The 57,671-nt window shown below is 46.8% G+C and carries 46 protein-coding genes (2 of these 46 cut by a window edge); 35 read left to right on the top strand and 11 right to left on the bottom strand.

Features of this window, described 5'->3' with window-relative positions; translation table 11 throughout:
* The 21 genes from ACZ5NB_RS15660 to ACZ5NB_RS15560 all read left to right on the top strand — a co-directional run.
* Positions 1 to 1,803, top strand: partial view of a xanthine dehydrogenase family protein molybdopterin-binding subunit gene (locus ACZ5NB_RS15660; protein ID WP_460233195.1) — the 3' portion only. Its footprint begins 402 nt before the window's first position; 1,803 of the gene's 2,205 nt are visible here — the last part of the coding sequence; its start codon lies off the left edge, out of view; it ends in the stop codon at positions 1,801 to 1,803.
* 51 nt (positions 1,804 to 1,854) lie between these two features.
* On the top strand, positions 1,855 to 2,817 hold the full coding sequence (locus ACZ5NB_RS15655; RefSeq protein ID WP_460233194.1) for an XdhC family protein: 963 nt from the start codon (positions 1,855 to 1,857) through the stop codon (positions 2,815 to 2,817).
* A gap of 42 nt (positions 2,818 to 2,859) precedes the next feature.
* Positions 2,860 to 3,468: a nucleotidyltransferase family protein gene (locus ACZ5NB_RS15650; protein ID WP_460233193.1), complete on the top strand. Its 609-nt coding sequence runs from the start codon at positions 2,860 to 2,862 to the stop codon at positions 3,466 to 3,468.
* Positions 3,469 to 3,525: 57 nt separating this feature from the next.
* Positions 3,526 to 3,996 carry a hypothetical protein gene (locus tag ACZ5NB_RS15645; protein WP_460233191.1) on the top strand — a complete coding sequence of 157 codons (471 nt, stop codon included), beginning with the start codon at positions 3,526 to 3,528 and terminating at the stop codon, positions 3,994 to 3,996.
* Between the two features lie 543 nt (positions 3,997 to 4,539).
* Entirely contained in the window at positions 4,540 to 8,139 is a 3,600-nt protein-coding gene (locus ACZ5NB_RS15640) for a DUF4175 family protein (protein WP_460233190.1), read from the top strand.
* Between the two features lie 7 nt (positions 8,140 to 8,146).
* Positions 8,147 to 10,435, top strand: a complete 2,289-nt coding sequence (locus tag ACZ5NB_RS15635) for a VWA domain-containing protein (RefSeq protein WP_460233189.1) — start codon at positions 8,147 to 8,149, stop codon at positions 10,433 to 10,435.
* On the top strand, positions 10,435 to 11,457 hold the full coding sequence (locus tag ACZ5NB_RS15630; protein WP_460233188.1) for a hypothetical protein: 1,023 nt from the start codon (positions 10,435 to 10,437) through the stop codon (positions 11,455 to 11,457). The genes ACZ5NB_RS15635 and ACZ5NB_RS15630 overlap by 1 nt, the downstream gene beginning before the upstream one ends.
* A gap of 13 nt (positions 11,458 to 11,470) precedes the next feature.
* Positions 11,471 to 14,131, top strand: a complete 2,661-nt coding sequence (locus ACZ5NB_RS15625) for a tetratricopeptide repeat protein (protein WP_464107573.1) — start codon at positions 11,471 to 11,473, stop codon at positions 14,129 to 14,131.
* The gene (locus tag ACZ5NB_RS15620) at positions 14,128 to 14,988 is read left to right on the top strand and encodes a DUF4159 domain-containing protein (RefSeq protein ID WP_460233186.1); all 861 of its coding nucleotides are present in this window, start codon (positions 14,128 to 14,130) and stop codon (positions 14,986 to 14,988) included. The genes ACZ5NB_RS15625 and ACZ5NB_RS15620 overlap by 4 nt, the downstream gene beginning before the upstream one ends.
* 50 nt (positions 14,989 to 15,038) lie before the next feature.
* Positions 15,039 to 16,079, top strand: coding sequence for an AAA family ATPase (locus tag ACZ5NB_RS15615; protein ID WP_460233185.1), 1,041 nt, complete (start codon positions 15,039 to 15,041; stop codon positions 16,077 to 16,079).
* Positions 16,080 to 16,103: 24 nt separating this feature from the next.
* Complete coding sequence (locus ACZ5NB_RS15610) at positions 16,104 to 16,997, top strand: DUF58 domain-containing protein (RefSeq protein ID WP_460233184.1); 894 nt, start codon at positions 16,104 to 16,106, stop codon at positions 16,995 to 16,997.
* Positions 16,997 to 19,054: a BatA domain-containing protein gene (locus ACZ5NB_RS15605; protein ID WP_460233183.1), complete on the top strand. Its 2,058-nt coding sequence runs from the start codon at positions 16,997 to 16,999 to the stop codon at positions 19,052 to 19,054. The genes ACZ5NB_RS15610 and ACZ5NB_RS15605 overlap by 1 nt, the downstream gene beginning before the upstream one ends.
* A 96-nt stretch (positions 19,055 to 19,150) precedes the next feature.
* A complete protein-coding gene (rimO, locus tag ACZ5NB_RS15600; RefSeq protein ID WP_460233182.1) occupies positions 19,151 to 20,488 on the top strand; it encodes a 30S ribosomal protein S12 methylthiotransferase RimO in 1,338 nt (445 codons plus the stop codon).
* Between the two features lie 430 nt (positions 20,489 to 20,918).
* Positions 20,919 to 21,296: a hypothetical protein gene (locus ACZ5NB_RS15595; protein ID WP_460233181.1), complete on the top strand. Its 378-nt coding sequence runs from the start codon at positions 20,919 to 20,921 to the stop codon at positions 21,294 to 21,296.
* Positions 21,289 to 21,708, top strand: a complete 420-nt coding sequence (locus tag ACZ5NB_RS15590) for a hypothetical protein (RefSeq protein ID WP_460233180.1) — start codon at positions 21,289 to 21,291, stop codon at positions 21,706 to 21,708. The genes ACZ5NB_RS15595 and ACZ5NB_RS15590 overlap by 8 nt, the downstream gene beginning before the upstream one ends.
* A 109-nt stretch (positions 21,709 to 21,817) precedes the next feature.
* Positions 21,818 to 22,480 (top strand): HAD family hydrolase, encoded by a 663-nt coding sequence (locus tag ACZ5NB_RS15585; protein WP_460233179.1) that lies wholly within the window; start codon positions 21,818 to 21,820, stop codon positions 22,478 to 22,480.
* 17 nt (positions 22,481 to 22,497) lie between these two features.
* Complete coding sequence (locus ACZ5NB_RS15580; protein ID WP_460233178.1) at positions 22,498 to 22,878, top strand: hypothetical protein; 381 nt, start codon at positions 22,498 to 22,500, stop codon at positions 22,876 to 22,878.
* A 325-nt stretch (positions 22,879 to 23,203) separates the two neighbouring features.
* Complete coding sequence (locus ACZ5NB_RS15575) at positions 23,204 to 23,782, top strand: hypothetical protein (RefSeq protein WP_460233177.1); 579 nt, start codon at positions 23,204 to 23,206, stop codon at positions 23,780 to 23,782.
* Positions 23,783 to 23,874: 92 nt separating this feature from the next.
* On the top strand, positions 23,875 to 24,225 hold the full coding sequence (locus ACZ5NB_RS15570; RefSeq protein ID WP_460233176.1) for a hypothetical protein: 351 nt from the start codon (positions 23,875 to 23,877) through the stop codon (positions 24,223 to 24,225).
* Between the two features lie 111 nt (positions 24,226 to 24,336).
* A complete protein-coding gene (locus ACZ5NB_RS15565; RefSeq protein WP_460233175.1) occupies positions 24,337 to 24,696 on the top strand; it encodes a gamma-glutamylcyclotransferase family protein in 360 nt (119 codons plus the stop codon).
* Between the two features lie 143 nt (positions 24,697 to 24,839).
* Positions 24,840 to 27,203 carry a hybrid sensor histidine kinase/response regulator gene (locus ACZ5NB_RS15560; protein WP_460233174.1) on the top strand — a complete coding sequence of 788 codons (2,364 nt, stop codon included), beginning with the start codon at positions 24,840 to 24,842 and terminating at the stop codon, positions 27,201 to 27,203.
* A 71-nt stretch (positions 27,204 to 27,274) separates the two neighbouring features.
* On the opposite strand, the gene ACZ5NB_RS15555 is transcribed toward ACZ5NB_RS15560, so the two are convergent.
* Genes ACZ5NB_RS15555 through ACZ5NB_RS15540 form a run of 4 tightly spaced genes read right to left on the bottom strand, consistent with a single transcriptional unit; the run spans position 27,275 to position 31,222 of the window.
* Positions 27,275 to 27,535, bottom strand: coding sequence for a MoaD/ThiS family protein (locus tag ACZ5NB_RS15555; protein ID WP_460233173.1), 261 nt, complete (start codon positions 27,533 to 27,535; stop codon positions 27,275 to 27,277).
* Complete coding sequence (locus tag ACZ5NB_RS15550; RefSeq protein ID WP_460233172.1) at positions 27,535 to 29,859, bottom strand: xanthine dehydrogenase family protein molybdopterin-binding subunit; 2,325 nt, start codon at positions 29,857 to 29,859, stop codon at positions 27,535 to 27,537. Before ACZ5NB_RS15550 ends, ACZ5NB_RS15555 begins: the two co-directional genes overlap by 1 nt.
* Entirely contained in the window at positions 29,852 to 30,340 is a 489-nt protein-coding gene (locus ACZ5NB_RS15545; RefSeq protein ID WP_460233171.1) for a (2Fe-2S)-binding protein, read from the bottom strand. The genes ACZ5NB_RS15550 and ACZ5NB_RS15545 overlap by 8 nt, the downstream gene beginning before the upstream one ends.
* Before the next feature lie 9 nt (positions 30,341 to 30,349).
* Entirely contained in the window at positions 30,350 to 31,222 is an 873-nt protein-coding gene (locus ACZ5NB_RS15540; RefSeq protein ID WP_460233170.1) for an FAD binding domain-containing protein, read from the bottom strand.
* Positions 31,223 to 31,493: 271 nt separating this feature from the next.
* Here ACZ5NB_RS15540 and ACZ5NB_RS15535 point away from each other — a divergent pair, with 271 nt between their 5' ends.
* From ACZ5NB_RS15535 to ACZ5NB_RS15520, 4 genes are all read left to right on the top strand, one after another.
* Positions 31,494 to 32,651, top strand: a complete 1,158-nt coding sequence (locus ACZ5NB_RS15535; protein WP_460233169.1) for an energy transducer TonB — start codon at positions 31,494 to 31,496, stop codon at positions 32,649 to 32,651.
* A gap of 111 nt (positions 32,652 to 32,762) precedes the next feature.
* Complete coding sequence (locus ACZ5NB_RS15530; protein ID WP_460233168.1) at positions 32,763 to 34,439, top strand: hypothetical protein; 1,677 nt, start codon at positions 32,763 to 32,765, stop codon at positions 34,437 to 34,439.
* 372 nt (positions 34,440 to 34,811) lie between these two features.
* Positions 34,812 to 36,533: an alkaline phosphatase PhoX gene (locus tag ACZ5NB_RS15525; RefSeq protein ID WP_460233167.1), complete on the top strand. Its 1,722-nt coding sequence runs from the start codon at positions 34,812 to 34,814 to the stop codon at positions 36,531 to 36,533.
* 256 nt (positions 36,534 to 36,789) lie between these two features.
* Positions 36,790 to 39,039 (top strand): esterase-like activity of phytase family protein, encoded by a 2,250-nt coding sequence (locus ACZ5NB_RS15520; protein WP_460233166.1) that lies wholly within the window; start codon positions 36,790 to 36,792, stop codon positions 39,037 to 39,039.
* Between the two features lie 75 nt (positions 39,040 to 39,114).
* Here the strand turns inward: ACZ5NB_RS15520 and ACZ5NB_RS15515 are convergent, their stop codons facing one another.
* Positions 39,115 to 39,630: a MarR family winged helix-turn-helix transcriptional regulator gene (locus tag ACZ5NB_RS15515; RefSeq protein ID WP_460233523.1), complete on the bottom strand. Its 516-nt coding sequence runs from the start codon at positions 39,628 to 39,630 to the stop codon at positions 39,115 to 39,117.
* Between the two features lie 374 nt (positions 39,631 to 40,004).
* Between ACZ5NB_RS15515 and ectA the strand changes: the two genes are divergently transcribed.
* The 10 genes from ectA (at position 40,005) to ACZ5NB_RS15465 (ending at position 51,581) form a co-directional block, all read left to right on the top strand.
* On the top strand, positions 40,005 to 40,517 hold the full coding sequence (ectA, locus tag ACZ5NB_RS15510; protein WP_460233165.1) for a diaminobutyrate acetyltransferase: 513 nt from the start codon (positions 40,005 to 40,007) through the stop codon (positions 40,515 to 40,517).
* Positions 40,518 to 40,623: 106 nt separating this feature from the next.
* On the top strand, positions 40,624 to 41,943 hold the full coding sequence (ectB, locus tag ACZ5NB_RS15505; protein ID WP_460233164.1) for a diaminobutyrate--2-oxoglutarate transaminase: 1,320 nt from the start codon (positions 40,624 to 40,626) through the stop codon (positions 41,941 to 41,943).
* A 58-nt stretch (positions 41,944 to 42,001) separates the two neighbouring features.
* Positions 42,002 to 42,403 (top strand): ectoine synthase, encoded by a 402-nt coding sequence (locus ACZ5NB_RS15500; protein WP_460233163.1) that lies wholly within the window; start codon positions 42,002 to 42,004, stop codon positions 42,401 to 42,403.
* 66 nt (positions 42,404 to 42,469) lie between these two features.
* Positions 42,470 to 43,903: an aspartate kinase gene (locus ACZ5NB_RS15495; protein WP_460233522.1), complete on the top strand. Its 1,434-nt coding sequence runs from the start codon at positions 42,470 to 42,472 to the stop codon at positions 43,901 to 43,903.
* Positions 43,888 to 44,775 (top strand): TPR end-of-group domain-containing protein, encoded by an 888-nt coding sequence (locus ACZ5NB_RS15490; protein WP_460233162.1) that lies wholly within the window; start codon positions 43,888 to 43,890, stop codon positions 44,773 to 44,775. The genes ACZ5NB_RS15495 and ACZ5NB_RS15490 overlap by 16 nt, the downstream gene beginning before the upstream one ends.
* Before the next feature lie 44 nt (positions 44,776 to 44,819).
* Positions 44,820 to 46,232, top strand: coding sequence for a sodium/proline symporter (locus ACZ5NB_RS15485; protein WP_460233161.1), 1,413 nt, complete (start codon positions 44,820 to 44,822; stop codon positions 46,230 to 46,232).
* Positions 46,233 to 46,549: 317 nt separating this feature from the next.
* Positions 46,550 to 49,225, top strand: a complete 2,676-nt coding sequence (locus ACZ5NB_RS15480) for a sensor histidine kinase (RefSeq protein ID WP_460233160.1) — start codon at positions 46,550 to 46,552, stop codon at positions 49,223 to 49,225.
* Between the two features lie 2 nt (positions 49,226 to 49,227).
* Positions 49,228 to 49,668, top strand: coding sequence for a response regulator (locus ACZ5NB_RS15475; RefSeq protein WP_460233159.1), 441 nt, complete (start codon positions 49,228 to 49,230; stop codon positions 49,666 to 49,668).
* Between the two features lie 82 nt (positions 49,669 to 49,750).
* Positions 49,751 to 50,683, top strand: coding sequence for a GGDEF domain-containing protein (locus ACZ5NB_RS15470; protein ID WP_464107572.1), 933 nt, complete (start codon positions 49,751 to 49,753; stop codon positions 50,681 to 50,683).
* A gap of 100 nt (positions 50,684 to 50,783) precedes the next feature.
* The gene (locus tag ACZ5NB_RS15465) at positions 50,784 to 51,581 is read left to right on the top strand and encodes a TatD family hydrolase (RefSeq protein ID WP_460233157.1); all 798 of its coding nucleotides are present in this window, start codon (positions 50,784 to 50,786) and stop codon (positions 51,579 to 51,581) included.
* Here the strand turns inward: ACZ5NB_RS15465 and tcdA are convergent.
* From tcdA to ACZ5NB_RS15435, 6 genes are all read right to left on the bottom strand, one after another.
* Complete coding sequence (tcdA, locus tag ACZ5NB_RS15460; protein ID WP_460233156.1) at positions 51,561 to 52,376, bottom strand: tRNA cyclic N6-threonylcarbamoyladenosine(37) synthase TcdA; 816 nt, start codon at positions 52,374 to 52,376, stop codon at positions 51,561 to 51,563. The two genes, ACZ5NB_RS15465 and tcdA, sit on opposite strands and share 21 nt — an antisense overlap.
* Positions 52,377 to 52,478: 102 nt before the next feature.
* The gene (gene eda / locus ACZ5NB_RS15455; RefSeq protein ID WP_460233155.1) at positions 52,479 to 53,105 is read right to left on the bottom strand and encodes a bifunctional 4-hydroxy-2-oxoglutarate aldolase/2-dehydro-3-deoxy-phosphogluconate aldolase; all 627 of its coding nucleotides are present in this window, start codon (positions 53,103 to 53,105) and stop codon (positions 52,479 to 52,481) included.
* A 27-nt stretch (positions 53,106 to 53,132) separates the two neighbouring features.
* On the bottom strand, positions 53,133 to 54,947 hold the full coding sequence (gene edd, locus ACZ5NB_RS15450) for a phosphogluconate dehydratase (RefSeq protein WP_460233154.1): 1,815 nt from the start codon (positions 54,945 to 54,947) through the stop codon (positions 53,133 to 53,135).
* A 26-nt stretch (positions 54,948 to 54,973) separates the two neighbouring features.
* Positions 54,974 to 55,675: a 6-phosphogluconolactonase gene (pgl, locus tag ACZ5NB_RS15445; RefSeq protein ID WP_460233153.1), complete on the bottom strand. Its 702-nt coding sequence runs from the start codon at positions 55,673 to 55,675 to the stop codon at positions 54,974 to 54,976.
* A 67-nt stretch (positions 55,676 to 55,742) separates the two neighbouring features.
* On the bottom strand, positions 55,743 to 57,194 hold the full coding sequence (gene zwf / locus ACZ5NB_RS15440) for a glucose-6-phosphate dehydrogenase (RefSeq protein WP_460233152.1): 1,452 nt from the start codon (positions 57,192 to 57,194) through the stop codon (positions 55,743 to 55,745).
* Positions 57,195 to 57,382: 188 nt separating this feature from the next.
* Positions 57,383 to 57,671, bottom strand: the 3' portion of a protein-coding gene (locus ACZ5NB_RS15435; RefSeq protein WP_460233151.1) for a hypothetical protein. Its footprint extends 572 nt past the window's final position; the window shows 289 of its 861 coding nt (coding positions 573–861); the start codon falls outside the window, past its right edge — the gene reads right to left on this strand; it ends in the stop codon at positions 57,383 to 57,385.

Genomic DNA, 57,671 nt, shown 5'->3' with positions numbered 1-57,671 from the left:
GCAGCGGCCGAATGGGGTGTTGCGGTTGATCGCTTAGAGACGCAATCAGGCCAAGTTGTCGATACCGCCTCCAATCGCAAAGCGCCTTACGAAAAATTTGCCTCTACCGCGCAAGCATTGCTTGATAGCGGATCGGAAATCCCTCCAGCCAAATTACCCGATCCAAAAAGTTATCGCTGGATTGGCCAGTCTCTTTCTCGCTTTAACACTGCGGGTAAGCTCGATGGCAGCTTACCTTTTGCGGGTGATATGCAAATGGATGGGATGAAGGTCGCGATGGTAATTCGTTGCCCGCACTTTGGTGGTAGCGTGAAAAGTGTCGATGCCAGTCAAGCCGAAACGCTGCCTGGCGTGGCGAAAATTTTCTCCATCTACAATGGTGTTGCTGTCGTCGCCGATGGCTACTGGCAGGCCCTGCAAGCGACTAAAGCGATTAACGTTGAATGGGATAAAGGCCCGTTGGTCAATGTGAGTTCCGCCAGTATCCGCGCAGCACAAGAGAAAGCGATCGCTGAACCGGAAAAGCTAATCGACGTGGTTGATGAAGGTGACGTCAGCGCAGTTAGCGGTGATAAGCAAGTAAGTGCAGTTTATGGAGTACCGTATCAGCACCATAGCACTATGGAGCCGCAAGTGTGTGTGGCATTGGTTAAAGACGGTCGCTGCGAAGTGTGGACACCTAACCAGGCACCCGATTTAGCGCAGTCGCTCATCGCGCAATTTACGGGAATGGAGAAGAAAGACATTACCGTCAATACAACATTTTTAGGCGGTGGCTTTGGTCGTCGCGCAATGACGGATTACGCGGCGGAAGCCGCCGTCATAGCTCAAGCGATGCCTGGTACGCCGATTAAACTGCAATGGTCACGCGAAGATGATATGCAGCATGATTTTTATCGCCCTTCCAGTTTGCACAAGCTGAGTGCAACCATTGCAAGCAGTAGCGAAGTGACTTCTTGGCAACACCGTGTCAGTTCTGCCAGCATTATTAAAGGCTTCGCTTCGGCGATTATGGACAGCTACATGCCCAGCTGGCTGCCAGAAAAAATGGCTGATGGTTTGGGACGCTTTGCAAGCAATGTGATGGCCGGGGCCGATAAAACTATCGCCGAGGGTGCCGCGATTCCATACAGTATCGGCAATCGTAAAGTCGATATTAGCCTCCAAGACCCAGGTATCCCGTTAGGGTTTTGGCGGTCCGTGGGGCACTCCCACACGGCATTCGCTGTCGAAAGTTTCATGGATGAAGTGGCACATGCGGCGAGCCGAGATCCTGCCGATATTCGTCGAGCTTATTTACAAAATCACCCGCGCCACCTAGGGGTTTTGGAGGCCGTGTTAAAAGCGTCCAACTGGGGAAATGCGCCAGAAGGGGTAAGTCAGGGGCTAGCAGTCCATGAGTCCTTTAGTTCATTCGTTGCTGAAGTTGTTGAAGTCCGGCAAGTGGATAACAGTTACCAGATCGAACGTATTCTATGTGCGGTCGATTGCGGGCGAGTTATCAATCCAGACGGTGTTGTCGAGCAAATTGAAAGTGCGGTCAATTATGGATTGAGTGGTGCATTAAAACCCGGTGTTGAGATTGCGGAAGGGCGTGTCGTGCAAAGTAATTTTCATGATTTATCGGTATTGCGTATGCGCGAATCAGCGCCAATTGAAGTGGTTATCGTGCCTAGCGACGAACATCCAACGGGCGTGGGGGAAATTGGGTTACCGCCAGTTGCGCCAGCGTTAGCCAATGCCTTGTTTGCCGCTAGCGGAAGGCGCCAACGTGAGTTGCCATTGCAACTAAAAATATCCTAGATGGCCCTTTTTATAAAATTCTACAGAATAAAATGTAAGTAAAACGCCAATATGTACAGTTTGGATTTAGATGTATTTAGTACACTGATCGAGTGGTTGAAACGCGGTGATGATGCCTGGCTTTGTACCGTATCTTCCACATGGGGTTCTGCACCACGTGAAGTGGGTTCGCTGATGGCGTGCAACAGCCGAGGTGAGCAATGTGGTTCACTTTCAGGTGGTTGTATCGAGGAAGATTTGCTGCAAAAAGTAGCCGCCGGCCGAATTGCCAAGACGCATGCGCAATATATTCTGTATGGTGCCGATCCAGAAGAGGCTGAACGCCTCAAATTGCCTTGTGGTGGCACGCTGGGTGTTTTGATTGAACCGGTAAAAGAGCAAGCCTGGTTAGACGAAATGCGCCAGGCGTTGGAAAATCGCGTGTGCATTACACGAGAAGTTGATTTTGACAGTGGTGTGCAACGCCTCCAACCCGGTAAACACGGTCTGCGTTTTGATTTGCAATTAAAAAGTCACTCGCCGTCACATTTACATCAAATTTATGGCCCACAATTCCACCTCTTTTTAATCGGCGTGAGTGAAGTGACACGAGCGTTGGCTAAGTTTGCTTTGCAAATGGATTATCGTGTGACAGTGTGTGATCCTCGCCCTGAGCTTATTGCACAGTGGAACGTTGATCATGTAACGCTGTTGCGAGCGATGCCTGACGATGCACTACTCGAACATGCGAATGATACGCGTTCGGCGATTTTGGCATTAACTCACGACCCACGCATCGACGATATGGGGCTGCTAGAGTCATTTAATACTCAGGCTTTTTATATCGGCGCAATGGGATCACAGCGCACATCGTCAAAAAGACGGGAGCGATTGCTTAGCCTCGGTATTGAGGCGCAACAATTGGAAAAATTACACGCGCCGATAGGGTTGGCAATTGGCAGTAAAACTCCAGCCGAAATCGCTATCGCTATTTTGGCCGAGCTCACTCAAGTGCGGGCGCGCACCACGCTTTGACGTTTTGAATCAACACGTTTAGCGCTTATTCAGGGAATATGGATGTCAGAAGTTATTGCACTTGTGTTGGCCGCAGGGCTTAGTCGGCGGTTCGGTAGCGATAAGCGCTACGCGCAGTTTGAGGATGGTCGAACATTACTCTGCGCCACGCTTGATTCGATAATCGATCACTGCCGAGAGATCATTGTTGTGGTCCGACCGGACGATCATCTCCACCACCTGCTCGGACTCTGGGTAGATCACCCTGCGGTCACCTGTTGTGTCGCGGAACATGCAGCGGAAGGAATGGGGGCTAGCTTAGTAGATGGGTATCGTCTTCTAGACACATCGGGTCGGCTAAAAGACGACACGTTAGATGGTGTCATGATCATGCTAGCGGATATGCCCTATATTGAAGCAAAAACGCTCCGTCAATTGACCCACAACGTCGACCCAGCGCGCTTGCGGATTCCTTGCTTCGGTGATGTAGAGGATGAAACGAACTGGGGGCACCCGGTGATTTTTGGTCGTCACTGGTTGAGCCTTCTTGGCGAGTTGGAGGGTGACAAAGGCGGCCGCAAGCTTTTAAAGCAGCATCCCGAAGCCTGTGAATATGTGTCCGTGGATGACCCTGGGGTGCTTAAAGACATAGATCGACGTGAGGAAATGTGAACTGGTTCACTTTATCGACTCTATGAACCTTTGGTAGTTAATGTTAGCGACAATTTCTTGCAGCTTGGTAGTCTCACCCGGTCTGAACTAAGTGGTAGGCAAGATGTGGGTATAGAAGGTCAATTCAAACATGGCGGGGCGCTGCTGAGTTACAAAATTGTTGGACACTTTGACGGTACCGAATTGGTTCGGATGACTCGGGGTTTATGGAATCAAGGGATTGCCCAGCCTCAACTAAAGTGTTTTTTGGGCGATTTAACTCAAGTCGACAGCATTGGTGTCACGCCAGAGCAGTTGCGAGAAATTGCCGAGCTGGGGTTGCGCGCTGCAGAAGAGGCTGGGGGATATCGCGTCGCACTGGTTTCTCATCACGAAGTTGTCAGTGCGGTTGGGCACATGTACCGCGTCTATATGGATTCTGAGTTTTGCGAAACGAGAGTGTTCAAAGACAAACTATTAGCGATTGCCTGGTTGTCTGAAGTGCTGCCCGACAGCACGCTTGAGGTGCACGAGGTGATTGCCGATTAGCGCTCACTTTTCCACATCACGAGTTGCTTTACATTATCCGAGTTAAGAGCAGCTCTAGCTTTTCACTCTAAACAGGATTGGCTGCGCGATAGAGCGTATACAGTCTGGTCACGCTAGTCACCACAACAATCTATTTTTTCTCAATGTCGGTTTTATCTACTTTTTCTATTTCCTCAACACATGTTTCTAGCGTCATTGTCCTGCACGATGTAAATATGTGTAAAACGTGTACTTAAGCCCCCGCCTTTTAGTCTTCCTGATTATAATCGAAAGAACCAAACTAGCTTCTCGCCGTCTATACTCAATTATAAGAATCCACTGTAGAAGAAGCTGAGTGGCACACTCTATGCAGATCTTTTAAAGGTCTCTATTGCTTACTGAACTACACGCGGCACCCTGAAATACAAGCGACAATCTATATCAGTAACAACTATATCAGTAACAAAGCCAACAAGTTCCAAGGCAAATAGCGCCGATGCTTTATAGGGCGCAATTTCATTAGTCCGTTGATCCGTGATTGATTCTGGCGGGTGGTAAACGTATATGTCGAACAATGTTGCAGTGACATCCATTCGTCAGCAACTCGAGTTGACGCGCAAAAAACACAACCGCTTATTGTTTTTTGCCCAAGCGTCGCGCTGGTTGTTTGGTATCGCCGTGCTATTTGTTGTTTGGTTGCCTGTCAATGATTGGTTCGAGGCTCAAAGTGCCGCGCAGCTCGTTACATTAGGTGTGTGGGTTTTACTCGTATTCTTGCTTACTTTCTGGTGCGCGTGGTGTTTTCTTAAAGCCTATGCAAGTAAACAGCACTTTGCCTATAAAATTGAAGAGCACCTTCCGGATCTTCAGCAGCGTCTAATTACATCGTTAGAGTTCCAAGAAAAAACTGCGCCGGGTGTTTCCCCACAATTGCTGGCGCAGCTGTGGCTGGATGCAGAGCGCCACGCCAACCCGGAACAAACTGGCCGAGCGTTTAGCGTTGATTTCCACAATTGGAAAAAATGGTATGCACTGGGGGTGGTCGGATTACTAGGCATTATTGTTCTGCTTAATCCAGTACAAACGATGTTAATCGGTTTGACTGACCTCATGCGCACGCCCGCCACTCCGGTAGCGGAAGTTGCATTGCCAATTGGCATCCAAGTGAATCCAGGTGATGTCACCTTGCAGCGCGGCGACGATCTAACAATAAGCGCCCAGTTACAGAATTCTACTGCCCAACAACTGATCTTATTTGTTCAAGATGATCAGCTAAATTGGCGTCGCTACCCCATGTACTCCGACGTTAGTCGCGATGAATCGCATTTTTCAATTCAGCTAAATCAGTTAACGCAAGATGTTAAATACTACGTTGCACTGTCGGAAAGTGTGGACGCTGACAACCTACTGGTAAAATCAAAACAATATCAAGTTGAATTGTTTGATCTACCTCGCGTGACCAATCTGACTGTGCGCTATCAATACCCTGAATATACAAGACTTGAAAACAAATCTGATGATCCTGGTGGAGATATCCTCGCGCCAATGGGTACTAAGGTGCAGTTAGATATGACCTTTAACAAACCCATCGTTTCTGGCCGGGTAGTGTTATCGAATGGCGAAAGCATTCCTTTGAGTACATCCGGTGAAAACAGCGTGACTGATTCATCGCTGTCCATTGAGGTAAAAGAAAACCTCGAATACGCCATTGAGGTGGTCGACGCCCTCGGTTATCAAAATAAAAATCCCCTCGAATACTATATTCGTGCAATACCCGATGAAGAGCCAAGCGTGGTATTGAAAAAGCCAGGCAAAGATCAAGAAGTCATGCCGCTAGAAGAAGTTTCCTTAGAAATTGAAGCGAAAGATGACTACGGTTTGACTGATTTTTATTTGACGTACAGTGTGGTGGGGAGTGACGACAAGGTTGTTCAGTTTCTCGATAAAAAAGCGGCACCGGTATTGGCGCTCACAGGTGAAGAATTAATTTATCTCGAAGACTTGAATGCGCAGCCTGGGGATGTGATTAGCTATTCCGTCACGGCAACTGACAATAATGGTTTGACAGGCCCGAAAACCGTTGTATCTGATATTTATTTTTTGGAAGTGACCTCAACTGATCATCAATTCAGTAAAGCCAGCTCAGGTATGGGCGGTGGTGGTGGAGGTGCTGGCGGGGGTGGCAACAGTTCGGCGTTGGTTAAAACGCAAAAAGACATTATTGCAGCGACCTGGAAACTGAAGAATCGGCAAGATAGCGCTGACTTACAAGAGTTTGCTGCCGATACACAAATTATTCGTTCCTCCCAAGCTGAAGTTGCTGATCGAGCACAAATGTCGATTAGTCGATTGACTGAGCGCGGTAATTATCAAAATGACAGCTATCAACGAGCGGTTGAAGCCCTGCAGCAGGCGATTGGCGAAATGCAGGTTGCGCTAGAAAAACTTGATGAACTGTCTCTTTCAGACGCGCTACAAAATGAACAAAAAGCATTACAACATGTGCTGAGAGCTGAAGCGCAAATAAACCGCACCCAAGTAGCCATGAACAGAAACCAGTCAGGCGGTGGAGGCGGCGGGCAACAACGAGATGATGCAGATGTGCGTGAGTTGTTCGAAATGGAATTGGGTGAGCTTGAAAATCGATACGAATTACCCCAGCAACAAGCGCAACAAAGTGGTGCGGCACAACAGAATGAAACTGTTGATAAATTAGCGGAACTGGCAAAGCGTCAAGAGCGCTTGACTCGATCGCAGCGTGAGTTGGCGCGTCGAGAAAATCAAATGACAGAGGAGCAAAAGCGGCAACAGTTGCAAACGCTACAACGTCAACAAGAACAATTGCGCCGTGAGCTACAACAGCTTGCACAACAAATGCAGCGTCAGCAACAATCACAGCAGTCATCTAGTCAGCAATCGTCGCAAAATCAGCAACAAAGTGCTCAGCGCCCTAGCTCACAACAAGCGTCACAAGCAAACAACTCAGCTCAGTCACAGCAGCAGGCTATTCAACAAGCGTTGACAGATGCGGCGAAACAAATGGAAGAAGCAGCACAGTCACAATCCTTAGGACAAGCTGCGGCGAAAAGCCAAAAAGCGTTAGATGGTTTGCGAAAACAGGCCGATGCACTAAGCGGTCTGCAAGAAAAATCGATAGAAGAAATGCAAGACTTGGCCAAACAACAGGTAGAGCGTTTGGTCGAAGACCAACAAGCGTTACGGCAAGCACTTGAAGCGCTGAGTCGGGAACAGAGCATGGGCAATACTCGCTCTGAGTCAGCACGCGCAGAAGGTGCGCAACAGGTACGAGATCAGCAAGCATCGGTCGATCAGCAGCTTGATGATTTAATGAAAGGCTTGCGGGACATTTCACGGCGCAATACCGAACAAGACGCACGAGCGCTCGAGCAGGCGCATGAATTAGTCCGTAGTGTAAGGCCTATTCAGGAGAAAAAAGAAACCAGCAAGATGATACTCAAGCGTGGCATGGTCAATTTGAGTCTTCGCTTAGAGTCTGAAGTAGAAGACGCGCTGGAAAAATTACAAACCAGTGTGCAGCAACTCGGGCGTGGTCAGTCATATGCAAACAACGATGTATCCGGAGATGCGGCTGCACAGGTGAGCGCATTACGCCGCTCGATAGAAACGCTGCAACAACAGATAGAACAACAGCAGATACAACAACAGTCTCCGGAGGCAAGCGCGAGCCAACAAGCAGGCACCGCTCCGGCAACATCTGGTGTGCGGCAAGGTGAGCGCAGTGGCGCTCTATCTGAGCAGCAAAGTCTTACACAGCAGCGAGTATCGCAAAGAGAAATGCAGCAAACCTTTGAGCAAACACAGCAATTGGCGCGGGACATAGCGCAGGCGGGTAGAGCATCCGGTGGTCAAATTTGGTCGGGGAATGCTAGGTCTATCGAATCACAATTGACGGAACAAGGCTTGGCTGATTTCTTAAATCGGCCTGCTCTATTGCGCAGTCTCTTGAACCCGGTCATTGAGTTAGAAAACCAATTAAGGTTGGCAAGCGAATTTGATGCAGGTGGGAATGCGTTATTTTCTCCACAAATGGAGAGTATCCCAGAAAAATATAAGACATTTGTCGAGAATTACTACCGCGGGTTGTCAGAAGAGCGCCCCAGCGCTACGCCAGAAATAAAATGAGGATAGTTTGATAGAGTCGCATTACCTCCAAGCATTACTCGATGGCAATCTAACGCTAGGTTTTGGCGTGGGGATGCTTGGTATCGTCATTGCAGTGCTGTTGGTGATCACGCTAGCTGCGGTTAGCTATTGGAAAACTACACGCCCTCTCTCAACACCTTGGCGAATGACACTTGTGGCGTTGCGTTCTCTAACGCTTGTTATTTTAGCTATTTGTTTACTGGATCCTGGCGTTTTAATCAATGAAGTGAAACCTCAAGAAACCTATGTGGCTGTCGTTGTCGATGACTCGCAAAGTATGTCCATTCGCGATACCGAAAGCGAGCAAAGTCGCCAGCAGCAAGCTATTTCGATGCTATATGGAGACGGTGGGGTTATACCGCAGTTACAAGAAAAATTTCAGGTAAGAAGCTATCGTTTTTCTGAATTGGCCGAGCGTGTATCCAATGCGGAAGAGTTCAATGCCATGGGAGGTGCATCAAATATCGCTTCAGGTATTGAGCGAGTCATGACAGAGTTGTCGGCAGTGCCCCTGGCTGGCGTCGTTGTGGTTACGGATGGTGCTCACAATACGGCGAACGATCCGGAAAAAATTATACCAGTCATGCGACAACAACAAGTCCCCCTCTATGTGGTCGGCGTTGGGCAAGACAATATCAACGAAGATTTAGCCATACTGACGGTAGATGCTAATAAAACATTGCTAGAGGGTTCCGTATTCAATTTAAGTGTCGGCTACAGCCAAACGGGTTTCGCCAATCAAAGTACACGGCTGTTAGTGAAGGATGGCGATCGCATTGTGGCAAGTCGTAATCTTGTGTTGTCGCAGAACCACGCCACCAAAAAGCTCAATTTTGATATTGTTCCAGACCGTGAAGAAATTATTGTCTATGACGTGATTATTGAAGAGTTGCAAGGCGAAACCATTACTCAAAATAATCATAGTCAAGTGTATATCGACAACCGTAGCAAGCCCGCTCTGGATATTCTTTATGTTGAGGGCCAGCCGCGAAACGAATACAAATTTGTCCAGCGCGCGCTGCAGGGTGATCCTTCCTTACGTTTAGCGACCTATCTACAAACAGGGCCACGAAAGTTTTTACGGCAAGGTATTAAATCACCTAGCGAACTTGAAGGTGGGTTTCCTCGTACTGTTGAAGAGCTTTTTAATTACGAAGCAATTATCTTTGGCAACATAGAGCGCAGCTTTGTTAATGACCAGCAGCTCGCCATGATTAAAGAGTTCGTCGCCAAACGTGGCGGCGGCTTTATGGTACTTGGTGGTGTTCAAGAAGCACTCGTTGATTCCGATTTGGCCGATATTTTACCGATTGAATTGGTTCGAGAGAGCCAGCTTCCCGCGTCTCTGAGCGGTGGTACGCGCCGGGGTGATCATCCGACGGGTACGGCCTACAGACCACGTATGACAAAAGCCGGGGAGTATTCGCCTATTTTACGGCTCGATACCGATGACAAAAAAAATCGTGACCTTTGGCGAGCGATGCCTGATTTAGAAGGCGTCTATGTTACGGGGCGGGCAAAACCCGGTGCGACTGTATTGCTTGAACATTCGTTGCTGCAATTTCAAAATCAACCGGTGCCTATTTTGTCTACGCAGAATTACGGGCGCGGTCGCAGCGCGGTGATGTCGACGGCGAGTTCTTGGCGCTGGCAAATGATGATGCCCCATGACGATCAATCCCATGAGCGTATTTGGCGTCAGCTTGTTCGTTGGTTAGCCGAGGACAGTAAGCCGCGGATCGAAGTGCAGCTAGATAAAGAGAATTATGCTGTTGGTGACCCAGTGGTGGTGACAGCTAAGCTGGTTGATGAAAATTTTGAGCCAGTCAACGATGCACTGCTATGGTTGGAGCATATTGATCCGACAGGCAAAGACAATGAGCAGGCTATGGCCTGGCGGCTAGAAGGTGACGGTGAGTATCAAGCTGAGTTTTTCGTCGCGGAAGAAGGCGTTCACGATATCACCGTACGTGTCCCGAGCGCCCTCGATGAAAATCTAGAAGTCAAAGCGCCACTGCTGGTGACTCCATCCCGCAAAGAGTTTGTTCAAGCCAGCAAAGACGCGGGGTTACTAAAACGCTTGGCGAACAACGGTAATGGCAAGGTATACGAGTCATCACAAGCGGATAGTTTAGTTAACGATATTACTTACAGTCCTAATATCCATTCGCAAGAGAAAGTGCAGTCGCTCTGGGATCAACCTCTGGTGCTAGCAATTTTGCTCTTTTCGCTGAGTGCCGAATGGGGCGTGAGACGCTTCAAGGGGCTGAGCTAATGAAGTGGCTGAAAAGTGCATCACTACATTTAGTCTTCCTGTGGCTGATAAGCGTTTCTTCCTACGCTGAACTGCAACCCTACAGTGACAGCCCAGAGGCAAAAAAGTATGTCGCTATCTTAGTGGGCGCGAGCGCCGATAAAGAGTCCGCAAATGCCAAGCGCGAGTTAGCAACCAATCTAAGACAAAGCCTGCTAAATGATTATGGTTACGATGCAAAGCGTATTACTGTGTTACTTGGTAATGATAAAAAAACACAAATAGGTAGTGACGGAGTATGTAACGCATCGAATATTAGGCAACTTTTTAGCCGTTATCAAAAAAATTTAACGGCTGCTGATCAGCTTACCGTGGTTTTGATTGGTCACGGTACGGGTCGACGGGAATCAGCGAAATTTAATGTCGTTGGGCCAGACTTAACAGTTGACGAATTTGCAGAGTTGTTTAGCGTTTTACCGAACAATGATGTGGTTGTGATTAACACTACATCTTCAAGCCACGACTTCACCCGTCCGTTAGCCAAACCAGGTAGAATTTTAATTTCAGCAACGCGATCCGGTGCGGAAAAATACGATACGGTCTTCCCATATTATTTTATTGAAGGTGTCACCGGGCTTGCGGCAGACCGCGATAAAAACGGTCGTGTGTCATATTTGGAGCTATTCACCTATAGCACTAACCGTGTAAACGAGCACTATCGAGAGCGCGATATTCTGCCGAGCGAACATGCGACGTTAGAAGATAATGGTGATGGCGTGTTCAGCATGGATTTGTCTCGCCAGGGCGATGGACGCCTTGCCGAGCTTGCATATTTGGATCAAATTCAGTTCAGCCTCGCAGAATTATCGCCGCAGGCCGGCGAGCTGCGTGAACAAATGAAACGGATTGAACGTGATGTTTTCTCGCTTCGTGCGGCCAAACCAAACTTAAGCGAGTCCGACTATTGGCAGCAGTTAGAACCCTTATTAATTCAACTGGCGAAGGTAACACGCGATTACAATGCATTGGTCAACGAAAATTAATTTGAGCACACATATGGCGTCAGTCCTCAAAAGCGGATTGTTGTGGTGTGCTTTGTCTGCGCCTTTTGCTCAAAGCGATGTGATGGAAGCAGCTCAAGCATTACGCACCGGGGAATACCACAAAATTGAATCGCTTTTATCGTCGGACGACAGAAAAGACCCTCAAGTTGCTCTTGTATTGGGGCAAGCTTATCGCTTCAAGGGAGAGTACGAAAAAGCGGAAGAGATAGTCCGTGATGCGCTCAAGGGCCATAGTGATAATCGCTCTCTCTCTGTATTAATGGCTAAAGTGTATGTCGAAACAGGTCGTTCTAATCAAGCAATTGATCTGCTCACCCCATTAGTGGAAAAGAGCGCGTCGATATCTAGTGCTTCGGATACAGTTGGCTCAAACACAAGGCTTGAAGCTATTGTTACCTTGGGGGATATTCTTTATGCCAGAGGGCGCTTTGATGATGCTAAGGCCTACCTGCAATTGGCGACACTAAATGCGGCCAATAGCATCAACTTTAGTTCTGTAGACGCAGCTATGATCGCGCGCGCTTATTGGTTGTTAGAAAACTTCCAAGAAGCCAATCGATTTTACCGAGAAGCGATTCGCCTCGATCGATTTAATAGCGAGGCGCATATCGCCTGGGGTGACTTGTTTTCAGAAAAATACAATCGCGCGGAAGCCATGCAATCTTACCAAGAAGTGCTTTCCTATAATCCCAATCACCCAATGGCGCTAGTGGGGCTGGCAAAAGTCACCCGGGAAACGAAGCCGTTAGAAAAGGCGCTCTATGCCAACCCGCGTGCGGCGGAAGTCTTTGTTGCCCATGCGGACCTGGCGGTTAAACAACATAAATACGGCGAAGCCAAAAGCTTTCTTAATGCAGCGTTACCTAACAACCCTGAATCGTTGATGGCGGTTAGTTTGCTGGCGGCTATAGCGTTGATCGAAAGTAATCATGATGAATATGAGCTGATGCTAAAGCGGGCTCAACAGATTCAACCCGGTGGCGGTTTTTTTCATTCGACAATCGCCGATGTGATGGCAAATGACTACTTGTTTGAAGAGGCGGTTTCGCATGCGAGAAAAGCCATTGCGCAGCAGCCGACATACTGGCCCGCGCATACATTACTCGGTATGAATTTGATTCGTCTCGGTAATGAAGCTGAAGGTCGTAAGGTGCTAGAGCTGGCTTATGAAAAAGATCCCTACAATCTGTGGGCGTCGAACATGCTTAAAGTATTAGACAGCATGGATACTTTCGTCACCTTGGAAAATGACACCTTTCAGGTAAAAATGAGCGAGCACGATGCCACGGTACTTTGGCCCTACATGGAACCACTTTTAGTTGAAGCCTGGGAAAAGCTTACCAAAAAATATCAATTCACACCGGAAGGCCCTGTTCTCATAGAAGTATTTGATCAGCGTGAAGACTTTGCTGTGCGCTCTGTTGGATTGCCCGATATTGGGCCGTTGGTGGGTATTTGTTTTGGCAAAGTCATTACCCTTATTTCTCCTGATACCCTAACGGCTAACTGGCAAGAAATCGTATGGCATGAATTTGTCCATATCATCACATTACAGATGACTAACAATCGAATCCCTCGTTGGTTGTCTGAAGGTGTTTCCGTCTATGAAGAATTTCAAGGCAGAGATGAATGGGGGCGTCGTCAGAATCTTGATGTGGCCCGCGCAATGCAAACCGAGCACTTTTTCCCCATCGAGCGTATTGACGATGCGTTTCTACTGGCACGATCCGATGATGATTTGAACCTCGCTTACCTGCAGTCCTATTTAGTCGTTGAGTTTATCGTTCAAACGTACGGATTTGAGAAATTGTTGGATATGTTAAACGCTTATCGTGATGAGCATACGGTACAGGGGGTACTAAGCACTGCGTTAAATAAAAAGCCCAAGTCTTTTGATAACGAGTTTAACAGTTGGTTGGCGCAACGGATGGCAAAGGTAGATGTGTACGTTGATGAAGACGATATGGCTGATAACGGCGCAGGTCATGGTCATGGCGTACGCAGTAACTCATCGGCACTTCTTGCAGAGCAATACAGTGCTGATTCTTTAAAGCGATATATGTTGGAGCGGATTGAAAATCAACCGCGAGATTTTCAAGCGCACCTTCAATTAGGGATTGTGCTATTTAAAGAAGACAATTATGTCGAGGCGAAAAAACACTTACTCAAAGCCAAAGAAATCTTACCGTACTACACAGGTTACCCTAGCCCACCGGTGGTATTGGCGCAGCTCTACGAAGCCATGGGCGATTCGGAAAAACACCTGGCTGAACTCGCTTACGTGGCGAAATATCACCAGCATGATGTCAAGGCGCCTATGGTTTTAGCTGAGCACGCAGAAAACATCGGTGACTACGAGAAAGCTGAGTATTATCTCAATCGTATCCTGGCTGTTGATCCATACCGTATAGATGTTCATCAACGCTACGCACGCTTGGCCGACAAAAATCAGCAACACAAAGCGAGCATCCGCGAATATGAAATTATTACTAAACTCGACGCCTCTGACCCGGCTAGCGCTTATACAAAACTGGCGGATGCCTATATGAAAGGTGGGCTGCGTGACAAAGCGAAGCACAGTAGTTTAAGAGCGCTGGAAGTGGCTCCCACGTTTGCCCCGGCTCAGCGTATTCTATTGGAGGCTATTGAATGAGGGTGGCTAAGTATTTCAAGCTGATGGTGATGTTGTGGTTTAACTTCGCAGTGATCATGGCCATGAGCACATCAGTCTATGGACAATTTTCTAGCGACAGATTTCTTCGTGACTCGGACGCTGATCTAGAAGACGGCAATTTAGGTGAGCCGGAATTTATGTTTGTCCGCGGTATTTATACCAACTACACCTCTTTTGGGGGAAGTTACAACGGGCCCGGACGAGGCTGGTGGGAAACTGACTTCGAAGACTCGGATCGAAATTTTCTGCGCGGAGTTAACCGCTATACCCGCCTCGATGCCAATAGTTATGGGTACAAGGCTTTAGAGTTGACCGATCCTAAATTATTTGAACACACGTTTCTCTATATCAATATGAAGCGTATTCCCATTGGTGCGCCAGGCACAGGGCCCAATTTTTCAACAGAAGAAGCGGCTGCGATGCGCGAATTTATGCTGCGTGGCGGCTTTGTCATGTTGGATGATTTTTGGGGGCCGCAACACTGGCAGGATTTTCTCGTCGAGTTAGTCAAAATATTTCCGGACAAAGAACTTGTCGAGCTTGATAACACCCACCCAATCTTTCATAGTTTTTTTGACATCGACCAAGTCCATCAGGTGCCGGGGCGATCAGTTACCTGGAACTACGGTGGACCATTTTATTTAGATGATCCGGATTTTCCGCCCACAGTGCATGCCATTCTCGATGACGACGGGCGAGTAATGATGGTGGCAAATCACAATACCGATTTAGGTGATGGCTGGGAACACACCTTTTACGAACCTTATCCCACCAAATATTGCAACGAGGCCTATAAGATTGGCATCAACTACATAATCTATGCGCTTAGCCACTAATACTATTAGTCAAACGAGTTGCATAATTCACGACAAAATGGAGAAGCCCCATGTCGGACTTTGATAAACCAGGTTTTGGTAACGACGCCAACGGTGACGTCAGTGATGATCATCTACAGCTAGTCAGTCGCATGAAAGAAGGGCGAGAGCAACTGATTACCGAGCTTAAAAAAGTTATTATCGGTCAGCATGATATTGTCGAAGAGCTATTGATTGCTTTGTTTGGTGGGGGCCACTGTTTGATTTCCGGGGTGCCGGGGCTAGCCAAAACGCTGTTAATTAAAACCGTTGCCGATATTTTGCAGTTAGATTTTAAACGTATTCAGTTTACGCCCGACCTTATGCCTGCTGATGTGGTGGGAACCGAAATCGTCCAAGACGATGGTGGCAGCCGGAACATGACGTTTATCAAAGGCCCTATATTTACCAATATTTTGCTCGCTGACGAAATCAACAGGACGCCACCAAAAACACAATCCGCACTGCTGGAGGCAATGGAAGAGCGTCAAGTGACCGCGGCGGGTATCACCCATCCCATGACAAAGCCCTTTTTTGTTTTGGCAACCCAAAACCCCATCGAGCTAGAAGGCACCTACCCGCTGCCGGAAGCGCAGCTCGATCGGTTCATGTTTAAGTTAATGATTGATTATCTGCCTGAAGAAGATGAAATGGCCGTGGTCACCAGTACCACGCAGCAGCGAGAGGTCAACTTTATTCACCCTCTTAGCGGTGAAGATATTTTAGATTTTCAGCGAATCGCGCGGCAAGTACCCGCTGCCGAATCGGTTGTGCGTTACGCTGTTCAACTGGTAGGCGCTACACGCCCAAATACCGAGCGTGCACCTGATTTTGTGAATGAATGGGTAAGCTGGGGAGCAGGTTTGCGGGCCTCTCAAAACTTAATCCTGGCAGGCAAGGTGCGCGCATTATTACGCGGCCGTTACAATGTGTCTTATGAGGATATAAAAGCGCTTGCCGTGCCTGTGCTGCGTCATCGTGTATTACTGAATTTTCATGCCGAGGCTGAGCGCGTGACGGTAGAAGACGTCATCAACCAGCTTATCGAAACACTGCCAGTACCCAACGAATAACCCAAGGGCAACAGTCTATCCATCATGACGGATACAACGAATTTTATTGATCCTAAGCTGCTCGCCAGCGTCGACAATCTTGAGTTGCGCGCAAGAGTGACTGTTGAAGGTTTTCTTAATGGGCTGCACCGTAGTCCTCAGCGGGGATTTAGTGTTGAATTCACGGATTATCGCCACTATAACCAAGGAGACGACACTCGCCACATCGATTGGAAGCTATATGGCCGATCCAATAAGCTGTATATCAAACAGTTCGAGGACGAGACCAACTCGCGTTGCATGATATTACTGGACACCAGTGCATCAATGGGATTCGGATCGGACGGCATGTCAAAATTAGAGTATGCACGCACCTTGGCGGCGGCCATCGCTTATTTTGTTATGCGACAACGTGATGCCGTTGGTTTGGTAACCTTTTCCGACGACGTTAAAGAGCTAATTCCTGCCTATTACCGAAAAACCCATTTGTTACATATTCTAAGAACGTTGGTTCACACGCAGCCCGCCCAAACAACCAATGTTGTGAAACCATTGCAAACCATCGCGACTAGCCTGCGCAGCCGAAGCTTTGTGGTATTGATTAGCGACATGCTCGAAGGGGAGGTTGAAAGTATCAAACTTCTGCAGCAATTGAGGGCGATGGGGCATGAAGTGATTTTATTTCACGTAATGGATAACGCAGAGCTGAATTTTACCTTTGATAACGCTGCAGAGTTTGTCGACATGGAAACGTCGCAGCGAATCAAGGCGACGCCTGGTGCAATTCGTGACGGTTATCTCGATGCGGTGAATGAATTTATCGGTTACTGCAAAAAACAATGTCAAACACATGGTGTAGATTATTGTTTGCTCAACACGCAAGAGCCGCTTGATAAAGCGCTTTCCGCTTATCTTAAAGCACGAGCGGGAGGCTTCTAATGTCTTTTTTGGCGCCGATATTTCTCGCAGGTTTATTGGCTATCATTATTCCGGTGGCTATCCACTTTATTCGCCACGATAAACCCCAAGAGGTGCCGTTCAGTAGTTTACGCTTTTTCCAAACTGCGCATAAAAAACATTTTTTGATTCAGCAAATCCAGCAGTGGTTGTTACTTGCAATGCGTGCACTCGCTATTGCCTTGTTGATGTTCGCCTTTGCGCGGCCGTTTTTGAGTCAAACATTTTCCGGCTTTGTTGATTTGGCACCCCGCTCAGTGGTTATTCTTGCCGACCAGTCAATGAGTATGGCGTATGGCAATAATCTAGACGAGGCGCGCGGTGAAATATCCGATATTTTGTCTGACCTGGCACCAGGAGATGAGATCACGCTAGTTACATTTGCTGACGACGTACTTCGGGTTGTCGGGCCAACGACCGACGCAGAAACCATTCGAGCCGCGGTTTCGGCAATGGATGCAGCCAGTGATCGAGCAACACGTTTCTTTCCTGCTGTTAACCTCGCGTCTGATTTACTACGCGGTGGCCGTTTTGAAGATAAGTCAGTCTACCTGGTTTCTGATTTTCAAAAGACGGCAATGCAGGGTTTTGATGAGGCGTGGAAGCTTGACCCTGGTGTCAATTTTTTCCCTATCGCTATCGGCATTGAAAAGACAACTAATGTCGCCGTGACCGGCGTCAAAGCGCCTAGCGCTGTGCGCACTGCATCGGATGAAATTGCTGAGCAAATATTTTATGTGCGTTTGCGAAATCTCGGCAATGTTGTGCAATCGAATCAATCCGTCGAGTTTTATCTGAATGGAGAGTTGCAGCAGAGCAAGGATGTCGACTTTATCGAACAATCTGAAAAAGTTGTCGAGTTTTCCACAGCGCTGACGCAACAAGGTAGTCAGGTAGCTGAGCTGCGCCTTAAGAATTCGTCGCTCACTAATGAAAGCTTTTCAGCGGATGATCAATTTTATTTTAGCTTCGATGTGTTACCGAAGATTCCTATTCTCGTCATTAATGGTGAGGCATCGCGCAATTGGTATGACGATGAGGGACATTGGTTTAGTTTGGCGGTTGCAGGCGATAGCGAGTCACCTTTCTCGGTTACCATGGTATCTCCTCGGCAGCTAAACGATTCTGAGTTAGCTATGCATCAAGTTGCTGTATTGTTAAACGTTGGTCAATTTGAAAGTGCGCAACTGCGAGCATTGACGAGCTTCGTTGAACAAGGGGGTAGCTTATTGATTGCACCGGGTGATCGGGTACAAGCCGCCGAGTTTAATCGTCAGTTATCATCGATTAGCCCTGCAACCTTGATTCAATCGCAATACGCCAGTAGCAATGACTATTGGCTTATTGCGGATGTAGAAATGCGCCACCCAATTCTTAGGCCGCTGTCGATTGACTGGCAAGCGCGTTTTGATGCGCACTGGGCGATGAAGCCTGTCCCCGATGCAGACGTACTAATGTCGTTGGACAACGGTAACCCAGCACTGATTGAGCGAACGATAGGGAAGGGCCGCACCTTATTGTTTGCATCAACGTTGGACTTAGAGTGGAACAACTTGCCACTGCAAGGGATGTATTTACCCTTTATTCATGAAATGCTGAAACACCTGTCTAATTCGGCCGAACGAGCATTGAGCTATCGCATTGGCGATACGCTCTCGTTGCCCGCAGGCATAACATCACTCAATGCGCCAGATGGTAAGTCATTAGATCTAGTTGATGCCGATCAGCCGTTGCAGGATGTTGTGCTAGACCAGCGTGGTATTTATCGTGCAACACTATCGACACCCAATGGTGAATACGATATTGCCTATGCGGTGAATGCGCCCATTGATGAGTCGGATCTGCAAACCATGGACCCGGGGGTGTTGTTCGACAGCGTCCTCAACCCAGAAACCAAGCCCACCCAAAGCGCTGAAGTACGCAGTGCGCTGATGAAGCAAGACATCGAAAAACCGCAGCGAATTTGGTGGTACTTACTTTTAGTTGTGTTCGTACTATTGATCGCAGAAGCGTTCCAGGCAAATCGTACCTACCGTTAGTGTTAGCCGGTGAGTTCATTCAAAAAATACTGCTGAAATACCCCGCAAGTCCCGCTACACTGTCGACCTTTTCAGGTGGTAGAGAACAGGGTTCTTATGAGCGATAAACAACCGACCGTGGGTTTCGTCAGTTTGGGTTGCCCCAAAGCGCTAGTCGATTCCGAGCGCATTCTGACCAAACTTAAACTTGATGGTTATGAAATTGCTCCTAATTACGATGGGGCCGATGTCGTGGTGGTTAACACCTGCGGGTTTATCGATTCCGCAAAACAAGAGTCGATGGATGCTATCTCCGAAGCCATACGTGAAAACGGTAAGGTGATTGTTACTGGGTGTATGGGTAAGGGAGCGGATGCTGATGCTATTAAGGCCGCAAACCCCAATGTGCTTAGCGTCTCAGGCCCGGCAGACTATGAAACAGTGATGGGCGCAGTACACGAATATGTACCGCCAGCGGCCGAGCAAGATACAAAGCCTTACCCTGACTTAGTTCAAGGTGCTGGCATTAAACTGACGCCGCAACATTACAGCTATCTAAAAATTTCCGAAGGTTGTAATCATCGCTGTAGCTTTTGCATTATTCCCGCAATGCGCGGCGACTTGGTTAGTCGCCCAATCAAAGACGTCGTGGAAGAAGCGAAGCAACTCGTTGCCGCCGGTACCAATGAGCTATTAGTGATTTCACAAGATACGAGCGCATACGGTGTCGATGTAAAATATAAATTGGATTTTATTGAAGGCAATGCGTTTGAAACACGCATGCAAGACCTCGCGGTTGCCCTGGGCGAACTCGGCGTTTGGGTGCGATTACATTATGTCTATCCTTATCCTCATGTTGATAAAGTGATATCACTCATGGCGGAAGGTAAAATACTGCCTTACCTCGATATCCCATTCCAGCACGCGAGCCCGCGCATATTAAAATTAATGAAGCGCCCGGGTAACCAAGAAAAGGTATTAGAACGCATTAAAACTTGGAGGCAAATCTGTCCAGATTTAGTGATCCGCTCAACGTTTGTCGTCGGCTTTCCTGGCGAAACTGAAGAAGACTTTCAATTTTTATTAGATTGGCTCGACGAGGCACAACTTGATCGTGTTGGCTGCTTCAAATATTCGCCTGTAGAGGGCGCAACGGCGAACGACCTACCCGACCACGTTCCCGAGGATGTTCAGCAGCAGCGTTGGGAGCGATTTATGGAAAAACAACAAGCTATCTCGGCTAAAAAACTAAAGCAAAAAATTGGTAAAACACTGCCAGTAATCATTGACGAAGTTGATGAAGAAGGTGCTATTGGTCGCACCCAAGGTGACGCGCCAGAAATTGACGGCGTGGTGTATCTCAATGACGAGTTTTCTGTTGCGCCAGGCGATATTGTTGAAGTGCTGATTGAGCATGCCGATGAATATGATCTGTGGGGATCCTTAGCGTACTAACGTTTTTTCACATTATCGTCATTGGGATTGGTGGGGTTCTTGTCGGACGCCATGCATTCTTAACCTGGTGGGCAAGCATTGGAATACACGCAGTGTAAACCGCTCTCGCATCAGGGCACGTAAATTCTTCGGCGACAACATAATAAATAAAAACCGTACCAAACCCATTAATCTCTCTGGCGCATCCACAGCATCCGACCTCCCTGTAGATAAAACCCTATCTCGCAATCAGTGCATGTTGTGTCGCGTATTGCGTTTACGGCAGTATTGATTAGTTAGTACATACTGGCTGCAGATTTAAAGAACGCGACCAAATATAGACAAAAGCACCTGAATATGGATACTTGATGTCCATATTTGGATGTTTTGCCTAGATATGGAGGTGGTATCTCTATCTAGGCGCGTTCTTTAGTAAACTGTGAACACTACTATGATGTTCGGATTTCTGAGTTTGGTTTTACCCACGCTATGCTTGGGATTAGTCCATTTAAAGAAGTATGGTTTATCTTACTCTAGAGAATTTAGTGGCTGGGGAGCCTTTAAAGCCATTGGTTTGGCTTCCATGATGTTTCACTTCCTTTTGCTTGTTGCTCTCGGGGCTTCATTTTTCTGCGGTTTTTGTTTCTACAGAACCCAGCGCTTCGCGTTTTTATTTCCGGGAATTGGTTATGCGCTGATGGCATTCCCTGGCGTCGTAGGACAAATGGTCCTCAGCAATTTTGAGGAGCGGCACGCTGTAATACTAGTTTATATAGCGGGTGCAGTGTTTGCGCTGTATGGTCTATTTATGGCTTCATATTATGCATAGTGTTAACAAGGCGGGGTTTTCGCCGCAAAAAAAGCGCGCGCCGCAACCCTTGGCGTTAGGTATATGTGCGACTAAACATTTTCTTATATTTATAATTTTTGTGTTTAGTAGCTCAGCATTTTCGCTAGAGGACCTGCCATCCAATCTTTTAGGCGATGGTGGAAGCTGCACATATTCAGAAATTATTATCGTGGCACGTACAAACGGAGAAGTTTGGGCGAATCGAAAATTAGTAAATCTAGAAGAGCTTCCCCAACAAGTACTTGGTATGGCGGAAAAACTGCGAATTGATTGTATAGTCGTAGTTGGGGAATATCCTTTAGAAAAGAAATCTGAAATAATCCTTGAAGTCGAAAAATCTCTGATTGGTCTCAATCAAGTCGTTTATTTTTATCAGGAGCCAGAGGTTTGACACCTAACAAAACGCCCGAGTTGCTTCAGGCGCTAAAAAACGCGCCCTCCGCGGGACACGATCTGCTTCGCGCCGCGTGCCCGTTGACTCGGCGTTAAATGGCTTCCATATGAAAGCAGTCTTCTTTGACCTCGATGAAACTATTCTAGATAGAACTCGATCTTTACGAGATTTCGTTCGTTGGCAAGCTGAAGGGATGCTCAAGAATTCGATAGGTGATGTCGATTTTTTTTGGCAACGGTTTGTTGAACTCGATTCAAATGGGAGTGTTTGGAAGGACCGCGTTTATTCTAAGCTTGTTGATGAGTTTTCAATTACGGAATGGACCGTTTCTGAACTTCTAAAAACATATGAGTTATGTTTTTCAAATTTTTGCAAACCCAAATCAAATGCCCTCCAAGCAATAAGGTCATTGCACGGAAAAGGTCTCAAATTGGGATTGGTTTCAAATGGTAAATCACCTTTTCAAGAAAGGAACTTTGACGCTCTTGGAGTTAGTGATTTATTCGACGCGGTAATCGTTTCTGATGCTGTGGGGTGCAGGAAGCCAGACTGTGCTATTTTTGAATTGGCTTGTCGGTCTCTTGAGGTTTCACCCGAGGAGTCAGTATTTGTTGGTGACAACCCTAAAGCAGACATTGATGGCGCGAGGAGCTTTGGCATGTATACTGTTTACATACCCGGGTGTTTCGGTCTGACCTATGACAATGCGCATGCGAACTGTAACAATTTTTTAGAACTGGCGGGCATAGTTGAAAATGTTGCGCTCTAAAAGGTCAACCAATTGCTATGATTATAATCGCCTTTCTTGTCGCAATGTTAGTGTTTGTTTTCGCGGTTATAATACACCTCCTTTATCGCTATGTGATTCGACGAGGTAAGTATAAAGGCATTACTTTTTTAGAGGTGGCGCTTATTTCGGTAGGTAGTGTGCCTGGGCTCGCTGGTTGTGCTAGCGGTTGGGCGGGGTTTGGGTTTCCATTGCCACTCATCATTGGCTTGCCATTAAATTTGATTTTCTTGGGTAATAAGGAATGTGGCTGGTGGCCGCCATTGATGTTAAATGATCTGCAGTTGATAAGTAAGTTTGCCGGATTGTTCATTGGTTGGTTTTTAGCAAACCTATTGGTTGTCGGGGTATTGTTTTATTTCAAAAAAAGGTCGGCGTGATTTGTTTTTAATTAAATTAAATTAAATAACTATTACTTTCCCTTTATGTTCATAACTTTTTTCCGTCAGAGATCAATGTGTTAACGTTAGAAGCAGGCAGTATTTATTTTTTCGATATGCCGAATTCCGGTTCCCTAAATCATCTATGGTGAGTAGTAGCTTAGAGCGAGTTCAGAACGACGAAGCAGTTAAAGAATTGAGGCGATAAAGTAAAGACGTCATATAGCTGCATCCAAAGAATAAATATAAAGACTAACTGAGCATGCCTATTTTAGGGGAATCTGCTCATTTGGTTAATGGCTATAGTTTAAGTTGAGGCGCTTAGATGTTTGAATTAACGCGGGACGAATGGATTGAAATCATACCCATTTTATCGGCAGTGCTTTTGGCGCTAATGGGGTGGGCAGTCACCTATTTTCATCGCTGGTATTTCGTCAATAGAGCGAATAAGCTTGCTCGCGTGAACAAGCAGCTAAAAGAGTTATATGGACCTCTCTATGCTAGGTTGCTTGCCAGTCACTCTGCATGGGAAGCGTTTTGGCTTCACTATCGACCAGCACATGGCGGCGAAAGTTACTTCGGTGATGACCTGTCGGTAAGCGAAAAGGAAAAAGAGGTATGGCGAAATTGGATGACGCATGTTTTTGAGCCTAATAATGCTGAAATCGAAAAAATAATTGTTGAAAATATGGACCTTCTTGAAGGTGATCACTTTCCGGATTGTTTTGTCGAAGCACTGGCTCATATAGCGGCATATAAAGCCGTGCTTGCAAACTGGAAACGTTCTGATTTTTCTGAACATGTTTCAGTTAACAATTGGCCAAGTCAGGAACTGTATGATTGGATCCGGCCTGAATATGAGAGACTTCGCACTTTACAACGCAAGTTGCTTAATGACGCTTAGGTGGGGCTAGTGGAGCAGCGAACAATTCTTGCCTATTGCTCCTCATCGCTATTTACTTAGCTAGGCCGCAAACAATCGAACGGAGATATTGCTTGAAATCTCATGCTGCTAAAGCCTTTTTACTTTCTGCTTTTGGTTATCCTGGGGTAGGGCACCTTTATCTGGGGCGGCGCACGTTCGGCCTAGTCACCATCATTGTTGCAAGTATTTGCTTTATTATTCCACTGTGGGAGTTACTTAAACTGACTTGGACTGCACGAGCTGCGATAGATGATCCCAATATGTCATTTGAAGGCGTAATCTTATTGTTGAGGGATAAAGTCCAAAGCCTTCCTGCTAGTTTTTATAACTCGCTATACTTTTTTGCGCTTTGCTGGGTCGCGAGTTCACTCGAAGCCTACCGCGTGGGGCGCGTAAAAGACAAAGCGGAACTACGCGAATAACTTGTGCTTAATTTTTTACTTATTGAGGTTTGATATAATGGGTGTTGGTGTCGCTTTCTCGCCGCGTGTATTAAGCTTTCGCACAACAACCGTACTCAAGAATTACACAATATGAATCCAGAATACCTGTTTGTCTACGGTACTCTCCGCACTGTCGAAGGGCACCCAATGCATAACTATCTTCGCAGCTTTTGCGATCTGGTTGGCGATGCTACGGTCAGAGGAATAAAAATCGATTTGGGTGAGTACCCAGGGCTGATTCCCTCCGGCAATCCAGAGGAAATCGTCGATGGTGAGCTATACCGTATTCACGAAGGCGACAGCGGCAAGCTATTTGACGCTCTCGATCGCTATGAGGGGTGTAGCGAGGACGATCCGGAGCCCCACGAATATTTTCGTCATCGACTCGATGTGACGTTAAGTGCCGATAAACAAGTCTACGAGGCTTGGGTATACCTATATAACGCTTGATGCTCTCATCGGGCCATCACACTGCGGGTAACCTTGTGCAACCGTCTATCCGTTACCCGGTTCTTTAGGGTCAGATTTCCTGCGTGTTTAGCCTTACAGTCTATACTGGTTAGTAGATTTGAGCCTTGGGGGCGCCGCTCGCGATGAGATACTTATCGTTATTCTTTCTTTTTTTCTTAAGTGCCTATGCCTGCTCGGAGGCTATCGAGGTAGGCTCAACGACCGACATTGTTCCCGTTTGGCAGCATTCTCAGTTTGCTTTGATTGCTCCAGGCGTCACTCTAAGCGACCTCATGCAAGACCCTGGCGAGTTTGAGGGCTTAGAGGAGGACGCGTCTATTCCTGGTTTTGGCTATACCGAGCAAGCCGGATGGATGAGGTTTACGCTTGCTAACCGTGATGTTCAGGACCTCCGCCTATTTTTGGATTTCGATTATCCCTTTATAGACAATATTGATGTCTACTTAACCCAGAAAGATCAAGTATTACAGGAGTTGCGTACAGGTAGCCGAGTTGATAATGGGCGAACTTATCAGTCTCGATCTCCTCACGTGTCATTTATACTCCCGGCCTCACAATCGATTGACGTGTATGTACGTATTCAAAGCGTTCATTTGCTCACGTTTCCCGTTCGCATTTTTTCAGAAGAATCCTATTTCTCGCACAAGAAACATTTGGATGCCGCGTATTACGGTATTTTTGGGCTGTACTTCGCTTTTTCTGTATTTTTTATGGTCGTTTATGCGCAGCAGCGAGATATTCTTTATCTAATTTTCTCCATTCAAACGGTAGCGCGTGCTTTGTTTGACTTTGCCTACAGTGGTGAGCTTAGGCTAACTATTTCGGGGTATGATGATTTTATTAGTATCAGTTATCCGTACTTTGGTGCGTTTAGCGCAGCGACTGTTTTGTGGTTTCATGCTGAGTTTTTGCAACTGCGCATATTTAGCCGAAAGATGTTTTGGCTGACAATGGGATATGCACTGCTCTTTGTGGTTGGAGCTCAAGTTGGCTTGTTGGTTGATCGTGCTGTCTTTTTCATGATGGCTCCACTGCAAATTATTTTGCCGATATATATTTTCTTTTCAACTATGCCGGCATTGATGAGGAGGCAGCAGGCAGCGAGGCTCTATATGATTGGGATATTTGTTCCATTAGCGCTCGCGGTTTTAAACACCCTTTGGCTAACGAATACTATCCCAATGGTTTACAACTTTACATTGTGGTCAGCTATTGGCTATAGCCTGAGCTTTATTATTCTCGCATTCGCAATGTCAGCGAGGATCGAAGCCCTGGCTGACGCAAAAAATGATGCGGAAATGGAGGCGTTTTCTGCCAAAGCACGCGACAATGCGAAGAGTGAATTTCTTGCGCATATGAGCCATGAAATTCGAACGCCGTTGAACGGTGTGCTCGCGATGATACAGATGATTCGTGATAGCCAATTGAATAAAGAACAAAAACAGTGGGTTGATATTATCCATTCTTCGGGGCAAAACTTGCTGAACATCGTGAATGATATTCTCGACTTTTCCAAAATTGAGGCAGGTAAACTTAGTATTGAACAATTGCCAACTAACGTGTCGGATTTAATCGAAGAAGTGGTGGCTTTGTATTCGCAGGGCGGGCGGGACTCTGATGTGCACTACACGTATACGGTTGATCCATCGTTGCCTCAATGGGTGAGATCGGACCCTATACGTATTCGTCAAATACTCATGAATTTTCTTGGCAACGCTAAAAAATTTACAAAGAAGGGTACTATTGGCGTTAGTGTCAAAGCGACAGATAATCCTCGGGTGTTTCGTATTAGTGTGACCGATACGGGTATCGGTATTGCAAAACCTCAGCAGAAAAAATTATTTAATGCATTTGAGCAAGCGGAATCATCTACTTTCCGACACTTTGGAGGCACGGGTCTTGGGTTGACGATTTGCCAACGTCTGGCTCATTTGATGAGTGGGAAAGTGGGCTTTGAGAGTGAGCCTAATAAAGGCTCGTGTTTTTGGGTGGAGTTACCTTTTATTGAATGTGATGCGCCTCGAAGTGTTGATAACAATGAGGAGATTACATTGAGTGAGCATCAACCTTTGCATGTTTTGGTTGCAGAAGATAACGCGGTTAATCAAACAATTATTACCACCATTTTGAAAAAGCTGGGTCATACTTCGTTAATCACCTCAGATGGTGTTGAGGTGGTCGATACTTTTTGCGAGAACCCGTCTCAATTTGATGTGATATTAATGGATTGTGATATGCCAAAGCAGGATGGTTATCAAGCGACGCGTGTTATTCGTGAGTTTGAGCAAGAACACCAATTAGACGCTGTACCGATTGTGGCGTTAACCGCACACGCAGTAAAAGAATTTCAGGCTAAATCAATAGCATGCGGTATGAACGAGCATTTGACTAAGCCAATTGTCATCAATGCATTATCGACTATGCTCGCCAATTACCAGCAAAAAAATGCGCAAAGGCTTGCGGAGAATATACGTCAGTACGTCTAAGCCACGCCGTTAGTTTTCCTTCCCCGCTGGAGTTCGTCTTTGCGTGGTGTTGTTCACCATGGTGACGTCCGTTAACCACCTTCGATTGCCGGTATAAAAAATACTTCGCTATCGTCGTCTAAATCCATTAGCAATGCATCTTGATGAATCTCTCCATCGACGGCAACTGCGATGCCGTGTGCTAATTTGCCGACTAGCGATGGAAAAATATGTTCAAGTGAGCGAATCAACTGCCTGACGTCATCGGCGGGTATCATTAGCTCGCTATTATCGGCTGGCGCTTTCTCGCCAATGTGTTCGGCGAGAAAGTTATTTACAATGACTCTTGCCATTAGCCTTCCTGAAGGAGCTTGACCATTTTCGGGGGAGACATCGGTAACTCTACAGGACGTTTTCCGGTGGCTTGTTTAACGGCGTTTGCAACCGCCCCCATGACTGGAACGATGGGTACTTCACCGACACCGCGTACACCAAAAGGATGTCTCGGGTTCGGCACTTCGACTAGTACGGTATCGATCATTGGTAAGTCTGAGGCGACAGGCATACGGTAGTCGAGAAAGCCCGAATTCAACAGTTTGCCATTTTTATCGTAAATGTATTCTTCGTTCAGCGCCCAGCCGATGCCTTGTGCGACTCCACCTTGGAGTTGGCCCTCGACATAGGCGGGATGGATTGCTTTACCGACATCTTGAACTGCGGTGTAACGGAGAATTGTCGTGTAGCCAGTATCAGGGTCGACTTCCACATCGACAATGTGGGTGCCGAAGCCTGGGCCTGCACCTGTGGCAGTTAAACTGACGGAACTACCAATCGGACCGCCGGTTTTAGCTGACGAGGCCGCTAACTCTTTCAGCGATAGTTGTTGTTCAACTTGCTGCTCCTCTTGCCCGCCTTCTGCAATCGAGTCATGGCTAGGACCGATGGCCATGCCATCTTCCCAACGAACATGTTCTGGGTCGATGTCCCAGATTTTCGCAGCGCGGCGTTTTAAATCAGTAATAATGTTATCGGCCGCTTGGCTGATGGCCATGCCTGACGAAAACGTGACACGACTGCCGCCGGTATGCATGGAATAACTCACGGATGCGGTATCAGCGACAATGGGTCGCACTTGCGCATAATCAATACCGAGTTTTTCGGCGGCCATTAGCGCAAGTGAAGCGCGTGAGCCGCCAATATCGGGGTTGCCAGATACCAGTACCGCCGTGCCGTCTTCATTGATATTGAGTGCGGCGGTTGTCGGGCCACCGATATTAAACCAAAAACCACTGGCAACACCTCGGCCTTGGTTTTCGCCTAACGGTGCTGAGTAGTGCGGGTGATTCAAAGCAGCTTGTAACGTCTCTTTAAAACCAATTTGACGAAACTTCGGACCGTAGGTTGCTTTGCTACCTTCTTCAACGGCGTTGTGTAAACGGAATTGAAGCGGGTCCATACCCAACTGGTTTGCTATATCGTCTAACAGACTTTCTACGGCAAAAGCGATCATTGGCGCACCCGGCGCGCGGTACGCAGCGCACTTGGGTCGATTACTGACAACGTCATAGCCAACGAGAAACATGTTCGGCAGTTCGTAGCAAGCGAAAGCGCACATGCAACCCAGCATGACCGGAGAGCCTGGATAGGCACCGGCTTGATATTTTAGTTCGCCTTCAGCTGCAACTAATTTTCCATCGCGTGTAGCGCCGATTTTTAGGGTAATTTTTGAGCCCGATGTTGGGCCGCTCGCGCGCAACACTTCGTCTCGCGTCATCACAAGTTTGACTGGGCGCGCGGATTTTTTAGCCAGTAGCGCCGCAACTGGCTCTAGATAAATGGTTGTCTTACCACCAAAGCCGCCGCCGATTTCGAGAGGGTTTACTCGAATTTGCGCAATTTCCATTCCGAGTACTTTGGCAGTATAGGCGCGCACCATAAACTGCCCTTGGCTGCTACACCAAATTTGTAACTGACCATCTTCGTTAAAGGTGGCAATGGCGGCATGCGGTTCGATGTAACCCTGATGAACGGCTGCGGTTGTAAATGAGCCTTCGACAATCACATCCGCTTGTTCAAAACCACTAGCGGTGTCACCCACTTTTTGAGTGACGCGTTTTGCGATATTCGACGGCGCATCGGGCTTAGGATGAACGCCATCGGTGAATAGGTCGTTGTGGAGAATAGGTGCTCCCTCGGCCATTGCGTCTTCTACATCAATGACGTGGGGAAGTACGTTGTACTCTACTTCAATTAGCGCCAATGCTTCGTCGGCGATGGCGGCGCTGGTTGCGGCTACGGCAGCGATGGCATGCCCGTCATATAACACTTTATTGCGGGCTAAAATATTGTCGGACAAATCGGCCATGTTTGGCGGTTCGCCACCGATGAGCGCTTCACTTGGGGGAATCTCTGGAAAATCTTTCGCGGTGATAATGGCTTTTACACCGGGTAGCTGTTCTGCTTTGGCGGTATTGATCGAGATGATATCTGCATGAGCGTGTGGGCTGCGTAAAATTTTACCCACCAATGTGCCGGGAAGCGTAAAGTCAGCGCCAAACTTTGCACGGCCGGTAACTTTTTCAACCCCGTCAGGGCGAATTTCAGATTTCCCTACCCATTGGTATCCCTCTGGGCTTTCCGCGGTAACTGTTGATTTTTTCTCTGGTGAGCTACTCATGACTAGACCCCTCCCGCATTTCTTTGGCCGCATCCAATACGGCAGACACGATTTTGTCGTAACCTGTGCAGCGACATAGATTTCCCGCTAACCAAAAACGTAATTCTTTTTCACTTGGGTTGGGATTTTTTTCTAACAGTGCTTGCGAAGCCACTAAAAAACCGGGTGTGCAAATACCACACTGAAGTGCTGCATGTTCAAGAAATTTTTGTTGCAGTGGGTGGAGGTGTTCGTTGTTGGCCATGCCTTCTATCGTATCGACGCTGGCATTATTCAATTCTGCGCCTAGCACTAAACAGGAGCAGACGAGTCGATTATCCACCTTGACGCTACAAGCGCCGCAATCACCCGATGCACAGCCTTCTTTCGTGCCTGTCATTTGTAATTGGTTGCGTAGCACGTCAAGTAAGGTCTCTTGCGGTTCACATAAATATTCAACGGGATCGCCGTTGATGGTTAGGGACACGTGTTGCTTTGCCATTGCCTACTCCTATTGATTTGCGTTTGCCCGTTTTAGGGCAATTTCGACAGCGCGTTTTGCTAGTACGCCGGCAATGTGAATGCGGTATTCGATGGTGCCGCGCTTATCGTCGATAGGATGGCAAGCAGCGCGGACCGCGGCTTGCATCTTCTCGATAGCGGCGCTATGAACTGTGGTGCCAATCAAAGCCTCCGCCGCAGCATCAACTTTTAATGCGGTTGCGGCTACTGCACCTAATCCGACTCGTGCTGCAATACAGACACCGTCGGTATCTAGCGTGATATTGACGCCTAAGCCCACAATGGCGATATCCATTTCTGAGCGCGGTGTCATCCGCAGGTAAGCATCACCACTACGTTTCGCTCTGTTAGGCAGCTTGAACGCGACGATAAACTCGTTGGCTGCGAGAGTGGTTTTGCCTGGGCTAGCAGGAATATCTTCAACCGCGACTTCGCGCTGTCCTTCGGGGCCCGCCACGATGGCAATGGCACCGGCAGCTATCATTGCGGGTACAGAGTCTGCAGCGGGTGAAGCGTTACACAGATTGCCAGCTAACGTAGCGCGCCCTTGTACTTGAGTGGAGCCGATAATATCGAAGGCTTCTGCAACACCGGGCCACATTGCGGGTAATTCAGGGTGTTCAGTGAATTCTGCTCCGCTGATACTCGCGCCAATATAAGTGCCTTGTTCAGAAATGGAAACTTCGTGCGTGGCTGGTATTTTCTTGATATCGACTATGCTGCCTGGCTGTATGACGCCAGCGCGCAGTTGTACCAATAAGTCGGTGCCGCCAGCGAGAATCTTCACGGGGGGACTTGCTTGGGATAGTGTGTTGATGGCTTCCTCAACAGAGGTAGGGGCGTAAAATTGCATGGCCTGCATTGCTCAGGGCCCTCATTTGGTGAGACTTTGATTATTCAGACAATTGTAAACCCTAAAGGCCTGATAGATGAACGAATCTAATGTAAAAAATATTCATGAATTTATAGCGTCTCAGGTATGGCATAATAGATCCGCTGTGCAGTAACGATCGTCATATACGCTGTTTATACCGAATAATAACGCTCAGCGTGGTTTGTAGTGTCTGCTTCCTTCTCTGGACTTACTGTACTAGACGGACATAATTAAACATAAGCAGCCAAGGAGGTTTGCATTGAAGAATAAATCACTTTTAAAACCTATGCTGGCGGCAGCGCTATATTCATTAGGCGTTGCAGCGACACTTTGCCATGCCAGTATCAAAGACTTTAATGACGCCGTTAGTCAGGGCGATTTCAAACGGGCAGCCCAGCACACTGAGTCGATTTGGCGTGATCAGGACAAGTCCCAGCCCTCATCAGCAACGCTTGCTCGTGAATTTGCATTTGTAAATTATAAAGCCGGTGATTTTGATACGGCGGATTATTTTATTGAGCAACTTGGCAAGCGCGTAGTGTTTGATAATCAACGTGAAGTGACGCGTGTTCTTGAGGAACTAATCAATTATCGCCGTTCCAGTCGAGCGTCGTATCTCGATAGGTTGTCGGCTGCGTTAAAGCGCCGTTTAAATACAGATGGAATTGATAATATTTCGGTGATAGCCGCTGACCTGCTGTTTGTTGCTAACTGGAATCAAAAGCGCTGGGAGCATGTGCCGAAGGCCGCCGACTTGGCAAAAAAAATATACGCACGCGGTGGTGATATATTTCAAGCAAGAAGACACCGCGCGGATATTTTTTCAATTGCGTCCCAGTACGTCGGAAAGCCGCGTCTTTATCAGTTCCAGGCCATGGACAGCATTCACAATGCGATCGTGGCCGACATCAATACAGTGACGCCAGGCCCGTTGCGCGACGAATTGATTAGGCTTAAATTTCTAGCGCAAGCATGGTCTCACTCAATGTACGCGTCATATCTCAGCTATAACCCCGGCGCAGGCAATTATATCGAGCGCAGCGAACGTCGACACATTGTTGAGCCTAGTGTCCCTCTCTTTGATTCGAAGCCACTTTCCAAGTCGAAACAAGTACCCAAGTCGAAACAAGTTCGCAAAGCAACCTCTGTGTGCGACACAGAGTTAGTAACGCGTAATCTTCGTTATCCACCGGTTGCCACCTTTAGTGGCTTAATGGGGGCGGTCATCGTTCGATTTGAGTTTGGTGCAGATGGCCGTGCGACCAGCAGTAAAATTCTTGCTGCAGTACCGGATCCCCTGTTTGCTGACAGTGTGCGAGAGGCCGTATCAAGTGCTTACTTGAAGCGAGTATCAGGCCGTTCAGCGTGTCAGCTTCCTGAAAGTTTAATTCAGACATTTTCGTTTGTTATTCAATAGCTTGCCACTGCTTTGATGACCATTTAAGCGGGGTTTTCCCGATGGTCATCAAACTTTCATGATTCGAGCATAGGCTACAACGCTTTCTCATTCTCTTCATTGGTATTTGAAATGCGATATTTAGCGTTATGCTCGGCAGTTTTGCCGTCCCTCTTTTCTCTGTCGGTTGTGGCTGAGTCCCCGAGTGCTGCGCCACCAACCTCAGAGCCATTTCAGCAACTACTACAACTCTTACAATCGACCAATGATGTCAACCCGTCGTTGCCAGATGTGCACCCTGTTCATACGGTAACAAACAGCGAGGCGATTATTCCGCCACAGTGTTATACCCAAACGGCGGGTGAATTTAACCCTTGCTATGTGTGTCATCAGGATGAGAAGCCTGGCAACGAAAACACCATGAATGATGGTGCATTGCAAATCGCCTATAGCTTTAGTGATGTGGGTATGACCAATCACTGGAAAAATTTGTTCGAAGACCGTAGTGAAGCGGTTGCGAAAATTACAGATCAAGCTATCGACGATTGGGTAAGGCAAGATAACTATTCATCACTCGCCCCTCGTTTGCGAAAAGCGGGATTTGATGGATGGATACCTGATTTATCCAATCTACACCTGGGTGCTGAAGCATTCGATGACCAAGGTTTCGCGAAAGATGGCAGTCACTGGGTGGCATTCAACTACAAACCCTTGCCCAGTACCTTTTGGCCGACCAACGGATCAACGGATGATGTGATGATTCGGTTGCCCGCAAAATTCCGTAATATACGCGGAAGTTACAGCAAGGATGTGTATCTTGCTAACCTCGCTATATTAGAAGCAAGTGTAAAAAACCTCTCGAGCATAGTGGTGCCTAGCATTGATGAAAAGTCGATTGAGGTTGACCTCAATGGTGATGGTACGCTGTCGAATATAGAACATATAACGAAGGTTGATCGTTTTGTGGGAGATGCAACCAAGGAGTTTCGGGATAGCTATCTTTATCCAGAAGGCACGGAGTTTTTACACACTGTGCGTTATGTTGGTATTGCTGAAAATGGCGATATAAAACCCTCTACAAGAATGAAAGAAGTGCGTTATATGCGTAAATCCATCGCATATCGAAAATCAATCTACAGTCGTCACTATCAGCTAGAAGGGTATGCCAAAGAAATCGGCCAGTTACCACAATATGTTTATCTTGGTGATAAAGGTTTGGATAACGGATACGGATGGGCACTACAAGGATTTATTGAAAATAAACACGGTGAGCTAAGAACGCTAACCTACGAAGAAAATTTATTTTGCATGGGCTGCCACAGTTCAATCGGTGCGACTATCGATAAAACATTTAGTTTGCCGAGAAAGGTTGATGGAGTGGCGGGGTGGGGTTATATAAACCTAAAAGGTATGGCTGATGCACCCAACCGTGGAGAGACTTTGGGCGAGATTGCCACTTACCTGCAACGTGTCGGAGGGGGAGGTGAATTTCGCAGTAACGACGAGATGTACGCTCGCTGGTTTAACAGTGATGGCAGCGTTAAACTCGATAAAATTGCTAAAAGCGATGTGTATACATTGATTGCTCCTTCCCATGAGCGAGCGCGAGAACTGAATAAAGCTTACCGCGTCATCGTCGATGACCAAGACTTTATTTTTGGGCGGGACGCAACCGTGACGCCACCCAAAAATGTCTATGAATTCATTGACAATAAAACGGCACCGACATTATCTGAAGATCTTTTTCATGCGTGGGATATTCGTCTTGATTGGAGTCATGATGACCGAAAAGAGTTGACCCTGCAGTAAATAAGTCTGCGGGCGTCGTTACATCCACGTACTTTTATTTTTTAGGTAAGCCTAGTTCAACGTTGTTGCGCACGGCAAAGGTGCGCATTCCCGATTCCTCCCAGTTGTATCGTAATCAATACTGCGATTTGTCTCGCAATTTCTTCCCTGTGAGTAAGACTGTTTATCCGTTGAGCAGTTTGTCACGAATATTCCATCTAATTGTCATTTTTCGTTCACCCAACGTTCACAGGTTGACGTCAGTATTTTTAAGTCGGCGCTTATTGCCGTTCAGCACTATCTATTCAAGCATCTAAATAAAGATAGTTTTCAAATTTATGAGACCAAGCGCTAATCACGAAAAAACAAGTGGTTAGCATGACGGGAGGAAAAATGTTTAAGTCACCGCTAAAAGTAGGCGCGAGCGTACTAGCCATTGCTGTCGCACAGCTTTCGCACGCCGGCACGGCACCATATTTTAATCCGCTGACACAGTCTTCAGCTGTTGCATCACCCAACCATATCAACGAATTAAACTCGCCTTGGCAGGTGCCAGCTGGTTTAAGTCAAAACAATTTGATGAGCATGCAAGAAGTTGAAGCCGACGTCACGCAATCTATTCAGCGTGTGAATGCTGGGCGCAATTCTTCAATGTTCGACATGATTGCCTACGATCCGTCTGGCCGTTACTTGTTTATCCCTCATGAAACGCCATTCGGAGCGGGTCTTTCACGTTACGATATCGAGCAGGACGTAAACGCATTAATTTTTGCCGGGGATCAAGGCGCTAGCCTCACGAATGAGTGTGACGCTGACCCCGAAGAGCCGCGCGATCCAACGACCGCATGTCCAGCATGGGACTATGATTTTGCTGCATTTGATCCTGCTCGCTACACGCCTAATGATACGGTGATTGTGGCTGAAGAGTGGTCTGGTCTTGGTCGGGTTGTGGAAATTCTCGATCCTATGGCTACACCGGCAGATCCGACTGCCACAGCGTTAACCGAGGGCAATGACTACCGTATCTTAGATTCGATTGCGAAGGTTTCACACGAAGGCATCAACTTTTCAGAAAAATACGCTAACAAAGTTATCTATTTTATCGATGAATGGAATTCAGGATCTATCTACGCGCTAGTACTAAAAGAAGAAGGTAACTATGCATTGGGTGGGCAAACATTCGTGTTGTCTGTCGATGCATTTGAAGCGACTGGTGGAGACGCTTCTGCGTATTGGAATGAACAAGGTGAAAACGTGGAGCGTTTTGGTCCAGCAACTTGGGTTCCTTTGACTGACGAAGACGGCAACGCGCTTCCTGGCGTTACCAACCCATTCCGAAATGGACCAACCAATGACCCTCGCTCGAACGATGACACTCGTGGTGGACGTGTCGCAGCTGACGATGTGGGTGCAACACCTTACGGTCGCCCTGAAGATATGGAAATCGGCACGTTACCAAATGGTAATGAAGTGCTTTATATCACAACCACTTCTGAAGCCGCTGTGATCTCAGTTGAGATTTTACCGGGTATGAAAGCGATGGTTCGGCAGTTCGCTAGCGAAGCTAACACGCCTAAAAATCTCGGCTTTCCTGCGACAACCGGCATCTTGAATTCACCTGACAACTTGGCGCAAGACGCTCTCGGCAACATCTATATCATTGAAGATGCGCCTAACAGTGGTTCGGTTGGTGGTGATATTTGGTTCGCACGGGATATGGATAACGACGGTGTGGCCGAGTCTCTGGATCATTTCATGAGTATTCAAGTTAACGGTTCGGAAGCAACAGGCATGATTTTCAATCCGGCCGAGCCAACCAAGTTTGTCGTGGCTGTGCAACATCCATCCAGTACTGATCTGGCGTCTATTCCTGACGGATTTGGTGATGCTGTATGGCAGTTCGACTTATCCGACATCGTGCCACCAACATGTGATGAAGCTAATGACCGTTTTGGGCATATGTACAACTGGAAAAAACGCAGCTGGATCAAAACTTGCTCTCATGACTACGATACTAATTTTGTAAAAATGCTAGAGCGTGCTGGATCTCCAAAAAGGTACGGAAAGAAAAAGTGGAAGCACAAAAAAGAGCACAAGCATAAGCATAAGCACTAAAGTTTATAAAAATAGATATTCGATAAAAACTAGGTCAAGGGATTGGCCAACTTAGAACTCTCACATTGAAGTGATCGACAAGCCTCGCTTTTAGCGGGGCTGTTTTTTATAAGAGAATTCTTATAGGGAAGTTTTTATGCCCAATTATTCATGCGGACGTGGGCGTTTTAATCGTTCAGATTGAGAGCGGATTTTATCTGTAATTTAGATGATGAACATGAGTTTTTCGTAATGCTAAAACCATAGGAGACCTATTTTGAAATCGAATTCGAAAAAATCAGTGGTGATCGTGATGCTAGCCAGTACCATCGCGCTGTTGCCGGCTGTAGCATGCTCTTCCCACCAAAGTCACAAGCACACTAAAAGCCAAGAATATTTTACACGTGTTGCGACGTTTCCTGTCTATGAAAACTTAAGTATGTCTCAAGGTGATCAACTTGACGATGAAACGTCAGCTGAAATTAGTGCGGCGAGTCAAGATGGTATGGTTGTGTATTATAGCAACAGTCCAAAAGAGCGCGTAGGTATGGTGGATATTTCGGACATCTCAAGTCCAGAGCCTGCGGGCTTTATTCAGCTTGATGGCGAGCCTACCTCTGTCGCGGTGAACGGCAAATTTTTATTAGTGGCTGTGAATACATCGCCTAGTTTTACGGAACCCAGTGGAAAACTGTCTGTTTATTCTATCGAAGACCCTAAGGCTCCAGTGTGGGTGAAAGACTTTGATGTAGAGGGCCAACCTGATGCAATTGCTGTTAGCCCGGATGGACGCTATGCCGCTATTGCTATAGAAAATGAACGTGATGAAGATCTGAATGATGGTGTGCTTCCCCAATTTCCAGCAGGACACCTTATATCGCTGAAAATGAAAGGCGATGTTCATCGCTGGAAACGGCAAAAGATAGCGTTAACTGGATACGCCGACATAGCGCCTGCTGACCCGGAACCCGAATACGTCACAATTAATCGGTCAAATATCGCTGCTGTTTCGCTACAAGAAAATAATCATATCGTATTGGTGAATTTGCGTAAGGGAAAGGTAATAAAAGATTTTAGCGCGGGTGCGCCGGATCTTTTTGATATAGATGCCATTGAAGATGATGTAATCAACCCCGTGGATATGATTGCTGACCGACGACGTGAACCCGATGCCATTGCTTGGGTAGGCAATCATTGGATTGCATCAGCGAATGAAGGTGATTACGAAGACGAAAATGGTGTCGAAGGTGGTAGCCGTGGCTTCACGCTATTTAAAAGAAATGGCAAGGTGAAGTACGAGTCCGGCGCTAGTTTTGAGCACCATGTACTGCGTGCAGGACATTACCCTGAAAATCGTTCAGAAAATAAGGGTATCGAACCCGAAGCCGTTCTTTTCGAAAAATTTGGACGCAATCCATTTTTGTTTGTTGGTAGTGAACGAGGGAATATTGTCGGAGTGTATACGTTGCACCCTAAAAAAGCGCCACGCTTGCATCAGTTGTTACCGACGACTATTGGCCCGGAGGGGGTTTTGGCAATACCAGAGCGAAATTTGCTGGTTGTTTCCAGTGAAGTTGATGATGCCAACGAAGGCTTTCGCTCAACAATTGGTCTCTACCAATTCGGTGCAAGCGAACCGAACTATCCACAGATTGTGTCGGATGCACAGCGGCTTATTCCGTGGGGGGCGTTGAGTGGTATGGTAGCAGATCGACTAGATAACAAAACCGTGTATCTTGTACCCGACAGTTACTATAAGCAGTCGCGATTTTTTACCGCGGATGTCTCGCAAACTCCTGCTGTTATTAAAAGTGCGACCGTGCTTACAAAGGATGGTGAACCGGTGGACTATGACTTGGAAGGGATCGCACAGAGAGCGGATGGAAGCTTTTGGATGGTATCTGAAGGCAAAAAGGGCACTCGGCCCAATTTACTCATTCTGGTGAGTAAAGGTGGTGAGGTGCTTCAGGAAGTGTTGCTCCCAGAAAACGTTATTAGTAAACAAAAAAATAACGGCTTTGAAGGTGTAGCGGTAGTCGGCTCGGATGCTAATGAATACGTTGTGGTTGCATTCCAGCGTGAGTGGAGCGATGACCCCGCTGGTTTTACTCGGATTGGTTTCTACTCGCCGGCGACCGAACAATGGACGTTTGCTTATTATCCGCTTGACACTGCGCAGCCCGATACATGGATTGGTTTAAGTGAAATCTCCGCCATTGATGACCAGCGTTTTGTTGTCGTAGAGCGCGATAACCAGCAAGGACCCAGTGCACAAGTGAAGCGTTTGTACCAATTTTCCATAGCGGGCGTTGTGCCGGTTGCAGAGGGCCAGAGCTTTCCCATTTTATCAAAAACCCTGGTGAAGGATGTGTTGCCAGATTTGCAGAGCACTAATGGTTGGGTGGTTGATAAGCTGGAGGGAGTTGCTATTACCCCGTCAGGTAATGTATTTGTTTCCACTGACAATGATGGTGTTGATGATGCGGCGGGTGAAACTCGATTTATTAATCTGGGTAAGTTGTTTTAAAGTCTGCATTCAAACTAAAAAAGGAGCTGATTTTATCAGCTCCTTTTTGTTGTCTAATTAATTCTTATTGTCTAATTACTTCGACGACTCAATGTACGCTTCTGGCTTTTCGAGATGTGAGTGTCTATCTAGGGTGCCGACATCCAGTACGGGGGAGGCATCAATGTGCTGTGCGTCCATCATGTGGGCCACGCGTTGTAGAGATGAAATGATCATCGCCTGTTCCCACTCTTGTAAATCATTAAATTGCCGTGCGAACTGATCTTGTAACGGCATTGGCGCTGTTTTGAGTATCTCGTACCCCTCGTCGGTTAATGACGCGTATACCTTACGTTTGTCAGATTGCGCTCGCTCTCGCCGAACAAATTCACGTTTTTCCAGCCGGTCCAATATCGTCGTCACTGTCGCTTGGCTCAAGCTCACGGCGCTCGCAAGTTCGCCAATGGTGACTTCTTGCTTCTCTCTAATTACCTGCAAAATCAAAATTTGCGGAGCTGTTAGCCCCGTGGTTTTGGCTAGGTGTTTTGAATGGAGGTCGGTAGCGCGAATAACTCGTCGCAGAGCTATAAGAACTTCTTCGATGCGGTCCAACTGTATTTCCTCGGGCTCTAAGGGCAGCTGATTATTATAAGCGCTAATACTGATTCTTCCGAGTTGCTTTGACATCTAAATAAGTACTTTTTAGTGGGTTGCTGTGAGGCCTTTAGGCTACCAATTGTATGAAAATCATCCGGTTTTTGGGTTTAAAGGACTCTTTAGAGCACTAAACCTTCGTATTTCGATGAATACTACGCCATTTAAAGCGAACTGGACAGATTATTTATTTAGTGTACTATATATATAGTTTTCCTATCCACCCGGATTTATGCCGATATTAGCGTGGATAGTGATCAATTAATGGCCGGATCGGCCATTTTTAGTATAAAAATCAAATTGAACTGTAAATATTAGTTGTATATCTAAATATGGATAATGAATTGTTGGCTGAGCAGGTAATAACGCTCAGAGCTCCTACTGCACTGGATGGCGCACACGTCCACAGGTTAGTTAGCCGTTGCCCCCCGCTTGATCCCAACTCTGTGTATTGCAATTTGTTGCAGTGCAGCCATTTTGCTAGCACCTCGGTCGCGGCAGTTTTGGATGGCGAGTTAGTCGGGTTCGTGAGCGGTTATGTGATACCGGAAAAGCCCCATGTGCTATTTGTGTGGCAAGTGGCGGTTGGTGAGGCCGCGCGCGGACGAGGCCTGGCAACCAAGATGGTGTCGTCGATTCTGGCTCGTGACACACTGAAGTCGGTCACACATATCGAAACCACTATCACCGAAGATAATCAGGCTTCCTGGAATTTATTCCGGGGTTTGGCCAAGGCTCATAGCGCAGAACTGAGCTCTGAGGTGTTCTTCTCTAAAGAAGAGCATTTTTTAGGGGAGCACGACTCGGAGCATCTTGTGTCGATAGGCCCTCTAGCGCGGACCTGATATCCAAGACCATATTCACCCTTAATAATACTGAATCTTGATGTTGGCTTGCTTATTAGGTGGGTCAGCAAAAACTATAGATAACATCATCCTACTGGAGAGAGTAATGAAAATATTCGACGAAATTGAATCAGAAGTACAAAGTTACGCGCGATCGTTTCCTCGCGTATTTAACCGAGCAAAAGATGAATACTTGTACGATGAAGATGGTAAAGAATATCTAGACTTTTTAGCGGGCGCGGGAACGCTAAACTATGGTCACAACAACGATCACTTTAAAGAGAAGCTGATTGAGTATATCGTTGCTGACGGCATTTCCCACGGTTTAGATCTTCACACAAAAGCGAAAGGTGAGTTCCTCGAGGCTTTTAATCAAAAAATTCTAAAGCCGCGTGGACTTGATTATGTTGTGCAATTTACTGGGCCTACGGGTACAAATTCGGTTGAGGCAGCACTGAAGCTAGCACGTAATATTACAGGCCGTGAAAATATTATTTCGTTTACCAACGGTTTTCATGGCGTAAGTCTTGGATCGTTATCGGCAACCGGTAATTCACACCATCGTGGAGCTGCTGGTGTGAGTCTGCCTGGTACTTCACGTATGCCATACGATGGATACCTTGGCGACGACATTGATACCACTGCCTACTTGGACAAAGTGTTGTCAGATTCTAGTAGTGGTATCGATAAGCCGGCCGCGGTTTTGGTTGAAACTGTTCAAGGCGAAGGTGGTATCAACGCTGCTACCAAAGAGTGGTTGCAAAACCTTGACGCCGTTTGTAAAAAGCACGAAGTCTTTCTAATCGTTGATGATATTCAAGCTGGCTGTGGTCGTACCGGTGATTTCTTTAGTTTTGAGGAAGCAGGAATATATCCAGATATTGTTACCTTGTCCAAATCGTTGAGTGGTTATGGTTTGCCTTTTGCTGTCGTGTTGATTCGACCTGAGCTTGATATTTGGCGTCCGGGCGAGCACAACGGTACTTTCCGGGGTAACAACATGGCGTTTGTCACTGCAAAAGCAGCTATTGATACGTATTGGAGTGATGATAAGTTCAGTAAAGAAATCAAGCGCAAGGGTAAGTATATTGCTTCGCGCCTCGAAGAGATTGTAGAAAAATACGGAGAAGGTAACTTCACGACGCGCGGCCGAGGAATGTTTCGAGGTATTAATTGCGTCAATGGTGAAATTGCCGGAAAAATCACTAAGGCAGCTTTTTCAAAAGGCTTGATTATTGAGACAAGTGGTGCCGACGATCAGGTGGTTAAGTTTTTGGTGCCGTTGACGATCAGTGATGTCAACCTGAAAAAGGGCATCGATATTGTTGAAGGTGCGATTAAAGATGTGTGTGCTAAAGAAGACTCGATTCCTGAAGAGATCGATTACTTCGATGAAGAGCATGATGAAGCGCGCATGGCAGGATAACCACGCAAACCTTTGCAAGCGCGTAAAAATTTAAAGAGAGATTGAAGAGAGAAAAAGAATGATCGTTAGAACGTTACAAGAGGCTAATGACAGTAGTCGACGAATCGTCTCGCCGGAAGGTAGTTGGGAAAGTACTCGCATGTTGTTGAAAGATGACAATATGGGGTTCTCATTTCATATCACAACTATTTATGAGGGAGCAGATTTTCAAATGCATTATCAAAATCATTTGGAATCTGTTTATTGTATTTCTGGTGAGGGTGAGGTCGAAACGGTTGCGGATGGCAAAAAATACCCCATCAAGCCCGGCACGCTCTATATTCTGGATAAGCACGACAAGCATTTTTTGCGTGCGAACAAGGAGATGGTGATGGCGTGTGTGTTTAACCCGCCACTTAACGGTAAGGAAGTGCACAATGCGGAAGGTGCATATGAGCTAGATGCGGAGTCTATTGAATAGGGGTTGTATTGTAGCGAAATACCCACTTCTCATTCTTAAGCGAAATAATTGGAAAATACAATGAAAATGCATACCGTCGAAAAAATTGGTGGAACCTCAATGAGTGACTATCAAGCGGTAAGAGATAATATTATTAGTAAAGCAGCATCCCATGGAGGTTTATTTCAGCGAGTTTTCGTTGTCTCAGCCTATGGTGGTATCACTAATGATTTATTAGAGCATAAAAAAACCGGTGAGCCTGGTGTCTACGCATTATTCGCCAATACCGTGAATGATGATAGCTGGTCCAACGGCTTGCAAAACCTTAAAGAGAAAATGTTTGCTATTAACGCCCTGTTGTTTGGTGAAAGCGAGCTGTCCAAAGCTAATGACTTTATCGGCCAGCGCATTGAGGATACGCGTCAATGTTTGGCTGACCTGCACCGTCTTTGTCAGCATGGCCACTTCTCATTAGAAGATCATCTAGCAACAGTGCGAGAGATGCTGGCGAGCCTTGGTGAAGCGCATAGTGCCTGGAATACCGCTGAGTTATTGCAGCGCGATGGTATCAACGCCCGATTTGTTGATTTGACTGGCTGGCAGTGCGATGACCATATGTCATTGGATGAGCGCATTCAGTTGGCTTTTGAGCATGTGGATCTCGAAACTGAAGTGCCCATTGTGACGGGCTACGCACATAGCGCGGACGGCTTAATGTCAACGTTCGATCGTGGTTACAGCGAAATGACATTTAGTCGTTTAGCTGTCATTACCGAAGCAGCCGAGGCGGTAATCCATAAAGAGTTCCACTTAAGCAGTGCCGATCCTCGCTTGGTTGGTGAGCCAAACGCTGTACCTATTGGTCGTACCAATTATGATGTTGCCGATCAGTTAGCGAACTTAGGTATGGAAGCGATTCACCCGAAAGCGGCGAAAGGATTGCGGCAGCACAATATTCCACTGCGCGTGAAGAATACGTTCGAGCCTGATCATGCGGGCACGTTAATTACTCGCGACTATGTCAGTGACGAGCCTTGTGTTGAAATTATTGCGGGTTGTACAGGTGTCTACGCAATTGAACTCTACGATCAGGATATGTCGGGTAACATTACTCGATACGATGGCGAGATCCTGAGCCTCATCAAACGATTTAGAGCGCAAATCGTATCGAAGGATATGAATGCCAATACGATTACGCACTACTTATCTACAAGCCTCAAGATGGTGAAGCGAATTCGTCGTGAGCTAGAGAAAGCTTTCCCGGATGCAGAAATTAACCAGCGTCAGGTTGCTATTGTGTCTGCGTTTGGCAGTGATATGAAGATTTCGGGGCTGTTGGCCAAAGCGGTTGCTTCGTTGGCGGAACGTGATATCAATGTGCTGGCAGTGCATCAGCCCATGCGGCAGGTGGATATGCAATTTGTTATTGATGAAGATGACTTTGATAGGGCAGTGAAAGCACTCCATGCAGCCTTGGTTGAGATACATGATCATGGGGCCGCAATATGTCTCGCGTCTTAATTGCTCTGTTTCTCATTTTTTCGGCGCAAGTATTCAGCCAGGATTCGTCATCATCAGCAGATGACCCGGTAGCTCAGAACGTAGACGACTTACAAGAACCGCTATACACGCCATTTATTGAGCGTTATATGCTTGATGAGATTCGTCAATTGCGCGTCGATATGGCAGCGCAAAAACATGAGTTGATTCAGCAAGTTGTAGATAGAGAAATTGGTGCTGTAGATAGGGCAATTACCTATGCCACTGATACAGTAACCTATTTTTTCTATTTGATTGCCGGTGCTTCCTCAGTGCTTGTGCTTATTGGGTGGTCATCTATTCGGGAAATTAAAGAGCGTGTTCATTCTCTTGCGGATGAAGAAATTTCCAAGCTGGTGGATGAATATGAGCAACGTTTGAGAACCATTGAGCAGCAATTAAGTCAGCGAACTCAAAGTATCGAAGAAAATAGAGAAGAGATCGAGCTCACGCGAGAGATCCAATCGTTGTGGCTGCGCGCGGCCCAGGATACCAACCCAAATAGCAAGATCGCGATCTACGATCAAATATTAACGCTTAACGCACTAGACTGCGAAGCCTTGACCTATAAGGCTGACGCGGTCCTCGAGTTGGGTGAGCCTCAGTGGGCCGCTAACTTGTGTCACCAAGCGCTTGCTGTTGATGATAAAAACAGTCACGCGTTTTACCAGCTAGCCTGTGCATACGCATCAATGGAAAAAAGTGACGAAGCGGTATTTTATTTAAAGCAAGCACTTCAAATTAGTGATAGCTATCGCAGTGAAATGCAAACCGATGCAGCTTTAAATGTGCTTCGAGATCACCCCGGTTTTATTCAATTGCTGAGCGATGGCATCGCTAAGAGCCCCGAATAGAAACTGCCTTCATAAAAAACCAATAAATATCGTTAAGGCTGGACATGATCGTTACATTTCTCATTTTTCTCGCCGCTTTCACTTTGGTGGGGCTATCTTCAGCATTTAAAAGTGATCACACCGGTAAAGATTATTACTTGGCAAGTAACAGTGTTAACCCGCTACTTGTGGGGCTGTCTGCTGTTGCCACAAATAATTCCGGTTATATGTTTATTGGTGTAATCGGTTATACCTATGCCACAGGCCTGGCTTCAATATGGCTAATGATTGGTTGGATTCTTGGAGATTTTCTTGCGTCATTATTTGTGCATCAGCGCCTTAGGGTCGCGACTGAACGAACGGGTGAAGTGAGTTTTGCCGGGGTATTAAGTTATTGGTACGGTGGTCACAATAGTCGATTGCAACGATTAATCGGTGCTATATCGGTACTTTTTCTGTTGGCCTATGCGGGTGCTCAGTTAGTCGCGGGAAGTAAAGCTTTACATGTTTTATTTGGTTGGGATAACTGGGTGGGTGCAAGTTTAGGTGCAGCCATGGTGGCACTGTACTGCCTCGCCGGTGGTATTCGAGCGTCTATTTGGACTGACGCAGCGCAATCGGTGGTCATGATTTTTGCGATGGGGTTACTGTTAATTGTTGCTGTGAGCTCCCTCGGTGGCGTGACCCCCGCGCTTAATAGTATGCAAGCGATCCCGGACTTTATGGACTGGGTGCCAAAAGACATGGTATTTCCCGGCGTCGCGGGTGGTGTGATTTTCGCATTGGGCTGGTTGGTTGCTGGGCTATCGGTGATAGGCCAGCCGCACATCATGGTGCGTTTTATGACATTACGTGATAGCGGAGATATGTGGCGCGCGCGAGCGTGGTACTACATTTGGTTTAGTGCTTTTTATATGATGGCGACAATGGTGGGTATGCTTTCGCGTATCTATATTCAAGACGGCGCTAACTTTGATGCGGAATTGGCACTTCCAACTATGGCAATGGAATTGCTCTCGCCAATGATGGTGGGAGTTATTCTCGCAGGTATTTTCGCGGCAACTATGTCAACGGCTGATTCTCTTATCCTCAGTTGCTCAGCTGCCATTACTCACGACCTTTTACCTCACAAGGTAGAAAACCCATTGCTGATAAAAGGTGCCACTCTACTCATCACAATGGCAGCGCTAACCTGGGCATTGTTCAATTCTCAGAGCGTTTTTAGCTTGGTTATTTTGGCATGGTCGGGTATGGCAAGCGCGTTCGCGCCGTTGTTGATTTTGCGTTGCTTTGGGTGGAAAAGTTCTCAGCAGCACGCAATAGTAGCTGTTATTGTTGGGCTTGCTGCAGCTATTGTTTGGCGTTGGTTCGGCTTGCATAACGCACTTTATGAGGGGCTACCGGGTATCGCCGCAGGTCTGGTTGTCCTGGTTGCGTTAGGTAAGCTAATTGGCGACCCTCAACACGAACGCGACTGATGATCTCCGCTGTTATTGCCGATCTAAATCAGTAGTGCGCTTTTGATTTGCACGTGGTTGTCCCCGGTCTCTTTTTATCAATATTCTCTCTATTGTTGCCGTAAGGCCTTCCCTTTAATTTGTCTCAATCCAATGCTGTTACTGCTCATTCGTGTATCGCTTTGAACTAATAGTCTGTCTTTTTTTGTGGTTATCAAAAGGGGATTTAACAGGCAGAAGCAGTGTGATCCATCTATAGTTAAAAGACCAAAGTGAAATAGTACTGACGGCTGTGTTCGGTCGTCAGTTTTCTCGTGGTAACGCAGAGGTCTTCTACGGTGGGTTGGGCAGAAAAATTTTTCAGCATGGACTTTATGCCGCACGGAAGTTGTTATCTGTGGCAGCCGGGTATTCTTTGGACAAATGTCATTTCCGACCTGCTAATCGCATTGGCATATTTCTCGATACCGATCGCACTTCTCATACTTGTCCGCAAGCGTGAGGATCTTGGCTTTAAAGGCATTTTCCTTTTATTTGCGTCGTTCATTTTACTCTGTGGAATAACTCATCTTTTTTCTATCTATACCGTGTGGTGCGGTGCCTATGGTGTTCATGGTGTATTAAAGGCAATGACTGCTCTGGTATCCATTTTTACCGCCGTGGCTTTGTACAAGTTGCTGCCCGCACTACTCAAAATTCCCAGTCCAGCCCAACTGGAAGAGGCCGTTCAGCGCACGGCGGAAGAAAAACTAAAACTATCGAAAATTGAAGTAAAGCGACAAGCGGAGGCAATATTTAAATTTTCGATTGAGTTGTTGCCTCGGGGGCTATTGGTTGTTGACACAAATTTGAAGATACGAATAGCCAATAAGGAGCTTGAAAAGCTCTTTGGCTACGAACCGGATGAATTAGTGGGGGAGCATTTATCGGAGCTACTTTTAACAGATCATGCCATTCACCATGATGTGCTCGTAAAGAACTATATGGATAACCCTTCACAAGGGCACATGATGGCAGCGGGACGGGTGGTGCGAGGAAAACGAAAAAATGGAGAGGAGGTTTTTATTGAGATTAGCTTATCGGTACACGAGTCAGACGGTGAAAAATTTGCATTCGCTATGGTGACAAACCTTAGTGATGTCATGGCGGGAAAAGAACAATTTTTGGAAAGCAGTAATCGCATTAAGCGAGCAGTTAATGCTATTGATGATGGGATCTGGGAGTGGAACATTCAAACCAATGATGTGTGGTACAGCCAAAGGCTTCAAGAACTCATTGGATTTTGTGACGACTCACGGTTGCCAACGTACTACGACTGGGAAAATCATATCTTTCCCGAAGATAGAGATTATGTTGCAGGGCAGTTAAAAGCACATTTTAACAGTAAGCAGCCTTTCGATATTCTTTATCGAGGGACCTCAGGAGACGGCAATTTAGAATGGATGCGCACAAGAGGTAACACAATCTTTGACGACCAAGATAAGCCGCTGTTGATGTCGGGAACACTGTCAAATGTTAATTCTTTTAAGGTGCTGGAGGAACAGTTACGGGAAAAAACGCGTTTTCTCAATGCAGTATTGGATAAGTCGTTATGTGGAACGTATATCTATGATATAGAAAAGCGGAAAAACACATTCATCAACATGATGTATACCGAGATTACCGGGTATTCAATAGAAGATATTAGTGAGCTTGCGTTACGGGGAAAATTCGCCTCTATTTTCCATCCCGATGATGTTGACTTAGTTGCGCAGCATTTTGAATCGCTTATAGCAAACGAGGGAAAACTGGGCGAGCCTCTGGAGTATCGTCTAAAGCATAAAAAGGGGTATTGGATATGGTGTTACTCGCGCGATGCAGTCTACACGCTGGATGAGACCGGTAAGCCTAGAGAAATTCTAGGAACATTCTTTGATATTACTGCACTGAAAGAGCGAGAGGAGCGTTTGAAAGCACTTAGTTTAGATTTTATCGCAACGTTCGAGCAGGCGGCTGTTGGTATTTCACATGTTTCAATGGATGGTACTTGGTTAAAAGCGAATAAAAAATTGTGCGATATATTAGGTTATGATTGGGAGGGTTTATCAAGTCTCAGCGTACAAGATGTGACTTTCGATGATGATTTTTCTCAAGATGAGCGGGAATTAAATCGTCTGCTAAACGGTGAGATTGATCAGTATGTGATTGAAAAGCGTTTGATAAAGAAAAATGGTGACGTGGTTTGGACGTTGGTCACAGGTTCTCTCGTGAAGGATGAAAATGGCGAAGCAGAATATTTTATTCTCGTTGTTGAGGATATCTCGGAACGTAAAGCGATGGAGCGGTCGCTTGCAAACTCTAATGCGTCCCTTGAGCGATTCGCTTACTCTGCATCTCATGATATGCAAGAGCCGTTGCGTAAGATAATCGCATTCACTGATAGTATTGAACAGCGGCTAGTGGGCAAGCTTGATGATCCAGACGCTCGTTATGAGCTAAATCGAATAACCGATGCTACCTCTCGTATGCGAGCAATGATCGATAGCCTATTAATGCTGTCCCGTATTACAAAAGAAAAGATTAACAAGCGTGAAACTACGTTCAAGGAAATGATGACAGTCGTTCTAGATGATCTGTCTGAACTGTGCGAGGAGGCTAGCCCAACCATCGCTGTACATGGTGATGCAGAGTTGTATGTAGACTTGCCTACCTTTCAACAGATAATGCGCAACCTCATTGTGAATGCTATTCGCTATGCCAAACCAGGTGAAAACCCAAGGATAGATATAGATTGCGAGCGGATTAATAGCGATGTCGTTATCTCGGTCATCGACCAAGGGCGCGGTTTTGACTCGAAATTTTCTGAGCAAGTGTTTGAACCTTTTCGGCGTTTGGTGGGGCGAGAGATATCTGGCTCTGGTATGGGGCTCGCGCTGTGTAGGCAAATCGCGGTCACGCACGGTGGCAATATAACCGCTGAAAGTGAGTTGGGCTCTTTCAGTTGCTTTACCTTAACGATGCCTTGCAAGGAGTAATAATGGTTGGGCCACGTAAGGAGCATCTCATACTATTTGTCGATGATGACCCTGATGATCAATATTTGTTGTCGTCTGCGGTTAATAAAATGGATGATCCACCTCAATTTCGTGCAGTCAGCTCAGCGGAACAAATGTTTTCTTTCTTGCAGGACTGCGAAGCCCAGGACCCCGTGACTCTACCGAGCTTGATCTTGCTGGATCTCAATATGCCAGGAATCGACGGTAAAGAGGCCTTGTTTAAATTGCGAAGTTCCTCTGCTTATTCGTGTATTCCAGTGGTGGTGTATACCACCTCAAATTCGGATTATGACATCAATGACTCATATCGGCTTGGAGCAAGTTCCTTCATTCGCAAGCCCGCAACCTTGAGTGATATGCAGACCTGCATGGAAACACTATGTCGCTATTGGTTCGATGTGGTTGCGCTGAGCATTAATTGAATATATGAACTAAACTGAATTAAACAACGCAGCTATATAGCGATCTCTTAACTCACTATCGACCCGCTAGGTGAAGGTAACTATGGAAAGTGAAGAAGATGCTTTCCGAGAGAAGAAAACGCGACTTCTGGTAATTGAAGATGATCCAGATGATGTCTATTTGTTACGGCGTATGCTGGAGAGCGATCACCGCCGTAACTACGAATTGCAGCATTATACGAGTGTTGATAGTGCACTAGACGCAGTTGCGCGAATTGATGTTGATGTCATCTTGTTGGATCTCGGATTAAGCAACACCCAAGGACTGTCAACACTCAATCACCTTCTCTCGGTGGTTAGCGATATCCCTGTGGTTGTATTCACCGGTGCAAATGATGAAGAGATCGGGGAGCTCGCGGTAAAGGCTGGTGCTGAAGACTTTGTCCCTAAAGGTGAGGCGACTGCTGGTATATTATCGCGCTCTATCACTTATGCGATTGACAGGCACGCCCTTCTGCGAAAACTTAAAGACCAAGCCATTAAAGACCCGCTTACGGGGTTGCCGAACCGTACGGCATTATTTGATCGGCTAGAAATTCTATTTAACAACATGGAGCGCAACGACGGCCATTTGGCACTGGCGATGCTAGATCTTGATGGGTTTAAGCAGGTCAACGATAGTTATGGTCATCGTGTCGGAGATGATATGTTGAGTCATATCTCTGCGAGGTTGCAAAAACAGTTGCGGCGATCCGATATGGCCGTTCGGCTGGGGGGTGACGAATTTGTCTTGTTATTAACTAACTACAGTGATCGAGGCGAATTGGTGGATGTTATTAACAAGAAACGAGCGGTTCTGGTTGAACCTTTAACGTTAGATACTCCCAGCGGCATTACAAAGTTTGATATGAGTGTTAGCATCGGCGTGGCAGAGTGGGAGGTTGGTGTGAGCCCAGAAAATTTATTGTCGATAGCCGATGAGGCGATGTATATTGGCAAGCATAACGGTAAAAATACTATTCATTATGCCAAGTAATACACAACACAAAATAACGTATAATTCCAAATAACGTATAATACGCAGTAATTTATCACACAGTAACGCGCAAAACGCTGCCGACATCTCATCTCTCCTCATGGACTTTATCGATAGTCATTGCCATCTAGATTTCTCCAAATTTGATTTGGATCGCGATCAAATTATGGAAGCCTGTCTGGCTACAGGTATTTCCCATATAGTGGTACCCGGTGTTAATCCGGCCCAGTGGCGATCATTACATGATTTGGTGAAAACAAACCCCATGTTGAGCTTCGCTGTAGGCATACACCCATGGTGGCTAGACAAAATTGACACCGTGAATCCGAAAGCTAAGACTTTAGTCAGTTGGCTGAAACCGCAGTGTGATTTTTATATACAGGATAAACACTGCGTTGCGATAGGCGAGGCGGGACTGGACAAGCTCATCGACATATCCATGGCGGTACAAGTTGAATATTTGAAAGCGCAAATACGCATTGCAAACTGCTTTGAAAAGCCTTTGATTTTACATTGCGTAAAAGCACACAACGAAATGCTTCAGCTGTTAAGCGAAGAGCCTGTGGCGCGAGGTGGTGTTATTCACGGATTTAGCGGCAGTGCAGCACTAGCCAGGCAATATATTGATAAAGGGTTTTTAATTGGTGTTGGGGGGACAATTACTTATAGCCGAGCAAGCAAGACGAGAAACGCTATCGCAGCGCTACCTCTGCAGGCTATATTACTAGAAACTGATGCGCCCGATATGCCGTTGTGTGGTCATCAGGGCGAGAGAAACTCACCGCTACAACTCATCGAAGTGGCGCATGCATTGGCTGATCTGAAAAACATTACGCTAGCCGAAGTTGCAGAGCAAACGACGGAGAATGCATGCAACTTATTTGCGTTGTCGAAATAACCCCAGTTGTTTTTGCAGGAATCGTTGAATGGCTTGGTCCGCTGCGATAAAGCCAAACGTACCGGTCACAATGACAGACGATCCAAACCCTCCCGCGCAATCTAATTTAACACCGGCTTGCAAGGCCTGCTTGTCTTGGCAAACGCTACCGTCAGGTTTGGGGAATACCATTTGTTCTTTTGAGTACACAGCATCTATTCGAAACTTACGGTCTTTATCGCGTGAAAAGTGGTAGATACGGTATAGCTGGCTGCGAATTTTGACTAGCATGGGATCGCTTTCGGTTTTCCCTAAATCGCCAACGCAAATTTGTTGTGGGTCTCTTTTACCGCCAGAAGAACCGACCATAATAAGACGAATTTTCCGAGCACTACAGTACGAGGCAAGGCCTGCTTTGATATGCGCAGAGTCCATCGCATCTATCACCACGTCGTGATTTGGACTAATTAAATCAGGAATATTTTTCTTGGTGACAAAATCTCGAACAGTGTGAATTTTCAGCTCGGGATTAATGTCTAACAAGCGAGTTGACATGACATCATTCTTACCTTGCCCGACAGTTGACTGCATAGCGTGCAGCTGTCGGTTGGTATTGGTCACACAAACGTCGTCAAGTTCGATTAACGTTAACTCACCGACGCCGCAACGCGCGAGCGCTTCCGCCGCCCAACTGCCGACACCTCCGAGACCAATGACGACGAAATGTGCTTGAGACAGAGCTTCGAGCGCTGCTTGCCCATAGAGGCGAGCGGTGCCGCTAAAACGGTCGAGATAAGATTGGGTCAGTGGAGGCATAAACAACGTTGTAATATGACTAATTGGCTAAGACAGAAAGGGCCGTTGTTTTAACGTAAAATACGCTGCCTATCAAGATGTTAATTAAGGGGTGCGATTGATTTAGGCCGCCGTAACCGCCTCGCGTGAGAGTGCAGTAATTTGATCCCATTGCTGAGTATGAATCAATTCCGGAGCTACCATCCAAGAACCACCGATAGCTACTACGTTACTCAGGCTCAAATACTGTTGGTAATTACTAGGATTCACGCCCCCTGTCGGGCAGAAGAGGGCTTCGGAAAAGGGTGAGGCCAGAGACTTCAATAGCGCCATCCCTCCCACCGCTTCTGCTGGAAAGAGTTTGAAGCATTTCCTTCCCGTATCCAGGCCAGCCATTAACTCAGAGGGAGTCGCTACACCGGGCAATAAGTGGATATCGTTTTCAGTCGCAGCATCACAAATCTCGAGTGATAAACCTGGGCTAACCGCGAAAGCTACACCGCCTAACGCTGCCAGCTTCTCGATGTCTTGGCCAGTTTTTATGGTACCTGCTGCGACGTAAAAATCAGATAAGGTTTCCTTTACGGCGCTAATGGCATCCCATGCGGCGGCTGTTCGCAATGTGATTTCTGCTACGTTGATGCCGCCGGCTTGCAGCGATCTGCAAACGTCAATAGCCTCTTCCGCAGAATTAACCGTTAACACCGGAATTATTCGTAGCTCTTGCAGTAACTTCGCTAGATAGTTCATTGCGTATATGGTGTCCTTTGTTGCGGTTTAAGTGAAGTCAAAGACAGATGCGCCAAGACTTGCTGCGCCGACACTTGCGCGAAACTGGCTAAATAAATTTCTTCCCAGTGTGCTGTGATCATGATCATGAGAAATGCATTCTCGCGTAGCCCATACCTCGGCATCGACATGGGCTTCTAACACTCCGGCAGTCGCGTCAAATTCTATGACATCGCCATCGCGTAACTTTGCAATGTCTCCTCCGGCGTAGGCTTCTGGTGACACGTGTATCGCAGATGGGACCTTGCCTGACGCGCCGGACATTCTTCCATCGGTAACCAGTGCTACCTTAAACCCTCTGTCTTGCAGAGTGCCAAGATAGGGCGATAGATTGTGTAGCTCCGGCATGCCATTTGCCTGCGGCCCCTGGAAACGCACGACGGCAATGAAGTCCTTTTCCAATTCGCCATTCTCGAAAGCCACTTTTAAACTGTCTTGGTCATGAAAAATAACGCAAGGGGCTTTAATCGATTGATGTTCTGGTTTGACGGCCGACACTTTGCTGACGGCTTCCCCTAAATTACCCGCTAATACCCGCAGGCCGCCTTCTTGGGCAAAAGGCGAAGCAGTAGGGCGCAGTACTTCGTCCCATTTTGTTTGTTCAATTGGGGCATCCCATTCGATGCTTTCCGATTGACTGAGCATTGGCGGGCATTCGTAAGCGGATAAACCCTCGCCCATGATTGTCTTGACTTGATCGTTAAGCAGGCCTGCCCTGCGTAATTCTTTAATTAAGAATGCCGTCCCGCCAGCTCGTTGGAATGCATTAACATCTTCTTGACCGTTGGGGTAGACCCTTACTAATAATGGAACAACCTCCGACAGCGCCTGGAACTCGCGCCATGTTAATTGAATGCCTGCGGCTTTGGCGATGGCGACAATGTGCAGGGTATGGTTTGTTGATCCACCAGAGGCTAACAGAGCGACTATGGCATTGATTATTGATGCTGGTGTAACCACATCGGACAGCGGTATGTGCGTAGAGGGCGCGTTAGCTTGTATAAGACGCGTCACCGTTTCTTGCAGCAGCGCTTTGCGTAGCGGATCGCTCGGTGGCACAAATGAAGCGCCGGGTAGCTGTATGCCCATCACTTCCATCAACACCTGATTGGTGTTGGCAGTACCATAAAATGTGCAGGTCCCTGCGCTGTGGTAGCTGGCAGATTCAGTTGCCAAGAGTTCTTCTTTACTGGCTTTGCCTTCGACATAACGTTGCCGCACGGCGGCTTTTTCTTTGTTTGAGATCCCGGTAGGCATGGGGCCAGCCGGGAAGAAAACGCAGGGAAGGTGGCCGAACTGCAGCGATCCGATTAAAAGTCCAGGCACTATTTTGTCGCAAACGCCCAGGCAAAGAGCGGCGTCAAACATATTGTGACTAAGTGAGATGGCCGTAGCCATTGCGATAACGTCTCGACTAAATAGACTTAGCTCCATGCCAGGCCGACCTTGTGTGACACCATCACACATGGCTGGAACACCCCCTGCCACTTGCGCCGTTGAGCCTAACGACCGAGCAAATTCAGCAATGAGTGCCGGATATTCCGCTAGTGGTTGATGCGCCGAAAGCATGTCGTTGTAGGCGTTAACGACACCGATGTTTGCGCTGTGCATTAAGCGGATTGTGTCTTTGTCAGAAGCTGAACACGCAGCAAATCCATGAGCAAAGTTGCCGCATGAAAGGGACTGTCGCGGCGGCTCCTCATCTAGCGTACGTTGCAAACTTTCTAAATAGGCACGTCGACTTGCAGCACTTCGCTCGGTGAGTTGAGCGGTAACTTGTTCAACTATAGGATGTGTAGACATGCCTAGCTCCTCGCGCGTAACTCGTCTTATGCTTCTTCAGCAAAAAATATTTCAACCAATTTCTCTGGGTGATTGACGATGGCGGAAATCGGGTACTTGGTCGTTTGATGATTGTCGATTGCATCTTGTAACACCCGACGTTTTTCATCGCCAACTATATGAAGGAAAATGGCGTGGCTATTTAAGATAACAGGCAATGTTAACGTCATACGCTCATGCGGCGCGTTGGGCGGAGTGACGGCACATACGATATTATCGCCATTGGGGTCCATTGCTTCATCTAGCGTATCGGCATCAGGAAAAAACGATGCCGTATGGCCGTCAGCACCCATCCCAAGAATGGCCACATCGATGGGTAAAATAGGTTCGATACGTTTGGAAATAGTTTGTACGCTGTCGTAGGGGGAGTCGTAAGGGGCTTTCAAGCTAATAAACGTTGCACGCTTTGCTTGACCAGCGAGCAAGTATTCTTTTACCAAACCTGCATTGGCGTCAGCGTGGCGAGAATCAACCCATCGTTCATCAATGAGTGTGACTGTAACACGATCCCATAAAACATTTTGCTCAGATAGCGCAGAAAATAAATTAATGGGTGTTTTGCCACCGGATACGGCAAGCGTGGCATGACTACGGCTCGCAATAGCTTGTTTCAGCTGTTGTGCAATCATTGGTGCGAGGGAGTCGATTAATTCACTGTCTGTTGGAAATTCGTGCAGTTGGTACGTCACTGTGATTACCTTGGTGTATTGAACATGTCATCATTTCCTTTAAAACGTGGTGTATAAAATCTCCGTTTTATCCTTCTACCCAATTGCGATCATCGCGCGCAATTAGGGCAATACTTTCTGACGGCCCCCAACTTCCTGCAGGGTAACCAATTACTTTTTGTTTGCTCGATTGCCAGCCTGCAATGATATCGTCCACCCATTGCCATGCGGCTTCAACTTGTTCTGCCCGCATAAATAACGTTGAATTCGCGCGCATTACATCGAACAATAGACGCTCGTAAGCATCAGGTACACGTCGGTTACTAAAAGCTTCCGAGAGCGATAAGTCTAGCGGCACAGCTTCCAGCGACATTGGGTCATCCAGTCCTGGCACTTTATTGAGTAGTTGTAAATGAATGCCCTCATTGGGTTGCAATCGAATCACTAAGCGGTTTGGGCTGCTCACTTGCTGGTCGGTGAAAATGGCATGGGGTAAGTCACGAAACTGAATGACAATTTCTGAATATTTTTTTATCATGCGTTTTCCCGTTCGTAAGTAAAACGGGACCCCAGCCCAACGCCAATTGTCGATTTCTGCTTTTATGGCAACGAATGTTTCTGTCGTCGAGTTAGCGCGTGCGCCCTCTTCTTCAAGATAACCAGGCACAGCGTTACCTTTGATAGAACCACTTTGATACTGACCACGGACTGTTTTATCCCTGACATCAAATTTGTCCATGGGTTTCAAGCTGCGCAGTACTTTGAGTTTTTCATCATGAACAGAGCGTGCGTCCAGCTTGGTGGGCGGTTCCATTGCCGCAAGACATAGCAGTTGCAACAAATGGTTTTGAACCATATCCCTTAGCGCTCCCGCCTCATCATAAAACCCCCAGCGACCTTCGATGCCAACAGTTTCGGCGACAGTTATTTGCACATGGTCAATGTAGTGGTGGTTCCATAGCGGTTCAAAGAGTACGTTGGCAAAACGCATCGCTAACAGATTTTGAACGGTTTCTTTACCGAGGTAGTGGTCTATACGGTAGACCTGCTCTTCCTTAAAAATTTCTGTGAGACTGTTGTTGATTTCTAAAAAGCTTTCACGATCATCGCCTAACGGTTTTTCAACGACAATGCGGGTATTGTCTCGCACTAAGCCCACGGCCCAAAGGCTTTGGCAAATAGGTGCAAAGATGGATGGCGGCGTAGCGAGGTAAATAATTAAATCACGTTTGGTATCACCGAACACGTCGTGCGACAAGCGATCTAAGTCGGATTCTTTTGTTGCGTCAGCCTGAAAATAATGTAAGCGTTGCGAAAATTTTGACCAAAGAGCCTCTTCAAGTGGCTCATTATGAAACTTGATAAATTTTTCTTTTACTCGTTCAGAAAAATACTCGCTGTCAATTTCACTCCTGGCGATACCGACTACACGAACACAGTCCGCAAGGCACCCAGATTCATCCAGGTGGTAGAGCGCGGGATACAATTTTCGATAAGCGAGATCGCCATCACCACCGATGACTAAAATATCGCAGTACATTTGTTAGCTCCAAAAGAAATAAGCCGCCAATGAACTGTTGAGTTTTGACGCTATGCCACCCCTGCCAAAGGGTGTGTAGTGTGTAACTATTGTTAATGTATTACTACGAGTCACACTCTCAATAAAGTTTAGTGAGGTTTATGTTGCAAAATTAGTGCCGACGTCTGTTGAGCGCGGTTTAGGTTTAGCTACGCTACGGCTTTAAACGTTTTTGTCGCAACGAAGGAAATGCATATTTGTTGCTGTTGAGGCCTATCTTTGCTAGCTAATATAAATTCGCCATTGACTTGCATGTGCGCGGCATTGCTCGCTGTTAACAACACAGCGTTTTCACACTGGGCACGTTTAAGCTTGTCTCGGATGTCCCACAGTGTTTTACCTGGGGAGGGGTGAGGAAGGCTCATAATAAAAAGCACATTCTGTTTTCCATTGTGTGCTATCAACGTATTGCCAGAATAGGGAGGTGTTTGGATCGCA

It is taken from the genome of Aurantivibrio plasticivorans, from assembly GCF_055392955.1.
Note: the sequence above shows the minus strand (reverse complement) of the source record. Positions and strands in the feature narration are given on the sequence as shown.

Coding starts and splice junctions, on each gene's coding strand:
- ACZ5NB_RS15580 (WP_460233178.1), top strand. CDS start 22,498: ATGATTATAATCGCCTTTCTTGTCGCAATGTTAGTGTTTGTTTTCGCG.
- ACZ5NB_RS15485 (WP_460233161.1), top strand. CDS start 44,820: ATGATCGTTACATTTCTCATTTTTCTCGCCGCTTTCACTTTGGTGGGG.
- ACZ5NB_RS15565 (WP_460233175.1), top strand. CDS start 24,337: ATGAATCCAGAATACCTGTTTGTCTACGGTACTCTCCGCACTGTCGAA.
- ACZ5NB_RS15655 (WP_460233194.1), top strand. CDS start 1,855: ATGTACAGTTTGGATTTAGATGTATTTAGTACACTGATCGAGTGGTTG.
- ACZ5NB_RS15560 (WP_460233174.1), top strand. CDS start 24,840: ATGAGATACTTATCGTTATTCTTTCTTTTTTTCTTAAGTGCCTATGCC.
- ACZ5NB_RS15475 (WP_460233159.1), top strand. CDS start 49,228: ATGGTTGGGCCACGTAAGGAGCATCTCATACTATTTGTCGATGATGAC.
- ACZ5NB_RS15610 (WP_460233184.1), top strand. CDS start 16,104: ATGACGGATACAACGAATTTTATTGATCCTAAGCTGCTCGCCAGCGTC.
- tcdA (WP_460233156.1), bottom strand. CDS start 52,376: ATGCCTCCACTGACCCAATCTTATCTCGACCGTTTTAGCGGCACCGCT.
- ACZ5NB_RS15640 (WP_460233190.1), top strand. CDS start 4,540: ATGTCGAACAATGTTGCAGTGACATCCATTCGTCAGCAACTCGAGTTG.
- ACZ5NB_RS15545 (WP_460233171.1), bottom strand. CDS start 30,340: ATGGCAAAGCAACACGTGTCCCTAACCATCAACGGCGATCCCGTTGAA.
- edd (WP_460233154.1), bottom strand. CDS start 54,947: ATGTCTACACATCCTATAGTTGAACAAGTTACCGCTCAACTCACCGAG.
- ACZ5NB_RS15465 (WP_460233157.1), top strand. CDS start 50,784: ATGGACTTTATCGATAGTCATTGCCATCTAGATTTCTCCAAATTTGAT.
- ectA (WP_460233165.1), top strand. CDS start 40,005: ATGGATAATGAATTGTTGGCTGAGCAGGTAATAACGCTCAGAGCTCCT.
- ectB (WP_460233164.1), top strand. CDS start 40,624: ATGAAAATATTCGACGAAATTGAATCAGAAGTACAAAGTTACGCGCGA.
- ACZ5NB_RS15575 (WP_460233177.1), top strand. CDS start 23,204: ATGTTTGAATTAACGCGGGACGAATGGATTGAAATCATACCCATTTTA.
- ACZ5NB_RS15555 (WP_460233173.1), bottom strand. CDS start 27,535: ATGGCAAGAGTCATTGTAAATAACTTTCTCGCCGAACACATTGGCGAG.
- ACZ5NB_RS15470 (WP_464107572.1), top strand. CDS start 49,751: ATGGAAAGTGAAGAAGATGCTTTCCGAGAGAAGAAAACGCGACTTCTG.
- ACZ5NB_RS15630 (WP_460233188.1), top strand. CDS start 10,435: ATGAAGTGGCTGAAAAGTGCATCACTACATTTAGTCTTCCTGTGGCTG.
- ACZ5NB_RS15495 (WP_460233522.1), top strand. CDS start 42,470: ATGCATACCGTCGAAAAAATTGGTGGAACCTCAATGAGTGACTATCAA.
- eda (WP_460233155.1), bottom strand. CDS start 53,105: ATGAACTATCTAGCGAAGTTACTGCAAGAGCTACGAATAATTCCGGTG.
- ACZ5NB_RS15650 (WP_460233193.1), top strand. CDS start 2,860: ATGTCAGAAGTTATTGCACTTGTGTTGGCCGCAGGGCTTAGTCGGCGG.
- ACZ5NB_RS15590 (WP_460233180.1), top strand. CDS start 21,289: ATGCATAGTGTTAACAAGGCGGGGTTTTCGCCGCAAAAAAAGCGCGCG.
- ACZ5NB_RS15550 (WP_460233172.1), bottom strand. CDS start 29,859: ATGAGTAGCTCACCAGAGAAAAAATCAACAGTTACCGCGGAAAGCCCA.
- ACZ5NB_RS15595 (WP_460233181.1), top strand. CDS start 20,919: ATGATGTTCGGATTTCTGAGTTTGGTTTTACCCACGCTATGCTTGGGA.
- ACZ5NB_RS15615 (WP_460233185.1), top strand. CDS start 15,039: ATGTCGGACTTTGATAAACCAGGTTTTGGTAACGACGCCAACGGTGAC.
- ACZ5NB_RS15585 (WP_460233179.1), top strand. CDS start 21,818: ATGAAAGCAGTCTTCTTTGACCTCGATGAAACTATTCTAGATAGAACT.
- ACZ5NB_RS15530 (WP_460233168.1), top strand. CDS start 32,763: ATGCGATATTTAGCGTTATGCTCGGCAGTTTTGCCGTCCCTCTTTTCT.
- ACZ5NB_RS15620 (WP_460233186.1), top strand. CDS start 14,128: ATGAGGGTGGCTAAGTATTTCAAGCTGATGGTGATGTTGTGGTTTAAC.
- rimO (WP_460233182.1), top strand. CDS start 19,151: ATGAGCGATAAACAACCGACCGTGGGTTTCGTCAGTTTGGGTTGCCCC.
- zwf (WP_460233152.1), bottom strand. CDS start 57,194: ATGTACTGCGATATTTTAGTCATCGGTGGTGATGGCGATCTCGCTTAT.
- ACZ5NB_RS15605 (WP_460233183.1), top strand. CDS start 16,997: ATGTCTTTTTTGGCGCCGATATTTCTCGCAGGTTTATTGGCTATCATT.
- ACZ5NB_RS15500 (WP_460233163.1), top strand. CDS start 42,002: ATGATCGTTAGAACGTTACAAGAGGCTAATGACAGTAGTCGACGAATC.
- ACZ5NB_RS15525 (WP_460233167.1), top strand. CDS start 34,812: ATGTTTAAGTCACCGCTAAAAGTAGGCGCGAGCGTACTAGCCATTGCT.
- ACZ5NB_RS15625 (WP_464107573.1), top strand. CDS start 11,471: ATGGCGTCAGTCCTCAAAAGCGGATTGTTGTGGTGTGCTTTGTCTGCG.
- ACZ5NB_RS15490 (WP_460233162.1), top strand. CDS start 43,888: ATGTCTCGCGTCTTAATTGCTCTGTTTCTCATTTTTTCGGCGCAAGTA.
- ACZ5NB_RS15540 (WP_460233170.1), bottom strand. CDS start 31,222: ATGCAGGCCATGCAATTTTACGCCCCTACCTCTGTTGAGGAAGCCATC.